This window comes from Streptomyces sp. NPDC001781, from assembly GCF_053596035.1.
Map to the genome: position 1 here is coordinate 1 of NZ_JBSFFI010000014.1, position 55,185 is coordinate 55,185.

At 69.4% G+C, this 55,185-nt stretch carries 53 protein-coding genes and 5 pseudogenes (1 of these 58 only partly in view); 25 read left to right on the forward strand and 33 right to left on the reverse strand.

Features of this window, described 5'->3' with window-relative positions; all coding sequences use genetic code 11:
• Positions 1-432: 432 nt before the first annotated feature.
• From ACWCV3_RS15200 to ACWCV3_RS15215, 4 genes are all read left to right on the forward strand, one after another.
• Positions 433-1,029 carry a hypothetical protein gene (locus ACWCV3_RS15200; RefSeq protein ID WP_451223261.1) on the forward strand — a complete coding sequence of 199 codons (597 nt, stop codon included), beginning with the start codon at positions 433-435 and terminating at the stop codon, positions 1,027-1,029.
• Between the two features lie 28 nt (positions 1,030-1,057).
• On the forward strand, positions 1,058-3,751 hold the full coding sequence (locus ACWCV3_RS15205) for a Helicase associated domain protein (RefSeq protein ID WP_451223522.1): 2,694 nt from the start codon (positions 1,058-1,060) through the stop codon (positions 3,749-3,751).
• Positions 3,752-3,899: 148 nt separating this feature from the next.
• Entirely contained in the window at positions 3,900-4,733 is an 834-nt protein-coding gene (locus ACWCV3_RS15210) for a TniQ family protein (RefSeq protein ID WP_451223263.1), read from the forward strand.
• Positions 4,730-5,215: a helicase associated domain-containing protein gene (locus ACWCV3_RS15215; protein ID WP_451223265.1), complete on the forward strand. Its 486-nt coding sequence runs from the start codon at positions 4,730-4,732 to the stop codon at positions 5,213-5,215. Before ACWCV3_RS15210 ends, ACWCV3_RS15215 begins: the two co-directional genes overlap by 4 nt.
• Positions 5,216-5,555: 340 nt before the next feature.
• Here ACWCV3_RS15215 and ACWCV3_RS15220 read toward each other — a convergent pair whose 3' ends face one another.
• A complete protein-coding gene (locus ACWCV3_RS15220; protein ID WP_451223266.1) occupies positions 5,556-6,293 on the reverse strand; it encodes a TIGR02391 family protein in 738 nt (245 codons plus the stop codon).
• Positions 6,294-6,477: 184 nt separating this feature from the next.
• Here ACWCV3_RS15220 and ACWCV3_RS15225 point away from each other — a divergent pair, with 184 nt between their 5' ends.
• On the forward strand, positions 6,478-6,714 hold the full coding sequence (locus tag ACWCV3_RS15225) for a helicase associated domain-containing protein (RefSeq protein WP_451223268.1): 237 nt from the start codon (positions 6,478-6,480) through the stop codon (positions 6,712-6,714).
• Between the two features lie 284 nt (positions 6,715-6,998).
• Here ACWCV3_RS15225 and ACWCV3_RS15230 read toward each other — a convergent pair whose 3' ends face one another.
• The 8 genes and pseudogenes from ACWCV3_RS15230 to ACWCV3_RS15265 all read right to left on the reverse strand — a co-directional run bounded on the left by ACWCV3_RS15230 (position 6,999) and on the right by ACWCV3_RS15265 (position 13,659).
• On the reverse strand, positions 6,999-8,444 hold the full coding sequence (locus tag ACWCV3_RS15230; RefSeq protein WP_451223270.1) for a glycosyltransferase family 39 protein: 1,446 nt from the start codon (positions 8,442-8,444) through the stop codon (positions 6,999-7,001).
• Positions 8,445-9,095: an ABC transporter ATP-binding protein gene (locus ACWCV3_RS15235; RefSeq protein ID WP_073898944.1), complete on the reverse strand. Its 651-nt coding sequence runs from the start codon at positions 9,093-9,095 to the stop codon at positions 8,445-8,447.
• A gap of 44 nt (positions 9,096-9,139) precedes the next feature.
• Positions 9,140-11,203, reverse strand: a complete 2,064-nt coding sequence (locus tag ACWCV3_RS15240; RefSeq protein WP_451223273.1) for a hypothetical protein — start codon at positions 11,201-11,203, stop codon at positions 9,140-9,142.
• Positions 11,204-11,405: 202 nt separating this feature from the next.
• Positions 11,406-11,696 carry a lactococcin 972 family bacteriocin gene (locus ACWCV3_RS15245; RefSeq protein WP_158075379.1) on the reverse strand — a complete coding sequence of 97 codons (291 nt, stop codon included), beginning with the start codon at positions 11,694-11,696 and terminating at the stop codon, positions 11,406-11,408.
• Positions 11,697-11,963: 267 nt separating this feature from the next.
• Complete coding sequence (locus ACWCV3_RS15250) at positions 11,964-12,320, reverse strand: hypothetical protein (protein WP_352066084.1); 357 nt, start codon at positions 12,318-12,320, stop codon at positions 11,964-11,966.
• Positions 12,321-12,325: 5 nt separating this feature from the next.
• Complete coding sequence (locus tag ACWCV3_RS15255) at positions 12,326-12,676, reverse strand: hypothetical protein (protein WP_451223276.1); 351 nt, start codon at positions 12,674-12,676, stop codon at positions 12,326-12,328.
• A gap of 296 nt (positions 12,677-12,972) precedes the next feature.
• A pseudogene (locus ACWCV3_RS15260) lies at positions 12,973-13,347 on the reverse strand (hypothetical protein); the annotation flags it as partial.
• Positions 13,348-13,395: 48 nt separating this feature from the next.
• A complete protein-coding gene (locus tag ACWCV3_RS15265; RefSeq protein ID WP_451223278.1) occupies positions 13,396-13,659 on the reverse strand; it encodes a hypothetical protein in 264 nt (87 codons plus the stop codon).
• 276 nt (positions 13,660-13,935) lie between these two features.
• Between ACWCV3_RS15265 and ACWCV3_RS15270 the strand changes: the two genes are divergently transcribed.
• The gene (locus tag ACWCV3_RS15270) at positions 13,936-14,475 is read left to right on the forward strand and encodes a 2'-5' RNA ligase family protein (protein ID WP_451223280.1); all 540 of its coding nucleotides are present in this window, start codon (positions 13,936-13,938) and stop codon (positions 14,473-14,475) included.
• 62 nt (positions 14,476-14,537) lie between these two features.
• On the opposite strand, the pseudogene istB reads toward ACWCV3_RS15270, so the two are convergent.
• Positions 14,538-15,242 (reverse strand): annotated as a pseudogene (gene istB / locus ACWCV3_RS15275) (IS21-like element helper ATPase IstB); the annotation flags it as partial.
• Positions 15,243-15,335: 93 nt separating this feature from the next.
• Here istB and ACWCV3_RS15280 point away from each other — a divergent pair.
• Positions 15,336-15,806: a hypothetical protein gene (locus ACWCV3_RS15280; protein WP_451223282.1), complete on the forward strand. Its 471-nt coding sequence runs from the start codon at positions 15,336-15,338 to the stop codon at positions 15,804-15,806.
• 19 nt (positions 15,807-15,825) lie between these two features.
• On the opposite strand, the pseudogene ACWCV3_RS15285 reads toward ACWCV3_RS15280, so the two are convergent.
• Positions 15,826-15,957 (reverse strand): annotated as a pseudogene (locus tag ACWCV3_RS15285) (sulfite exporter TauE/SafE family protein); the annotation flags it as partial.
• 136 nt (positions 15,958-16,093) lie between these two features.
• Positions 16,094-17,500 carry an FG-GAP repeat protein gene (locus ACWCV3_RS15290; RefSeq protein WP_451223284.1) on the reverse strand — a complete coding sequence of 469 codons (1,407 nt, stop codon included), beginning with the start codon at positions 17,498-17,500 and terminating at the stop codon, positions 16,094-16,096.
• A gap of 268 nt (positions 17,501-17,768) precedes the next feature.
• Between ACWCV3_RS15290 and ACWCV3_RS15295 the strand changes: the two genes are divergently transcribed.
• Positions 17,769-17,939: a transposase gene (locus ACWCV3_RS15295; protein WP_451223286.1), complete on the forward strand. Its 171-nt coding sequence runs from the start codon at positions 17,769-17,771 to the stop codon at positions 17,937-17,939.
• Between the two features lie 41 nt (positions 17,940-17,980).
• On the forward strand, positions 17,981-18,229 hold the full coding sequence (locus ACWCV3_RS15300) for a hypothetical protein (protein ID WP_451223288.1): 249 nt from the start codon (positions 17,981-17,983) through the stop codon (positions 18,227-18,229).
• Between the two features lie 7 nt (positions 18,230-18,236).
• On the opposite strand, the gene ACWCV3_RS15305 is transcribed toward ACWCV3_RS15300, so the two are convergent.
• Together ACWCV3_RS15305 and ACWCV3_RS15310 are read right to left on the reverse strand one after the other, a co-directional pair.
• The gene (locus ACWCV3_RS15305; RefSeq protein ID WP_451223290.1) at positions 18,237-18,527 is read right to left on the reverse strand and encodes a hypothetical protein; all 291 of its coding nucleotides are present in this window, start codon (positions 18,525-18,527) and stop codon (positions 18,237-18,239) included.
• Positions 18,528-18,973: 446 nt separating this feature from the next.
• On the reverse strand, positions 18,974-19,312 hold the full coding sequence (locus ACWCV3_RS15310; protein WP_451223292.1) for a WhiB family transcriptional regulator: 339 nt from the start codon (positions 19,310-19,312) through the stop codon (positions 18,974-18,976).
• A 281-nt stretch (positions 19,313-19,593) separates the two neighbouring features.
• Here ACWCV3_RS15310 and ACWCV3_RS15315 point away from each other — a divergent pair, with 281 nt between their 5' ends.
• A complete protein-coding gene (locus ACWCV3_RS15315) occupies positions 19,594-20,166 on the forward strand; it encodes a hypothetical protein (protein ID WP_451223294.1) in 573 nt (190 codons plus the stop codon).
• Positions 20,167-20,359: 193 nt separating this feature from the next.
• On the opposite strand, the gene ACWCV3_RS15320 is transcribed toward ACWCV3_RS15315, so the two are convergent.
• Both ACWCV3_RS15320 and ACWCV3_RS15325 read right to left on the reverse strand, forming a co-directional pair.
• A complete protein-coding gene (locus tag ACWCV3_RS15320) occupies positions 20,360-21,010 on the reverse strand; it encodes a DUF4360 domain-containing protein (RefSeq protein ID WP_451223296.1) in 651 nt (216 codons plus the stop codon).
• 290 nt (positions 21,011-21,300) lie between these two features.
• Positions 21,301-21,933, reverse strand: coding sequence for a TetR/AcrR family transcriptional regulator (locus ACWCV3_RS15325; RefSeq protein ID WP_451223298.1), 633 nt, complete (start codon positions 21,931-21,933; stop codon positions 21,301-21,303).
• Between the two features lie 85 nt (positions 21,934-22,018).
• Between ACWCV3_RS15325 and ACWCV3_RS15330 the strand changes: the two genes are divergently transcribed.
• Together ACWCV3_RS15330 and ACWCV3_RS15335 are read left to right on the forward strand one after the other, a co-directional pair.
• Entirely contained in the window at positions 22,019-22,738 is a 720-nt protein-coding gene (locus tag ACWCV3_RS15330; RefSeq protein ID WP_451223300.1) for an SDR family oxidoreductase, read from the forward strand.
• An 88-nt stretch (positions 22,739-22,826) separates the two neighbouring features.
• Positions 22,827-24,053, forward strand: coding sequence for an MFS transporter (locus ACWCV3_RS15335; protein WP_451223302.1), 1,227 nt, complete (start codon positions 22,827-22,829; stop codon positions 24,051-24,053).
• Between the two features lie 407 nt (positions 24,054-24,460).
• On the opposite strand, the pseudogene ACWCV3_RS15340 reads toward ACWCV3_RS15335, so the two are convergent.
• From ACWCV3_RS15340 to ACWCV3_RS15360, 5 genes and pseudogenes are all read right to left on the reverse strand, one after another.
• A pseudogene (locus ACWCV3_RS15340) lies at positions 24,461-25,285 on the reverse strand (IS5 family transposase).
• 468 nt (positions 25,286-25,753) lie between these two features.
• Positions 25,754-26,548, reverse strand: coding sequence for an anti-sigma factor domain-containing protein (locus ACWCV3_RS15345; protein ID WP_451223304.1), 795 nt, complete (start codon positions 26,546-26,548; stop codon positions 25,754-25,756).
• The gene (locus tag ACWCV3_RS15350; RefSeq protein ID WP_451223306.1) at positions 26,535-27,098 is read right to left on the reverse strand and encodes an RNA polymerase sigma factor; all 564 of its coding nucleotides are present in this window, start codon (positions 27,096-27,098) and stop codon (positions 26,535-26,537) included. Before ACWCV3_RS15350 ends, ACWCV3_RS15345 begins: the two co-directional genes overlap by 14 nt.
• A 47-nt stretch (positions 27,099-27,145) precedes the next feature.
• Complete coding sequence (locus tag ACWCV3_RS15355) at positions 27,146-27,538, reverse strand: class F sortase (protein WP_451223308.1); 393 nt, start codon at positions 27,536-27,538, stop codon at positions 27,146-27,148.
• Between the two features lie 472 nt (positions 27,539-28,010).
• Positions 28,011-28,841, reverse strand: a complete 831-nt coding sequence (locus ACWCV3_RS15360) for a DUF4397 domain-containing protein (protein ID WP_451223524.1) — start codon at positions 28,839-28,841, stop codon at positions 28,011-28,013.
• Between the two features lie 362 nt (positions 28,842-29,203).
• Between ACWCV3_RS15360 and ACWCV3_RS15365 the strand changes: the two genes are divergently transcribed.
• Positions 29,204-29,797 (forward strand): hypothetical protein, encoded by a 594-nt coding sequence (locus ACWCV3_RS15365; protein WP_451223310.1) that lies wholly within the window; start codon positions 29,204-29,206, stop codon positions 29,795-29,797.
• An 805-nt stretch (positions 29,798-30,602) separates the two neighbouring features.
• On the opposite strand, the gene ACWCV3_RS15370 is transcribed toward ACWCV3_RS15365, so the two are convergent.
• Positions 30,603-31,646, reverse strand: a complete 1,044-nt coding sequence (locus ACWCV3_RS15370) for a saccharopine dehydrogenase family protein (RefSeq protein ID WP_451223526.1) — start codon at positions 31,644-31,646, stop codon at positions 30,603-30,605.
• 124 nt (positions 31,647-31,770) lie between these two features.
• Between ACWCV3_RS15370 and ACWCV3_RS15375 the strand changes: the two genes are divergently transcribed.
• The gene (locus ACWCV3_RS15375) at positions 31,771-32,706 is read left to right on the forward strand and encodes a helix-turn-helix domain-containing protein (protein ID WP_451223312.1); all 936 of its coding nucleotides are present in this window, start codon (positions 31,771-31,773) and stop codon (positions 32,704-32,706) included.
• On the opposite strand, the gene ACWCV3_RS15380 is transcribed toward ACWCV3_RS15375, so the two are convergent.
• Together ACWCV3_RS15380 and ACWCV3_RS15385 are read right to left on the reverse strand one after the other, a co-directional pair.
• Positions 32,703-33,350, reverse strand: coding sequence for a hypothetical protein (locus tag ACWCV3_RS15380; RefSeq protein WP_451223314.1), 648 nt, complete (start codon positions 33,348-33,350; stop codon positions 32,703-32,705). The two genes, ACWCV3_RS15375 and ACWCV3_RS15380, sit on opposite strands and share 4 nt — an antisense overlap.
• Before the next feature lie 198 nt (positions 33,351-33,548).
• On the reverse strand, positions 33,549-33,977 hold the full coding sequence (locus tag ACWCV3_RS15385; RefSeq protein WP_451223316.1) for a hypothetical protein: 429 nt from the start codon (positions 33,975-33,977) through the stop codon (positions 33,549-33,551).
• A gap of 696 nt (positions 33,978-34,673) precedes the next feature.
• Between ACWCV3_RS15385 and ACWCV3_RS15390 the strand changes: the two genes are divergently transcribed.
• On the forward strand, positions 34,674-35,672 hold the full coding sequence (locus ACWCV3_RS15390; RefSeq protein ID WP_451223318.1) for an ArsR/SmtB family transcription factor: 999 nt from the start codon (positions 34,674-34,676) through the stop codon (positions 35,670-35,672).
• Positions 35,673-36,483: 811 nt separating this feature from the next.
• On the opposite strand, the gene ACWCV3_RS15395 is transcribed toward ACWCV3_RS15390, so the two are convergent.
• A complete protein-coding gene (locus ACWCV3_RS15395; protein ID WP_451223320.1) occupies positions 36,484-39,405 on the reverse strand; it encodes a beta strand repeat-containing protein in 2,922 nt (973 codons plus the stop codon).
• Between the two features lie 809 nt (positions 39,406-40,214).
• Between ACWCV3_RS15395 and ACWCV3_RS15400 the strand changes: the two genes are divergently transcribed.
• Both ACWCV3_RS15400 and ACWCV3_RS15405 read left to right on the forward strand, forming a co-directional pair.
• Complete coding sequence (locus tag ACWCV3_RS15400) at positions 40,215-40,502, forward strand: hypothetical protein (RefSeq protein ID WP_451223322.1); 288 nt, start codon at positions 40,215-40,217, stop codon at positions 40,500-40,502.
• Positions 40,503-40,927: 425 nt separating this feature from the next.
• Positions 40,928-41,086: a DUF7196 family protein gene (locus ACWCV3_RS15405; RefSeq protein ID WP_451223324.1), complete on the forward strand. Its 159-nt coding sequence runs from the start codon at positions 40,928-40,930 to the stop codon at positions 41,084-41,086.
• A 492-nt stretch (positions 41,087-41,578) separates the two neighbouring features.
• On the opposite strand, the gene ACWCV3_RS15410 is transcribed toward ACWCV3_RS15405, so the two are convergent.
• The 3 genes from ACWCV3_RS15410 to ACWCV3_RS15420 all read right to left on the reverse strand — a co-directional run bounded on the left by ACWCV3_RS15410 (position 41,579) and on the right by ACWCV3_RS15420 (position 43,510).
• On the reverse strand, positions 41,579-42,631 hold the full coding sequence (locus ACWCV3_RS15410) for a TerC family protein (RefSeq protein WP_451223326.1): 1,053 nt from the start codon (positions 42,629-42,631) through the stop codon (positions 41,579-41,581).
• 127 nt (positions 42,632-42,758) lie between these two features.
• Positions 42,759-42,893, reverse strand: coding sequence for a hypothetical protein (locus ACWCV3_RS15415; protein ID WP_451223328.1), 135 nt, complete (start codon positions 42,891-42,893; stop codon positions 42,759-42,761).
• Positions 42,890-43,510 carry a universal stress protein gene (locus ACWCV3_RS15420; protein WP_451223330.1) on the reverse strand — a complete coding sequence of 207 codons (621 nt, stop codon included), beginning with the start codon at positions 43,508-43,510 and terminating at the stop codon, positions 42,890-42,892. The genes ACWCV3_RS15415 and ACWCV3_RS15420 overlap by 4 nt, the downstream gene beginning before the upstream one ends.
• Positions 43,511-43,665: 155 nt before the next feature.
• Here ACWCV3_RS15420 and ACWCV3_RS15425 point away from each other — a divergent pair, with 155 nt between their 5' ends.
• Entirely contained in the window at positions 43,666-44,028 is a 363-nt protein-coding gene (locus ACWCV3_RS15425) for a helix-turn-helix transcriptional regulator (RefSeq protein WP_451223332.1), read from the forward strand.
• A gap of 85 nt (positions 44,029-44,113) precedes the next feature.
• Here ACWCV3_RS15425 and ACWCV3_RS15430 read toward each other — a convergent pair whose 3' ends face one another.
• On the reverse strand, positions 44,114-44,647 hold the full coding sequence (locus ACWCV3_RS15430; RefSeq protein ID WP_451223334.1) for a universal stress protein: 534 nt from the start codon (positions 44,645-44,647) through the stop codon (positions 44,114-44,116).
• Between the two features lie 615 nt (positions 44,648-45,262).
• The gene (locus ACWCV3_RS15435; protein ID WP_451223335.1) at positions 45,263-46,231 is read right to left on the reverse strand and encodes a LysR family transcriptional regulator; all 969 of its coding nucleotides are present in this window, start codon (positions 46,229-46,231) and stop codon (positions 45,263-45,265) included.
• 92 nt (positions 46,232-46,323) lie between these two features.
• On the opposite strand from ACWCV3_RS15435, the gene ACWCV3_RS15440 reads away from it, so the two are divergent.
• Both ACWCV3_RS15440 and ACWCV3_RS15445 read left to right on the forward strand, forming a co-directional pair.
• The gene (locus ACWCV3_RS15440; RefSeq protein ID WP_451223337.1) at positions 46,324-47,169 is read left to right on the forward strand and encodes an alpha/beta fold hydrolase; all 846 of its coding nucleotides are present in this window, start codon (positions 46,324-46,326) and stop codon (positions 47,167-47,169) included.
• Positions 47,166-48,617, forward strand: a complete 1,452-nt coding sequence (locus ACWCV3_RS15445; RefSeq protein WP_451223339.1) for an MFS transporter — start codon at positions 47,166-47,168, stop codon at positions 48,615-48,617. The genes ACWCV3_RS15440 and ACWCV3_RS15445 overlap by 4 nt, the downstream gene beginning before the upstream one ends.
• Before the next feature lie 279 nt (positions 48,618-48,896).
• On the opposite strand, the gene ACWCV3_RS15450 is transcribed toward ACWCV3_RS15445, so the two are convergent.
• Positions 48,897-49,331, reverse strand: a complete 435-nt coding sequence (locus ACWCV3_RS15450) for a MarR family winged helix-turn-helix transcriptional regulator (protein WP_451223341.1) — start codon at positions 49,329-49,331, stop codon at positions 48,897-48,899.
• A 108-nt stretch (positions 49,332-49,439) separates the two neighbouring features.
• Here ACWCV3_RS15450 and ACWCV3_RS15455 point away from each other — a divergent pair, with 108 nt between their 5' ends.
• Positions 49,440-50,354, forward strand: coding sequence for an alpha/beta hydrolase (locus ACWCV3_RS15455; RefSeq protein ID WP_451223343.1), 915 nt, complete (start codon positions 49,440-49,442; stop codon positions 50,352-50,354).
• Between the two features lie 8 nt (positions 50,355-50,362).
• Positions 50,363-50,557, forward strand: a pseudogene (locus tag ACWCV3_RS15460) (PPOX class F420-dependent oxidoreductase); the annotation flags it as partial.
• A gap of 468 nt (positions 50,558-51,025) precedes the next feature.
• Here ACWCV3_RS15460 and ACWCV3_RS15465 read toward each other — a convergent pair.
• Complete coding sequence (locus ACWCV3_RS15465) at positions 51,026-52,480, reverse strand: alpha/beta hydrolase (protein WP_451223345.1); 1,455 nt, start codon at positions 52,478-52,480, stop codon at positions 51,026-51,028.
• A 121-nt stretch (positions 52,481-52,601) separates the two neighbouring features.
• Positions 52,602-52,877, reverse strand: a complete 276-nt coding sequence (locus tag ACWCV3_RS15470; protein WP_451223347.1) for a hypothetical protein — start codon at positions 52,875-52,877, stop codon at positions 52,602-52,604.
• A 189-nt stretch (positions 52,878-53,066) separates the two neighbouring features.
• On the opposite strand from ACWCV3_RS15470, the gene ACWCV3_RS15475 reads away from it, so the two are divergent.
• The 3 genes from ACWCV3_RS15475 to ACWCV3_RS15485 form a co-directional block, all read left to right on the forward strand.
• A complete protein-coding gene (locus tag ACWCV3_RS15475) occupies positions 53,067-54,254 on the forward strand; it encodes a sensor histidine kinase (RefSeq protein WP_451223349.1) in 1,188 nt (395 codons plus the stop codon).
• Positions 54,255-54,932, forward strand: a complete 678-nt coding sequence (locus ACWCV3_RS15480; protein ID WP_451223351.1) for a response regulator — start codon at positions 54,255-54,257, stop codon at positions 54,930-54,932. It begins immediately after the preceding gene.
• A 188-nt stretch (positions 54,933-55,120) separates the two neighbouring features.
• Positions 55,121-55,185: the 5' portion of a hypothetical protein gene (locus ACWCV3_RS15485; protein ID WP_451223353.1), read on the forward strand. 28 nt of this gene lie beyond the right edge of the window; only the first 65 of its 93 coding nucleotides appear in the window; its start codon is at positions 55,121-55,123; the stop codon falls past the right edge of the window.

A 55,185-nucleotide genomic window follows, 5' to 3' on the forward strand; every position in this document is an offset into this window, starting at 1 on the left:
TTCCGATCTACCACATCGCTGCGCGATGTGCAAGCGAACACCCGTGCTGCGCACGAGTGTTGCGCTCCCGCTCCGCGGGAGCGCTAGCGGGTGGCTGCGCCACCCGCACACCCCGCCTGCTGCGCAGGCGGGGTGACGGTCCGTCCGCTGCGCTCCCGGACCGGCGGGACTTTGTCCCGCTACCAGGCTTGCGCTCCGCTCCAGCCTGGCCGGTGGGTCCGCTGCGCTCCCCCGCCTGACGGTCCTTCCGACTGCGTCTTCAGTACCGTTGGGGCCCGCTAATGCGGGCCAGCTGATTACAAGGGGGTGGGGGGCGCTCGTGCGGGTCGGATTTCTGTGTAGTGGCTCCTCAGATTGATGCAGCATGTATCGTTGGCGAAAAGATGAGACAGCCTCCAGCCTCAATTCACCGGCCTCAGGAGATGAATGCTCGTGGAGAGAGAAGAATCTTTTACGTTCTGTCACCCGGCGTGGGACATGCTCGTCCCCGCACGCGCGGCCTACCTGGCAGCCGTATCACCTCACTATGACGAGGTCTTCTGGGATGTTGCGCAGCACGTCGAGCGTGCCGGCAGTCTTGGTAAGAGGGACATCGCTGCCCTGATCGTGTGGAAACGCCTCTCTGCGCAGACCCGTTGGGTGACGGCTCTCATGTCGCTGCCCGACAGCCAGGTGCGAGCCGTCACCGAGCAGGCCGTCGCGTCAGTGCAGGACCTCACTCTCTCACTCGGTGAGGCGGCTCAGGCGGGGCGCAGTGCTATCTCTGAACTGCCGGGGTTCGTCAAGGGTGACGCTCTCGCGTCGGCCATCCTGACCTCGGCAGCTCCCACGCGGATGGCCGTCTACGACCGGCGTGTCCAGCGCGCCATCAACTTGCTTGAGCTCACGCTCACGGACCGTCCGGGCCGCTACGGCCGCTACATGGACCTCCTCGACACCCTCCTCAAAAACAGCGGAGGACGCGCAGACGGTTGGACCCCGCGCGATGTCGACACTGCTCTGTACTGGGCTGGAAAGAACCCTGAGTAAAAGTAAGGATGAGAGAGTCGATGAAAAAATGCAGGGAAGGGCTCTGAAATTGCAGAGGATCACTCTGAAGGAACACCAGGTTGACCAGAAATCGGCGTTCCGAAAATGGGTAGGATTTCCTGCAAGATCATCTGTGCCCCCGCAGGGTGCCCGGGGCACGATCGTGTCAGCGACCGGGTCGGGCAAGACGATCACGGCCGCCGCGTGCGCGCTGGAGTCGTTCGCGGACGGCCGGATCCTCGTGACCGTGCCCACCCTGGACCTGCTCGCGCAGACCGCCCAGGCGTGGCGTCTGGTCGGTCACCGGGCCCCGATGGTCGCGGTGTGCTCGCTGGAGAACGACCCGGTGCTGAAGGAGCTGGGCGTGCGGACCACCACCAACCCGATCCAGCTCGCCCTGTGGGCCGGGCACGGGCCGGTCGTCGTGTTCGCCACGTACGCCTCCCTGGTGGACCGCGAGGATATCGACGCACCCGAGGGCCAGCGGAAGGTGTGCGGGCCGCTGGAGGCCGCTCTGGCAGGCGGAGAGCGCCTGTACGGCCAGCGCATGGCGGGCTTCGACCTCGCGATCGTGGATGAGGCCCACGGAACCGCCGGTGATCTTGGCCGTCCGTGGGCGGCGATCCACGACAACCAGCGGATCCCGGCGGACTTCCGGCTCTACCTGACCGCCACGCCGCGCATCCTCGCTGCGGCCCGCCCTCAGATGGGCGCGGACGGCCGGGAGGCGGAGATCGCGACCATGGCCGACGACCCGGAGGGCACGTACGGTGCGTGGCTCGCGGAGCTCGGGCTGTCGGAGGCGATCGAGCGGGAGATCCTCGCCGGGTTCGAGATCGACGTCCTGGAGATCCATGACCCCTCCCCCGTCCTCGGCGAGACGGAGGAGGCGCGGCGCGGCCGGCGCCTGGCGCTCCTGCAGACCGCGCTCCTCGAGCACGCCGCCGCGTACAACCTCCGCACCGTCATGACGTTCCACCAGAAGGTCGAGGAAGCCGCCGCGTTCGCGGAGAAACTGCCGAAGACGGCTGCCGAGCTGTACGCGGGCGACGCTTCCGACGAGGACTTGGCGGCCGCCGGTAAGCTCCCCGCGTCCTCCATCGACGCAGCCTTCTACGAGCTGGAGGCCGGCCGCCACGTACCCCCGGATCGGGTGTGGTCGGCGTGGCTTTGCGGCGACCACCTCGTGAGCGAACGGCGCGAGGTCATCCGCCAGTTCGCGAACGGCATCGACGCCGCCGGGCGCCGGGTCCACCGCGCCTTCCTCGCCAGCTGCCGCGTACTCGGGGAAGGCGTCGACATCACCGGCGAGCGGGGAGTCGAGGCCGTCTGCTTCGCGGACACCCGCGGCTCCCAGGTCGAGATCGTGCAGAACATCGGCCGCGCGCTCCGGCTCAACCGCGACGGCTCCACCAAGGTCGCGCGGATCATCGTGCCCGTCTTTCTGGAGCCCGGTGAGGATCCGACCGACATGGTCGCCGGCGCCTCGTTCCGCCCCCTTGTAGCGGTCCTTCAGGGCCTGCGCTCGCATGATGAGCGTCTGGTCGAGCAGCTCGCCTCCCGCGCGCTCACCAGCGGCAAGCGCACAGTCCATCTCCAGCGCGATAAGGACAGGCGGATCGTCGGGGCCGGCAGCGAGGGTGACGGCGAGGACCAGGAGCGGGACGGCGCTGACGCCGCTGCCGAATCGGCCCTGCTGCATTTCTCCAGCCCACGCGACGCTGGGACCATCGCGGCGTTCCTGCGTACGCGGGTCTACCGGCCGGAGTCCCTGGTCTGGCTGGAGGGCTACCAAGCCCTGCTCCGCTGGCGGAAGGAGAACGAGATCACCGGCGTCCACGCCGTGCCCTACGACGTGGAGACCCCCGTGGGTGCGACGAAAGATTTTCCACTCGGGCGATGGGTCCACCAGCAGCGGAAGGCCCTGCGAGCAGGTGAGCTGGCGGATCGGCGCAAGACCCTCCTGGACGCGCCGGAGGCCGGGATGGTCTGGGAACCCGGCGAGGAAGCGTGGGAGGCCAAGCTCGCCGCGCTCCGGACCTACCGGCGGGCCACCGGGCACCTCGCACCCCGACAGGACGCGGTCTGGGGCGAAGGCGAAGCGCTGGTCCCCATCGGCCAGCACATGGCCAACCTCCGCCGCAAAGGCGGCCTCGGGAAGGACCCCGAGCGGGCCGCGGAACGCGCGCAGCAACTGGCCGCGATCGACCCGGACTGGAACTGCCCCTGGCCGCTGGACTGGCAACGCCACTACCGCGTCCTCGCCGACCTAGCCGCCGACGAGCCCCACGGCCGGCTCCCCGACATTCAGCCAGGCGTGCTCTTCGAGGGCGATGATCTAGGCAAGTGGCTCGCGCGGCAGCGGGAAGCGAGCACCTGGGCGCAGCTGTCGACTGAGCAGCAGGAGCGGCTGGCCAAGCTGAGCGTGCAGCCGCTTGAGGCGCCGTCCCCCGCCCCGACAGCCAGGAGCGCTACGAAGGGCCCGAGCAAGGCGCAGCAGGCCTTCCAGCGAGGCCTTGCAGCTCTCGCGCAGTGGGTGGAACGGGAAGGCGCCCACCGGCCCGTACCCCGCGGCCACGCTGAGGAGATCGCAGTCGAAGGCGAGACGGAGCCGACGGTCATCAAGCTGGGCGTATGGGTCTCCAACACCAAATCGAGGCGGGACAGGCTTACTCAAGACCAGCTGGACGCGCTGCGGGAACTAGGCGTGGGGTGGGTGTAGAAGCCCCGCGGTTACGCCTCCGCCAAGCCGTGGCTGGTGACCCATAACGAGTGAGGCCGACTGGCGGTTATGGGAGTTGCAGATCAACAGACCCGGGCAAGGCATGGACGGCAGGAGTCGGAAGCTGGCGCCGTTAGAGTCAGGATCGATGCCCCTGGCAGGTGGGGTGTGGCGCGTGGCACCGCTGCAAGGTGAGATGACGCAGTCGTTCTTGAGTCGGGTGGCGGCGCGCTATGGCGTAGGGCTCAGGGATCTGCTGGCGGCAATCCCTGAGGTAGGCGGACTGTCGAACATCACCGGTCAGACGCGGCTGGACAGTGAGGTGTATCTGAACCGGCAGGCTCGGGATCGGTTGTCCCAGCTGTGCCGAGTTCCGGAGCATCATCTGCGGCGGGCGCTGCCTGCCTGGGCACAGGAGGAGCCTCGAAAGCGGTTCGCCGCAGGTCCAGCGGCGCAGTTTCATCACACTGCCGAGAAGGTTGTGCCCTGGGGGCCGGCGTGTCCTGAGTGCGCGGCGCGATCAGCCGAGCGCGCCGAGGGCGTGCGCTTGTACCTGGAGCCGCAGCAGCGGGTGTGCGCGGTGCACCGTCGGTGGCTGATGCAGGAGCCGGGCACGGCCGGCCGGGTGGTGAGGTTGCCGGTCGGGGGCGAGCCCTGGTGGAATCCACCCTGGCACTTCCCGTGGCAGCGCCACTACCAGCAGGCCCGCACGCTATGGCAGGAAGGCAGGCTGCTCCTGCCCGGCCAGCACACCCCGCCCGGCGACCGGGACGAGGATGAGGATCCGCTGACGATGTGGCTGCGCCGGCAGTGCGCCCGGCACGATGTCCTGCACCCCGAACAGCAGAACCTCCTCGCCGACATCGGGATCACCGCCACCACCGCCCGCACCGCACCGCGTCCCTCACCACTCCCACCCCGGGAGAGAGCGGGCTGGCCCAGGCCCGCAGCTACGCGGCCGAGCACGGGAACCTGGCCGTGACCGACCGCACCCGCCACAATGGCCGCCCCCTGGGAAGCTGGCTCCTGCGCCAGCGCCAACGCGCCGCCGACGGGCGCATCGAGCCCTCACGGATCACCGCGCTCAACGCCCTCGACCCTCACTGGAACCCGCCCTGGCCCCTCGCCTGGCAACGCGCCTACCACCGGGCCCGCGCCGCCACCGACAGCAACACCCTGACCAGCAGCGAGCGCCGCTGGATCAGGACACAGGCACAGCTGTGGGACAGCCTCCACCCCGCCCAGCAGCAACTCCTTGCCCGCCTCGGCACGACCGGGCCTGCCGCCGCACCCACGCAGGGCCGCACGACGGCCCGCCGCTATCCGAGGGGTGAGGGCCTGCCCCATGCCCGCGCCTACGCCACCCTGCACGGGCACCTCGCGGTATCCATCCATGCCCACCAGGACGGTTTTTCCCTGGGACGCTGGCTCGTCCAGCAGCGCCGCAAAGCCCGCTCAGGCTAGCTGTCCGCCCACACCCTGCAAGAACTCACCGTCCTCGATCCATGGTGGAACCCACCCTGGCCATTCACCTGGCAACGGAACTACCACCAGTACCGCGCCCTCGCCGCCGCAGGCGGGCCTGTCCCAGAGGGCTTACGGCGCTGGGCGGACCGGCAGACCACCCTGTGGGACCGGCTCCACCCGCATCAGCAGGCGCTGCTGACCACCGCCCGCATCACTACTGCTCCGTGACACTGCCGGGGAGAGCACTCGACGCGTGTGGAGGTCCGAGCCCGGTCGTCGGCGTAGCGGCGCCGCCTCTGGGCAGGGAGCCCCGCTCCCGGGGGCACAGTTTGGCTGTTCAACCGGCCTTCACTACTGCAGCGCTGTCCACCCATCTCGCCAAAACGCTGAAGGCGGCAAGCTGCTCCAGAGCCTCGTTCTCTTCCAGTTCCTCATCCTCTTCGTGGGCGATGGGGCTGCGGATGGCCGCGTAGACGCCCCGCGCAAAGTTTCCGGCACCGTCGTGGCGATTTTTGAACGTATCGCCTCCGTCGTTTTCGCACAGGCGCAGGCGCGGGTGCCCTGGAGTGGGTGGGTTGGTGGAGAAAGCGTCGGAGAGGAGCTTGGCCTCGGAAGCATCCCGCCGTTCGAGCTTCGCCTGGGCTTGGGCATTAACCGCCCTGGCAGCAGCGCCGACCGCTTCACGGAAGTGGCCGCTGCTCCACAAGCCTTGCACGCTGCCCCAGACCCATGAGTGCAGTGTGGATGCATCAAGCTGGGGTGCGCCGCTACCGAGGTTCTCCTGTAGCTCCTGCTCCGCTTCCAGGAGGGCGATCGCGCGGTGCGCTGCCTCGCGATGGCGCCACATCGGTTGCCTCTTGGCCTCTTCCCATTCTGCGGATCGCCAGTCAGGGAGCACACGGTCCAAGATCTGCTCCACGATCTGGGCAGCAGCTTGTACTTCAGCCTTTGGGCGATCGAACTTGTAGCCCCAGAAACCAATGGTGTTCGGGGCATCTGGCACGTACGTAACCTTGGCGGTAACGAGGAAGGCCTTCAGCTTTTCGATCGCCCATTCCCTGTTCATCTGTGTCATGGCCCGATGCTGCCGCATGCCACCGACATCGCCTCACCTGCACCGAGACGCGGCCTGCAGACAAGGGAGGTGCACCGGTGTCCCGGCGGGACGGACGCGCCGGCATGACGGAGCGCCGTTCACCCGTTCGGGTGGCGGATTCGGATCACGGCGTTCAACAGCCGCGCATGCGCTTGGGTGGGCGATGAACTACCAGGCCGCCAAGCAGTTCTACGAGCGCGAGGGACACCTGCGCGTGCCGAGAAAGTGGGTCGAACGGATCGCCGTCGCCGGCGGGGACGACAGCCGCAAGAGCAGCGGTGAGCAGGAGGAACGAGAGATCAAGCTCGGGGCATGGATTGGCAACCAACGCAGCCGAGCCGCGGCCCTGTCACCCGAGCGGATCGAGCGGCTGGCCGCCATCGGCATGCGATGGACCTGACGGTCGAACAAGCTCCTGGGCGCAGCGGCTGCGCCGCGAAGCGTACATTTAGCGTACGTAGCACGTACTGAGTACGGTCGCGACCGGCAGGAGCAGGAACCGTAACGGGCGCTCCTCATGTGCTAAAAGCGCAGCGGCGAGGTGGCTGGTCATTTCACGGACCCGGCTCCTCTCACCGGGCACTTTTGGATAGAGGGAGGTGTCGGGTACGACGGCGGCCTGTGCTGTTGCTGCGGTGCAGGTGCTGCAGGCGTCGACGGGCCGCCGTCCGGTCCTCTCCTGTGTCACCGGAGGCGCTGGTAGAGCGTGACTCGCCGGCCCCGGACCTGTTTGTCCGCCACGACGGTGAAGTGGGCGGCCAGCACGGCGGTTTTGGTTCTGTCCCGGTCCGCGGAGACCGGACGGGAGACGCGGGATGCGTCGGTGACGAGGAGTATGCGCCGGTGCGCCAGCATCGCGGCGCGTATCCGTCGCGGACCGGCCTCCTCACCCTTGAGCGTCCCGGACTCCACAGGGCTCTCGGCGAGCGCGAGATCCCGCAGTCCAGCGAAGTCGCGGGGGGAGACCAGTGCGGTGTCGCGCCGGGCCGCCGGGATGAAGAGGACCCCGTCGCCGGGCCTCTTCCACTGCCGTACCTCACCGGACACCGACAGCACGTCGTCGACCCGGCTGCCAGGGCACCGCTTCGCCAGGGACTGCGGCATCAGTGCCAGCACCGCCACCACGAGCGCCAGCGGGACGAGCCACTGCGAGCCACGGGGGAACCGGGGTGCGGCCGCACGCACAGCTGTGGCCAGCGCCGTGCCGATCAGCAGGGCGAGGCCCAGCATCGAGAAGAGCACATAGCGGTCCAGGAACATGGGTTTGACGACGGAGATCCCGATGAGGGCGAGTTGGGGGACCGCCAGCAGCGGCAGCCCGACGGCCGCCACCGACGGCCACCCCTTCTCCGGTCCGTCGAGCACTGCGCAGAGTCCGCCGATCGCCAGCAGGACCGCCGGGCCGATCAGCATGTGCCACGTCAGTGGGGGGATCCAGGAGACCTGGTCGGACTGGCTCCGGCTGAAGAGGATCAAGGGCGAGGCGGCGGTTGCTGCTGCCGCGGCGGCCACCGTCCAGCGTACGAGGGTCCTGCGTCCGGCCCTCGCCCACATGAGCGTCGCCAGGTGTGCGGGCAGGATCAGCAGGGACAGCCAGTTCAGCAGCGCGCACAGCAGGACGGTGCCCGAGTACGCCAGCCAGCGGCCCTTTGCGCGGCGTTCGCCGAACGCGGTCACCAGCAGCAGCGTCGAGACGCCGGCCCCGGCCGTGACCAGTGCGTACGGACGGCCCTCTTGAAGGTAGAACTGCACGGCCGGCAGCAGCCCGAAGGCTAGCCCTCCCCCGAGGCCGGCCCACACCCCGGCCAGGCGTTGCCCGATGGCCGCCACGCAGACGGCGGCCACTGCCATGGCCAGGACCGACGGCAGCCGCAGGGTGGTGGTGCTCGCCCCGAAGCAGGTGAACAGCCCGTGCATCAGCAGGTAGTACAGCCCGTGCACGACGTCGACGCGGCCCAGCATGTGCCAGATTTCGGGGACGGACCGCAGAGCCACCTGCCAGGTCGCGGCCTCGTCCCGCCAGACGCTGTGCTGCCGGGACAGGCCCCACAGCCCCAGCGCGACGGTCCACGGCAAGGGGATCAACCACAGGGGTATGCGGAGTCGGGCGACGGTGACGTGACGGTCCATTCAGGCGGCCATGGCTTCGTTCTGGAAGGCGAACACGGAGTCGCACCGGTCGCGGACGCGGTCGTCGTGGGTGGCTATGACCACCGCGCAGCCGGCCTCGCTCATCTCCCGGAGGATGTCGACGACCACCGTGGCGTTGTCGTGGTCGAGGGCGCCGGTCGGCTCGTCGGCGAGAACCAGGCTCGGCTGCTTGACGAGGAGCCGGGCGAGCGCCACACGCTGCTGTTCGCCGCCGCTGAGGCGGTGGACCTTCTCGGTCTGCCGACCCGCCAGGCCGACGCGGCCGAGGGCCTCGGCGACAGCGGCGTCGCTGCGGTCGCGCAGGGATCGCCGTGGTGCGGCCGCGACCTTCAGGTTCGCCGCCACGTCGGCGTTCTCGATCAGTGCGTAGTTCTGGAAGAGGTATCCCAGGACGTCACGGCGGAACAGTCGGCTCTCACGCGGACCGAACCCGGTGATGTCCTTCCCCTCGTACAGGATTTGCCCCGAGCTCGGCTTGTCGAGCAGGCCGATGCAGTTGAGGAGGGTGGACTTCCCCGAGCCGCTCGGGCCTACAAGGGCGACCATCTCGCCGCGGCTGACGCTGCGGGTGACGTCGGACCACAGGGTCCGGGTGCCGAAGGTCTTCGACAGCTTGACGATTTCGATCACGGGAGTGCTCCTGCTGGGCGGAGGGAGCGGGCCTGGTGCGGTGCTCACGCGTCGGCCACCCCCTCCTTGACGATGCGCCGGTGGAACGCCCGGAGAGCGAGGAGAACGGCGCAGAATTCGACGGCGACCAGCACGGCGATGGTGGCGAGGTCCAGTGCCGTGATGTGGACGGGGGGGTAGGGGGCGGGGATGCCCTGGGCTGTGATGTCCTTCAGGTCCTGGTTCTGCTGCCAGGCCCGGATGGGCACCCACCAGGCCAGGAAGAGAGCCAGGAGTCCCTCGACGGCCAGAATGTTGCGGTGGATCGAGGTGAACCGCCAGCCGTTGATGTGCTGCGCGAATATCGCGTCCGCGTTCTTGCGCGCATGGATGACGCAGACACCGAGTCCGGTGATGAGGAGGACGCCCACCGCCGCGACGAGGTCGAAGAGCTGCAGCCGGAACTCTTTGCGGGCGTCGCGCAGCAGCGCGGCGGCGTTCTGCCCGACCGGGTTTACGGCTGCCACGTAGGTCTGCAGTCCGCCGTCGTGAGTCGCCATTGCACGCAGCACGTCCCCGGGGTCGGGGAAGACGATCCCGTCCTGCGTCGCGAACGTGGTGTACGCGTCGTCGGTGAGGATCCTCGAGCCGTCGGGCACCACGACGAGGACGGGGTCGCGCACCAGCGTCCGGTCGTCGTCGGGGGTGTACGCCATGTTGGGGCTGAGGTTGCCCGAGTTGTAGGCGAAGATCCGCTGACCGCTCTTGGCCTGCAGTGTCTCGACCTCGACCCGGCGGCGCAGTGCCGGATCCAGCCGGCCGAACACGTCGGGGACCGTGGCCCTGATGTCCGCTGCGTAGGGTGCCAGGGACTGCGGGACGAGGAGCCGCACCGCGCGGTCCTCCGGGGCCTTACCGTCGCGCGGTGCCGGGGTGTACCGCCGTCCGTTCGGGTCGAGGACCGGTTGTTCGGCGAGGAAGGTCTCGTTGACGATGAGCATCTCCCCCTCGGGGAGGCGCGAGTCGGCGGAGACGCTCTGCAGATCGCGCCGGCCGGCGACGATGATCTCGCCCGCCGCGTCGGATTTGCGCAACCAGCGGCCCACGTGGGTGACCACGTCGTCCCCTTCACCGCCCCAGCTGCCGTTGAGGCGGATGGTGACGGCGTTGTCGGCCTTAGCGTAGACGTCCTGGTTGTCCTGGCGGGCCAGTACGTGCTGCCCCGCAAGGGTGACGTCCATGGCGAACCCCAGGGCGAGCAGCACCGCGGGGACGCGCACCAGGTACGTGGCGAGGAAGGCCGTCCTGGCGGGCAACTCGCCCTTGAGTGCGCGCAGTACGTCGACCTTGAACGTCAGGGCGAGCACGGCGGCATGGGCGGCCACCACGAGCAGGAGCAGCAGGACGGCGAGGCATGCGGCCACGGCGGCGAAGAGGCCGAGCCAGGCGAAGCCGTTGTAGAGGCCCAGGAATGCCAGAACTCCTGCTGTGACGGTACCGGCCGCGACCGGCCAGAATCCCGCCAGCTGTCCGAGGTCGCGCAGGAGGACACCGGTGAACGACCTGCCCTGCAGGCGCAGCACCCCATAGGTCCGTGCGCTGAGCAGCACGCTCGCGCCCGTCATCGTCACGGCGGCGAGCGCGACCACGCCGAAGGACCAGGAGAGGTCGTCGTTCACGAAGGACGCGGCCAGTTCGCTGGACGCGAGCGGGTGCTGCACGCTCGCGGTCAGGCCGAGACGGGCGAGTTCGGACGTCAGCATCTCGGCGGCGCCGGGCGCGCCGAAGACGTAGTAGAAGCCGCGGGGGTCCCGCTGCCCGATCTCGGCGAGCTGGTGCACCTCGGTGTCGGCGTGCCCGCTGAAGCTGGGGTATCCGTCGGTCAGCCACGAGGCGGCGTCGGCGTCCTTGTCACCGCTGGTCAGGTACACATGCCGCAGCCGGTCGGGGCTCTTCAGATCGGGCAGTTCACGCGCCACCGTGACCCGGTGCTCCTCGGCGAACCGAGCGACGGCACGTGTGACCTGCGCAGCGTTCACCGAGTCGTCGGACTTGAAAACCCAGACCTGGGCCGAACTGCCCAGCACCAGTTGCTCGTCCAGCCCGCGCACGAAAAGGAAGGCGAGCATCGCCGAAAAGACCAGCACTGCGGCGTGGACGAATTTGATACCTCGGTGGAGCATCGACTACCTAGGTCCGCGCGCTCGCAGGAGCACGCATGTCGTGGGGGGAGGGGGAACCGCGGCGCCTCCGGCTGCAGGGGAGGGTCCCCCACAGCCGGAGAGACGCCGGTCAGTGGCTCGCATCCGTGTCAGCCGCGAGCACAGGGCCTCAGCAGGCCGGGTCGTAGTAGGCGTGGCTGATGGTGTTCGCCTTCTCGGCCGACGCCTTGGACCACACGTTCTCCTTGGTGCAGCCGCTCTTGGCCCAGTACTTGCCCTCCACCGAGGAGGCGTGCCAGTTCTTTTTGTGGAAGTAGTTGGAGTACACGTAGTTGGCGCCGACGTCGTGGCTCCATCTGCCGCCGCCGGCGTCCTCCGATACGGCCAGCGCGGGAGCGGCGGCGGCAGCGAGGAGGGCACCGGCCGCGATGACGGCCTTGAGCCCGTTCTTCATCGTCATGATCGACTCACTTTCACTTCGCGATCCTGATGGAACGTCGACCTCGGGGCGTACCGCAGACATGCTCGATCCACTTTCCGTGGACGGGGGAATGTCGCTATCGGTCGACGTGGGGCCGAGCCGGGCCCATTCAGAAAAGGGCGGATCCGTCCGTGCGGAGACGGGACAGACATGCCGGCTCGCCAGTTCTCACCCTGGTACGCGGAGGGGGTTGTGGAAATCTCGAATGAAACGACTTTGCGTCGGAATTACACTGGGCGGATCGCCTCAGGCGGCGATCCAAGGAACGCGGCAGGTGTGCGGCCTCGGGCCTTCGGGGCACAGGGCCTTGATCACTGCCTTACGGATCGCCCACCAGGTGCGCCGAGAACACACCAGTCGTACGGACAGTTCCACGGGCACGCGCTCCCCACTGCTCTCGCCGGGGTGTTCGACGGCCCACTGCTCCGCCAGGAAGCCGTAGACATCGGCGGTCGTCAGTTCGCTGCCGAGAACGGTGTGGGCGATTTTTTCCTCGACGAGCCGGGCGCTTCGGGACGTCACCGCTTCCCTGACCAGGTTCCTCGCCCAGGCCAGGTCGCGCTCGTCCCCGTAGAGCCCGAAGCTGAGTGTGCGTGCCCTCATGCCCGTCAGCCCCTCGTGATGTTCTTCTTCGTGCAGTGCTTCGCACGATAGCCTTCGCGCATCTGGTCGTTGGCCTCCTTGATGGCCGCCTTCCACGCGTCGGGCTGGGTCTTCGCCCAGCCATGCCCCTGCACGAATCCGTGGGCGCTGTTGTCAGAGATGCGCATCTTGGTGCACTGCACGTGTGCGGTCCATCCGCTCGCCGCCTGCGCGGGAGCGGCGACCCCCATGGAGAACACGGCCGCGACGACGGTGGTGACGAGCGGGGAGACGGCAAGCAGCCTGCGCATAGCGAGATCCTTCACGATATCGATGGTCGTTCGCCACAGAGGGCAGTCGAATACCGTGGTGCGCACTTAACACCTCGACCGAACCGATCGAGGCAGACTTCAAGTGCAAAACCCCCTACCCCCTGAGCGCCATCCGTTTGCCGGTGGTCAGCCGACCGGATGGGCACACCAAGAACCTACAACGAAAGGTCAATCATTGGCCAGCAATTCTCCATGTGGTGATCATCGTCACCCTTCGCGCATGCGTGTAGGTGATGGGCCGTCAAAGTTGTTTCTGCAAGCGTTCGGTGATTATCAATCAGGAGCTGGCGACCCGGGGCCAACCCGCGGCGGGCGCGCTCGACCGGGGCGACAAGGTCAAGGATGATGCGCGCGTAGGCGGTGGCGGCCAGCGCCGCGGCGGTGACGACCGTCTTCGCCGCGGAGGACGCCCCCACACCCTTCTACTTGGCGAGGCGGTGGGCGTTGACGGCGAGCAGACCACCGCCGCCGTACAGGTGGGCGCCGATCGCGGCGGCACTGACCGGCATCCACGTGGTCCAGCCGGCCGACACGATCCGCGCCTTGGACGCATCCGTGGCGCCCTCCTGACGCGCCGCGCCGTTGAGACCGACCGCGCCCATCAGGGAGCCGCCGAACCAAGCCGCCAGACCCAGATCGTGCAGGCTGCGGATGACGGTATGGCGTCCGGATGGCGTCCGGACATGGAGGTGCTCCTGCGACGCGGCGGACGGCAGGAAGTCGAGACTCTGTCCCACCCTCACCCGGTCGCGGGCCGGCCGCTGTCACTGGTGACCCGGGACAGGCACATCCGGACCGTGATCGGCCGATGGTGCTGATGTCACGTCGTCGGCGGGAAGGGTGCGTCCGGCCAGTGCCCGAGCGGTGGTGAGGCGCCGGTCGGTGCCGGTGGCGTAAGCCTGCAGGGCGGTGCGGGCCTGGGCGGGGGTGAGGTCGCCGTGTTCGGCGAGGATGCCGGTGGCGGTGTCCCCACTCGCCTCGGCGGCGACTGCCGCTTGAACGCGGGTGCTGATGTCGCTGGCGCGCAAGGGGGGATGTTGACGAGGGTGAGGGCGGAGACGTCGACAAGTGCCCGGCAAGGCTCAGGTCCAACTCGGGGTGGCTTCGTTCACTTCAACCGACAGCGTTTGTTCTTGGGTTCCGGCGGCGTTCAGTGATCATCGGCACTCTGGATGTTCACGGGAAATAGCGGCAGCGGCAGCGTCGTGGGCGTCCCGCTCGTAGACCTGCTTCGCAGATCCTCGTGATCGTTCCGCGGAAATGGAGCCGTGCTGTCTGCGGCAGAGGTGACATCATGCGGTGTCATGGCAGATGACAGCACCAGTACGTTTCAGGCGGGCCAGACGGGGCTCATCGTCCGGATCCTGGAGGCGGAGCCGTCCGTCCGCGGGTGCCGTGAACAGCTCGACCCCTCAGCCCAGGCCGGGGTTCCAGCCCACATCACCGTGCTCTTCCCGTTCCTCGACGAGAGCCGAATAGATGCGCTCGTCTACTCCGCTCTCGCGGAGGTGTTGGGCAGCCACCAGGCCTTTGACCTGCGGTTCGAGAGATGTGGACGGCTCCCGGAGGTGCTGTATCTCGTTCCCGAGCCTGACACGCAGTTGCGGCAGCTCACGGAAGCGATCGCTGACCGTTGGCCTGAGGCTCCGCCGTATGGCGGCCGCTTCGCCGAGATCGTGCCTCACCTGACCATCGCTCAAGGGCATGAAGGTGCCGTCCTGGAGGAGATCGAGGCCGACCTCGCCGGCAGGCTCCCGTTCACGTCTCACGTCTCGTCGGTGGAACTCATGGTGCACGACGGCGTGAAGTGGCAGGAACGGGCGTCGTTCGCACTCGGAGAATGAAGCAGGTCATGAAGCTTGGCTGGTCCGCTGCCCTTGGGTAGCGGACCAACAGGAGGCTCCGGTCAGCTGGCGTTAGCGTGCTCGGCGCGGGCTCGGGTGCTGGCGAGTCGGTAGGAGTCGGTGCCGGTCTCGATGATGGTTCCGTTGAAGGTGAGGCGGTCGACGATGGCCGCGCAGAGGCGGGGGTCGGTGAACGTCTTGGTCCAGCCGCCGAACGACTCGTTCGAGGCGATGGCCACGCTGTTCTTCTCCTCCCGTTCCGTCAGAACCTGGAAGAGGAGTTCAGCGCCGCGGCGGTCGAGTTCCATGTAGCCGAGCTCATCGATGCACAAAAGATCGACGCGGCCGTAACGGGCGATCGTCTTGGTCAGCTGCTTCTCGTCGGCGGCCTCGACGAGCTCGTTGACCAGCTTCGTCGCCAGCACGTACTTGACCCGGTAGCCGGCCATCGCGGCCTCGGTGCCCAGGGCGATCAGCAGGTGGGACTTGCCGGTTCCGGAGTCGCCGATGAGGCAGAGCGGCTGGCTCTTCTTGATCCACTCGCAGCTGGCGAGGGTGTGGATGGCGGCCGCGTCGATGTTGGGGTTCGCGTCGAAGTCGAAGGTCCGCAGGGACTTGTCCCGGGGAAAGCCAGCTGCCTTGATCCGTCGTTCTGACCGGCGACGGGCCCGGTCGTCGCACTCGGCCATCAGCAGCTCGGCGAGGAAGCCGCGGTATGTCATCTGGTCCTTCATCGCCCGGTCGGCGATGTCGGCGAACGAGAATCGGCGAAGCCCCTCATGCCCCACCGAAGTTGGAAGACACGACCTACAAGAAGAAGATGACCGTCAACGACATGACGGCGAAAAGAGCTGCATCCCATGATCACTGTGCAGTTCACCGTGCGACCCGACCAGGGCACCGTCAGCGGGTTCGACCTGGGCGACATGGCCGTCAGCGGAGACCTCGGCACGGTCGACTCGGCCGGGCATGTCCCCGATCAAGGCATGATGATCTACCTCTCGGTCGTCCTGCTGCTGGACAGCCTGGGCAACTTTCTCCGCAGCAACGCCCGCGTGCTCGGCTTCACCGGCGCCGACACCTCGTTCAGTCTTGTCGTCCGACGAACCAAGGGCGGCCTTTCCGTCGGCAGCAAGAGCAGAGTCGTAGCTCGGACGACGACCCTGGACCTCACTTCCGCCGTGCTCAGCGCGGCGGAGGACCTCGGTCGTCGTCTCCCCCCGGAGGACAACACCGTTACATCCGACTGGGAAGCCGCAATCGCTGAGTTCCGTGCCCGCGTCGCGCCAGTAGTTGGAGCCGCCAGGTTTCCATCGGCGCGATCGTGCTGATGATGACCGGCACCACCCTCTTGGTGACGTCGACGATGAGGAAGAAGAGGGCGGACGTGCCGAGCAAGCCCATCTTGCCGCCCGCGTTGGCGACCATCGTGGTGAAGCCGCCCATCACGCCGTACGCCCACGCCGTCACCCGGCCGGTCCGGCCGGGTGACGTCCTCCGTCTGTTTGACCGCCACCGATGGCCAAGACGCCATCCCGGCCGACCGCAAGCCAGACGCTCCTCGCCCGCCGGCCATGGCCGCTACGGGTACAGGCGCCGACCCGGTGGTGACCAGGCTTCAGCCCAGGAGGGTGCCGCCGATACCGGAGCCGGATGCGACGTTGTAGTCCTTGGGGCCGAAGACGCTTACGTTGCTGGTGCTCACTTTGGTGCTGGTGCCTCGCAACTGCCAGAGGGCGCCGTTGCCGTGGTCCTCGTACGGTGCGGAGACGGCGAGGTCTGCCTTGCCGTCTCGGTTGAAGTCGGAGAGGCGCACCTGGGAGCCGAACACGTCGTTGCTCTCGGCGCCACCGGGGACGCCAGGGGTGTCCTGCGAGTAGCGTGCCGCGCCCGTAGTGGTCACCCCGCGCGCACTCCCGCGCAGGACCAGGACGTCGCCTCCCCTGGAGGCTCGGCCGAACGATTCGTAGGGGACGCCGATGGCGAGTTCGGCGCGGTGGTCGCCGGTGATGTCCGCGATGGCCAGGGACGCGCCGAATCGGTCGCCGGACTCGTCGGCGCCCGGGATACCTGCGGTGTCCTGGTGGAAGACCTGGCCCGTGGGGGCGAGGCCGCCGGTAATGTCCCGGTCGCCGTAGCGGACGGTGACGTAGCCGGATTTGTGGCTGGGGTCGGTCAGTCCGTTGGGGTTCAGCCGGGGGTCGGCCAGGGCGACGGCGAGGTCGTCGCGGCCGTCACCGTTGAGGTCTCCGGCCGCCACGCCGTCTCCGCCGGAGAGGTGGGCCTGGACGGTGAAGGAGTCGACGTCGGTGGTCAGGTCGTCCTGCCCGTAGACGAGGGTGGCCTTTTGCTGGACGACGGCCAGTTCGTCCTTGCCGTCGCCGTCGAAGTCGCCGCCCGCGAGGTTCCAGCTGCCGGTGTAAGCCGGGTCGCCCACATCAAGCCCGGCCGGGGCCTTGGTGCGGGTGAAGGTACCCGAGTACAGCTGCAGAGACGTCTGCCCGCTGACGGCGACGTCAGGGGCGGAGTCGCCGGTGAAGTCACCCACGGCGATGTCGGCGCCGAGCATCCGCCCGGAATACGAATGCCCCGCGGGCAGGGCCAGACCGCTTCTCAGCGGCGACGTACCGCCCCACAGCACGGTCACCGATCCGTTGCCAGACGTGCCGGACGTGGTGTCTCCTTCACTGCCGACCAGCAGGTCGGCGTAGCCGTCGCCGTCCAGGTCCCCGCTGGCGATGCTGCTGCCGAAGAAGTCCTGGTACCCGACCGTGCCGGGCACGCCGACGGAGTTCTGCGTGATGTAGACATGCTTGTCGGTCAGGCCGTGGGAGGAGCCGAAGGTGAGGAGAACAGCACCGGCGCCCTCCTTGCCGCTGATCGTCTTCCCAGGCATGCCGACGGCCAGATCCCGGTATCCGTCACCGTTGAAGTCGTCCGCCAGCCTGGCCGGAGCCGCTACGGCACGGCCGGCCGAGGCGGCCATCAGACTGCCGGTCAGAGAAGCGGCTACGGCCGCTGCCACGGCGAGACGAACCGAATGACGCACGAAACCCCCTGCACCACCGCAGACGCCCGGACGGCGTCCGCGAACCAGAAACGACGGCCCGCACCGTCGTTTCCCAGCGGGTCACCCGCTTGATCACGCGATGCGCAGCGAAGATCAGACTCCCCAGCGCCACCGATGGTTGTACCGCCGCCTCGGATATCGGTGCAGGTGGCGAGAGAAGCTTCCCCTTGATCGTGGACACCTGGAGACTGGGATCTTGAGATTCCAGAGGAAGTAGCACCAGGTGGGAAGCAAGTACACGAAGCGGTACACCGAGGAGTTCAAGCGAGACGCGATCGCGCTCGTCGACTCCTCAGGGAAGACGGTCACTGCGGTCGCCCGAAAACTCGGCATCAGCTCGGAGTCTTTGCGCGGCTGGTACCGCCGGGCCCAGGCCGACCAGGGCGCAGGCTGAAGGAGGCCGGACCCGCCGGGGCGTCCCGGATCCGCGCCAAGATGGCCCACGCCGTCGAGCTCGCCGCGGTCCTGGGCAGCGACCGGGTCGACCAGGCCCTCGGGCTGGCGGCTGCGGCCGGGCGCTTCGCCGAGGATGACCTGGTCTCCATCCTGGAGCACATCGCGGCCAGCAAGCCCGTCGGCCAGGTCGTCCGCGCGGACGAAGCCCACTCCGTCCAGAACGGCAACATCGCCTGGCAGGCCCTGGGCCGGCAGCAGACAGCGGCTGGGGAGTCGATGGCCGACTGACCCGCAGTCAGTCGCCGATGAACCACAGATACAGGTGCAGCCCGCGCTCGACGACCTGGCACAGCTCGCGGGCCTGCCCGACCCAGTCACCGCCCAAGTCGGCAGGAAGCCGGTCGAGTTCCGACAGCAGCAGCGGCACCTGCCGCTGGTTGAAGACCGCATCCCCATACGGCGTCAGGGCCCAGAGCATCGGGAACTCCGCCGAATCCAGATCCGCGAAGCCGGCCGTCCACTCCACACCGGCTTTGGCGCGAGCCACGACGTTCCCGCTGTCACCACGCACCGCCATATTGATCATCCGCCGAGCCTATCGGCGCCCACCGCAACCCACGAAGGAATTACCGGCCGTGACGTTTCCACAGGCCCCGGCCTTACCCGAGGAACTCGACAAGCTGATGCGCCGAATGCGCCTGCGCTACATGCGCAAGGCTGCACCCGACGTCCTGGCCACTGCCCGGGCCCAGAGGTGGGATCCCGCCGAGGTCCTGCGGCTGCTGATCTCCGAGGAGGTCACCGGCCGCGACGCGGCCACCCGGCGCCTTCGCCGCCACTCGGCGAATTTCCCCACCGGCAAAACCCTCGCATCCTGGCGGGCCGAGGACTCCACCATCCCTTGCGCCTCGCCGGGCCCGGCCCCGGCGAGGCGGGCCGCAGGCGCCTCGACCCAGTCGTACGACGCGCCCCTCGCCTCCCAGACTCCGAGCAGCACACGCGCGCGCACGTCTCCGCTTCACCGTTGCCGTGCTACTCGGGAAGCGACTCCTCCCCGAGTCCGTCACCGCGCCGCCTGACCACAGGGATGGGCTCCGTCATCGCGCGTCGGATGGCGCGGCGCTGGGCTGCCGTTGTGGCCCCCCAGACGCCGTCGTCCTCTCCATGATCGAGCGCCCAGGTACGGCACGCGATGATGACCGGACAACGGCGGCATATCGCTCGGGCCAGGGCGGCCTCTGTCCCTGGAACAGCCAGGTCGGAGAGAGGAAAGAAGAGGTCGGGATCTTCTCCGACGCACGATGCTTGATCGCGCCAGTCGGAAACCGCCGGGCGTCCACTGGACGAACAGGTCATGACGCACCTCTCCATGACCTCGGGCGGCCAGGCGGAACGGCTGCGGCACGGCACAACAGAGTGCCGCAGTCCCGGCAGAGGTTCGTGGCATTTTATGCCGAATCACCGCTTTCGCGGTAGCCCGTCGGCGCGCCATCTATGACCGGACCGCGGGCGAGACCCGGCTTGGCGGAGACAGCCGTGCGGCCCCGGCAGGCGACTGGGCTGGGACGGCGCAGGGGGCGCACGACGAGCAGCAACTCGGCGCGGGCGGCCGGACGCATGAACCCGCTCCCCCTCCCAGCCATGCACGGGGCGTGAACCGGGTGAACGATCATCGTGTGATGGATACGGGTATGTGGCCGGTGCTTCCGGACGTGGAACGGGATCAGTGGGACTACCTCCCCGGGCGCACCCTGGGGCCGCTGCGTATGGACATGCATCAGGAAGAGGTCATAGCGGCCCTGGCCGCCGATGGCTTCACCACCCGGTCTGACGGATACGGCCCAGGGTGGAACCCCGTGCGCTTCGCCAAGGAGGACGCTCCCACGAGCCAGGCACCGGTGGAGTGCTACTTCCATGCGGACCGAGAGTTGGCCTATGTCCTTGTCGACGGACGCCTCGGCCCTCAGGTGGCCTGCGAGGGGATCCGGCTCATCGGCCGTGTGCCCTCGCAGCTCGCGCAGGAAATGGAAGCTCACGCCCTCAAATACGACACCGGCCTGCGGTTCAGTCCCACTGGCGACCTCTTCTGCGACGGCTTCCAACTTGAAATCGGCGCCCAGCGCGCCGGCGACAACGTCGTGTCCTGGGCCCTGTTCTTCGTCGCGGGAGATGACCACTCCGTCGCGCGTGACGCCGCACCCGAAGCGGTCTGGCACCGCTGGTAGACGGCACCTCGCACACGTCGCCACGCCAAACGCCTTCATAGGGGCGGAGTGGGTGGATGACGAGCGCCGTCGGGGCGGGCCGGTCCGGTAATGCCGTCCCCCTCGGGGCCGCAATGTGAACTGCCGGACAGGGCTCCGGTACCTCGTGCGACGCCGGCCGAGGGGCGGACGGCGTCGCACGGCCGATGGCGCACTACCGCTTCGGGCACTCCTTCCACGCCAGGTGGTAGATCGTGCTGATGTCTCCGTCGGTGGAGTCCATCGTCATGAAGCTGACCTTGCCGGGGTTCGCGCTGCCCGCGTTCACCCTGAGCTCGGTGTTGATGTTGAAGTTGCGCAGGACACCGCAGGGCGCCCATACCAGTTGGGCCCAGTCGGTGCTGTCGGTGACCTGCCAGTCGTCGTTGTAGGCCCCGCCGAAGGGGTGGGTTCTTGGCACGGTGCTCGAGGAGCCCTGGAAGTAGTACGAGGCCTTCTGCGTGGCGGTCGCGCCGGGCTGGAGCGAGAGGAAGCCCCGGTAGTCCGCCCGGGCGACGGCGTAGGTGAAGCCCTGCGGGACATGGACCACCAGGTTGAGCTGGCAGTTCTTGCGGAAGGCCGTGGGGTCGGAGTTGCCGCCGGCCTGGGCGAGGTAGTCGCTGTACGTCACCGTGAAGGCGGTGTTGTCCGGCGACACCGCCACGGCGGCCGTACCGGCCGGACAGCCGGAGCCGTTCACCGTCGCCACATCGATGACGATCTTGTCCGGAGGCGGGTCGTCGAACACGGAGGACGGGTTCTGGGCGGGTAGCGCGGTGGTGAGGAGAGCGGCTACGGCGCCGCTCAGGAGGAATCCACCAGCCATGGTTTCTCCCGGTCGAGTGGGTGGGGTTCAGACTCCGACCCTCCGTTCAAATTCGAAGAAACCGTGTGAAACCTGTGAAGGAGGGGGGCGAGGGAATCGTAGGAAGCCCCGCCCCGGCCCGACAGGGTCAACTCGAGCCATTCACACCGGGCTGTTCACGGGCCCCGGCAGACGCACCGTCAGGGAATCTAGGGGACCCGGCCTTCCTGGACGGCTCCTCGCGAGTTCGGGGGCTCCCTGCTGCCGACTGGGGAGTGTGCCGTGATCCAACCACCTCGGAGATCATTTCGTCAGGAGTTCTTGGTCGACACAGGCTGTGCCCCACCGGACGCGCCGAGGGCTCGGACCGCCTGGGCGGCCCAGGCGGCGTCGAGCGGGGCGTGCCCGACGAGGAGGCGGTACCACATGCCGCCGAACAGCAGGTCGCATGCCGTCTCCACGTCCGTCGCCTCGGGCAGCAGCCCCACGCCTCGGGCCTTGGCGAGCACGTCCGTCAGCGCGCGGCGGCGCGGCAGGATGAAGCGCTCGCGCCACAGGACGGCGAATTCGGTGTCGACCTGAGCCTGCGCCATCAGGGCTCGCAGCAGGTCGGCCGTGCCGTCGGGCCGGCCGACGGTGGCGAACAGGGTGGCGAGGAAGCCGACCGGATCCGGGCCCCGCTCGCCGGCGTCGTCGGCGCGCACCTCGGTTTCCGCGCGCTCCAGCAGCGCATCGAGCAGGACGGCCCATTTCGAGGGCCACCACCGATACATGGTCTGTTTGCCCACCCCCGCCCGCTCGGCGATGCGGTTCACCGTCAGGCCGGGTAGATCCTCGGCGGCCAGGTCCAGCGCGGCCTCCAGCACGGCCTGCCGCGCCAGCGCGTTGCGCGTGCGTCCCGTGTGCGGCCGCGACGGGGTCTGCTTGTGATCGTCGTGGTTCATGGGCTCATCCTACTTTGACGAAACCGGCAGTACCGGCAATACTCAAAGACGAGACCCGCAGTACCGACAAATGGAGATCACTGCCATGACCCTCAAGGACACCCGCGTCGTCGTCGTAGGCGGCACCTCCGGCATCGGCCGGGAAACCGCCCTGCTCCTGGCCGAGCACGGCGCCCAGGTCACCGCGACCGGGCGGTCGGCCGACAAGCTGGCGGCACTGGCCGCCGACGCGCCCGCCCTGAGCACCGGCGCCGTGGACTCCACCGACCGCACCGCGCTGAACGGCTTCTTCGCCGCCCACGGTCCCCTCGACCACCTCGTCGTCTGCGCCAGCGGCGGCGAAGGCGGCGGCCCCTTCGCCTCCCTCGACCTGGACGCCGTCCGCCGCGCCTTCGAGGCCAAGACCTTCGCCCAACTGCAGACCGTCCAGGCCGCCCTCCCGCACCTGACCGCAACAGGCTCCATCACGATGGTGACCGCCGTCTCGGCACTGGCAGCCATGCCCGGCACCACCGGACTGGCCGCGGTCAACGGCGCCCTGGAGGCGGCCGTCCGCCCGCTCGCCGCCGAACTGGCACCCGTGCGCGTCAACGCCGTCAGCCCTGGCGTCATCGACACCCCCTGGTGGCACTCCCTGCCCGCCCAGGAACGCGAAGCGGTGTTCGCCGCGACAGCGGGCAACCTGCCCGCCGGGCGGATCGGCCGCCCCGAAGAAGTCGCCGCCGCCATCGCCGCACTCCTGGACAACGGGTTCATCACCGGCCACATCCTCCCGGCCGACGGCGGAGCGCATCTTGCCCGCTGACCGCCCCGCACACCGCCGGCCGGCACCCCGCACCCCTCCAGCGGGGTGCCGGCCGGCACCCCCGTCTCCTCTCCTCAAGGAGTCCGCCATGGCACCGCGCCGCCACCCCACTCCCGCTCTGTGGGCACTGGCGCTGGGGTACTTCTCCTTCGGCACCACGTCCCTCGCCACCGTGGCCCTCAGCGCACCCATCGGCTCCACCCTGCACGCACCCCCCAGCCGGATGGGCCTGCTGGTCAGCGCCTTCGCCCTTGCCTTCGCCGTCACCGCCCCCCTGGCACCCATGCTGCTCGGCCGAATACCGCGCCGCGCACTGCTCGTGACCGGACTCCTTGTCATGATCGCGGGGGGTGCGGCGTCCGCCCTGGCCCCCAGCTACGCCGTCCTGACCGCGGGACGCGTCCTCGCTGCACTGGGAGGCGCGGTCTTCGTCCCCGCCGCCTCCTCCACCGGCTCGGCGATCGTGCCGCAGGAACGGCGCACCCGGGCCCTGGCCACCGTCTTCGCGGGCATGACCGCCGCCACCGTCCTGGGGGTGCCTCTGTGCGCGCTCGCGGGTGACGCCGTCGGCTGGCGGCCCACCCTGGCGAGCGTCGCCGCACTGCCTCTGCTCGCCCTCGCCGCCGTCTCACTCACGCTGCCGCCCGTACGGGCGGACGCCCCCGCCACCCGGGCGGCGATGCGCGCCACGATCACCGCGCGGGGCGTGCCCTCCGCGATCGGCACCACGCTGGCCTTCATGGGCGCCCAGTTCACCCTCTACAGCGTCGTCGGCGACTACCTCACCGACCGCTTCCACACCTCAGCCCACGGTGTCGCCGCCGCCCTCCTCGTCTTCGGCCTGGCCGGCATCGCGGGCAACGCCCTTGCCCCCCGCGTCCACGAACGCATCGGCGGACCCGCAACCGTAACCACCGCCTTGGCCGCTCTCGCCGCAACCTTCACCGCCTTCCTGATCATCCCCACCCACCTGCCCTGGGTAGTGGTCCTGTTCGGTGTGTGGGGGGCAGCGAGCCAACTGTTCATGGCGCCCCAGCAAGCCCGCCTGGTCGCTCTGACGCCCCACCACCGCACCATGGTCCTGGCTCTGAACGCCTCAGCCCTCTACATCGGCATCAGCGCCGGTTCCCTGCTCGGCAGCGCGGTGCTCGCGATGGCCGGCGCAGCCGCGCTCCCCGCCGCCACCCTCATCCCCCTCGCCGCCGCAACCCTCACCCACCACCGCTCCACCCACACCACACGCAGCACACCGCCGGTCAGGCAAGGACGGCAAGACCACGGCGAACACCCCGCGCCCGCGGACAGGCAGCACTGAGAGGGCGTTAAGTCCGTTTCTGAAGCGGCCGCGTCCGGGGTGTTCAAGGAGCCCCTGGCGGACGAGTGGTCCCAGTCGGGAGCGGGTGACGTTGATCGAGGGCTCGTCGGTGGGCAGGCCCGGGTGTTCGTGTAGACCACGGACGCGGAACACCTGCCCGGGGTGGTCGTCGAACGCAGTCACGATGCGTTGGTAGACGGTCGCGGTGGCGGACTCCGAGAGGGCCCTTCCGTGGTCGGGTGGCGTGAGGCCGTCGATGACCTTGCGGGTGGCGGTGGATTCGGCCAGGCGGGCTTCGGTCTCGGCGAGGGTGGTGGTGAGCCGCTCGATCTGCTCGCGCAGGTGGTCGACTCGTGCAACGGTGTCATCGTGTTCGGTCTGCAGCAGCCGCAGGAGTTCGCCGACGTTCACGCGGCCAGTTCCACGTCGTCCCGCCAGGTGGGGGAAGGTGGTGAGGCGGCGGAGCATGCCGGCGGTGGAGGCCCAGTAGTCGCGGGATGCCGCGTTGTCGGGTCGGTGGTCGTAGTCGCGGGCGAGGCGCCGGTGCAGCATGAGGGTGCCGTTGACCTGCTCGACCACCCACCGCTTCGGCTGCGGGACGAAGCCCTTGCCTTCGTCGCCGGGGTTGCGGCGGACCACCTCGACGGTGATGCCCTTCACTGCCCCGTGGATGATCACGGCGTCCTTGACGCCCTGGTCGACCAGGGCTTTCTCCAGGCACATCCCGCATCGCTCGGATGCCTGGTCCAGCAGGGCAATGCCGGCCTCGTGTCGTGCGCGCTCGCGGCGAGGACCATCACACCGATGACCAGGCCCCACACGTCGACGGCCAGTCCCCGCTTCCTGCCGGGCGTCTTCTTGTTCACGTCCGGCCCCGTCGTCTTTTTCGGTACCCCGGCCGCCACGCGCACGTACTGGGTATCGATGATCACCAGGGACGGGTCCTCTGATCGTCCGGATCTCTCCCGCACCTGGCAGCGCAGGATCTCCTGGATCCGCTGGCCAAGGCCGTCCTGGCGCCACAGGCTGAAGTAGTAGAACACCGCCGACCAGGCCGGGAGGTCATGCGGCAGAAGCCGCCACTGACAGCCCGTCCGATTCTGGTAGAGCAACGCGTTCACGACCTCGCGCAGATCGCAGGAGCCCGCGTCCCCGGTCGCCGACCGCGCCACCCGCTCCTGCTTCCACGCGGTGACCAGCGGCTCGATCAACGCCCACTGCTCGTCGGACAAGTCGGTTGCTTACGGCATCCCTCCACGCCCGCGACCCCTCATGCACACGACATGGCGTGCGGACAGAACCGTCCCATCACCCACGAACGGGCGACACCACATCACCAGGAACGGGACTCGACGCCCTCTGAGGACCTTCGGGACGGTCGACTTCGCGGTGCTCGGTCTGCCCGACGCCCGGCAGCGAGCGGCAGGGTCACTCGGTCATCGCCATGCCGCAGTTCAGAGGCCGACCATCAGCTCCCGATGCGAAACCGGTTCCCAGACCTCGCCGGCGCCTGAGGCAGGGAGCGGTCCGGCAATCGTGGAATCGCGGGAAAACACGTGGGAGGAGTTCGCTCCCCTGCTGCGGTTCGACACGGACCGAGGAACGCGGGCGTAGCGCGGCGGGCGCTCGCGGGTTCCACGGGCGCCGGTCAGGCGGCGCGGACGCGCACGCCGCTCGCCATCAGTCGGGGTCAGCAGTCTTCAGCCGGCGTAGGGGCCACGGACGATGCTTTTGCCGGAGTGATCGGGCTTGCCGTTGTAGGGCTGGATGGAAACGTCGACGACCGAGTACTCGCTCAGGTCGATGTTCTCCGGCACCGGAAGCGAGGCATGTCCGTCGGGGTTGAGGACGCCCATGGAGACAAGCTTGGTGTGGGAGCGGTTCATGAGCCACACCTCGAAGTAGCCCGACGTGGAGGGAAGTCCCTTGACCTGAATGGCCAGGCTGCGGTGCGTCTGCGTACCGCGCAGACTGGCATAGCCCGTGGATGCGGCCCGCAGAGAGTCCAGCCGTCTGGCGTTGACGGCTGCTGCCGTGCTGTCACTGCGGGTCGCCCACCAGGTGACCGTGCTACCTGCCGCAGCACCGAGCAGCGCCGCGCACGCGGCCAGGACGACACTGAAGCGCGCCGGCCGACGAACCCGCCGCCAACGCGTTGCTCCCGGTGTGAGCGCGCTGGGCTCGGCAGGCGGCTGGGCGCGTTCAGGTTCACCAGCGATGATGGCGTTCAGTTCTTCGTCGAGGGCGGCAGGGAATGGGTCGGCAGGCGCCTCGATGAGGGAGAGCTCGGCCGCGATGTCAGTCCACAACTGCGCTGGAGGCTGGAGCAGGTCGGCCTCGTCAGGGTCCGGTGCCTGAGCTGTCGTGACCACGCGGCGGAGGGATTCGAGTTCCCTCTGGCATGCCGGGCAAGTCTGGAGGTGGAGGTCGTCGCTGGTCGTGGGCAGCTCTCCGAGCGCCATCAAGACCAGCGTCTCCTCGTCAGCGTGCTTCACTGTCCACCTCCAGTCGATGCTTCAAGCGCATCATCCCGCGCCGTGTATGACTTTTGACCGTCCCCAGCGGCATACCCGTCCGCTCGGCGATCTGCGACTGACTCAAGTCCTCGTAGAAAGCCAGTCTGAGCACCGTCTGTTGGGGTGCAGGCAACTGATCGAGTTCATCCATGACCACGATATGGTCGACGACCGCATCCGCCGTCGCGGTCCGGTGCCCCCCGCTGTCGGGAACGGTGAACGCGGCGACAGCCTGCTGGTCCCGTATATGCCGCGACCGCCGCTCAAGCGCATCAATGATCTTCTTGTGCGTTATGCCCACCAACCACGTCTTGAGCGAGCCGCGATCACGGTTGAAGTTCTTACGGCCCCTCCAGGCACCGACGAACACCTGCTGCGTAACATCCCTGGCCTCTTCCGGATCACCGAGCTTGCGGGAAGCGATGGTGAAGAGCAGCGCTCCCCAGCGCCGGTAGGCCTCGTTCAGACATGCCTCGTCCCCGTCGGCGAAGCCGTCGGCTAGCAGGTCGTCGGACAAAGGTGTGGTCACCGTAGCCACTGTAGCCGCCAGGACCTGGGATCCGGTCCAGAGGGTCGTCATCGGTTCACCGGTTCTGCGGTGACGACCAGATTGTTCTGATAGCCGCCCTCGCTGGCGACATACGGGCCGGTACACGTGATCACCGTCAGCACCGCCGGCCCCTGCACACGAAATGCACCGGCCGCATCCACGGCGTCCTTCGCCACCGTTCGGCGGGAGACCACCCGAAAGTCGACGGGGCGGCCCGCGGAACGTGTCACCCGGACGATGTCGCCGCGGCGGACATTGTTCAACGCGGCGAGCACGCCCAGTCCGCGCCCCTTCGAATCGACATGCCCGACGACCACTGACGATCCCGACGACGCGCCCGGCGCCGGTGAGAAGCGGTACCAGCCCACCCGCTTTGGATCGGCGGGCACCTCGACCTGTCCCGCCTTCGTCACCCCCACCGCGTCTATCGAAGCCTTCACTTCCAGCCGGGGTATCGACAGCGAAAGCGGGACGGAAGGTTCGGCAGCCCTGCCAGACGGTTCAACAACGGGCGGATTCGATGACGCCGAACGCGGTCTCGGCTCCGATGGACCGCTGTTGTGCGGTGCTGCGCCGAAGTCCGAGACACTCCTCGCATCTGCCATGCGCGTCCCAACCGCCCACGCCCCTGCAGCTGCAAGCCCTGCGAGCGCCAGCGAAAGCGCCCCCCACAGGGCACGCCTGGACCAGGGGCTGCTCATGAAACACCTTCACTTTCAGAATCGGAGGCGATTGTGCTGGTGCGTCGCGAGCCGCCGGCCAGTACCCGACCCGGCATCGCGGTCCAGAACGCCGGCCGGGTATCGGCGACCGTGCTCGCTCACAGCCGGGGTGCCACCTGCGGGCGGCGGCACCCCGGACAGGCCGGGTCTGCTGACAAACGCGTTCGGCTCAGCGGCTGACGCGCAGCCTGCGGATCAGCAGGACGGCCGCGATCGCGGAGGTGCCTCCCAGGGTGAGGGCGCCCAACGGGACGGTCTCGTTGTGCGACACCGCCTGCCCGCTGCCGCCTGCCGGAACGCCGCCTGGAGCCGAGTGCAAACCGGTCAGCGTCTGCGTCTTCAGCGCGAGGCTCTTGTCCTTGGCGCTTCCCCACGCGTAGACGACCGTGTTCGACCCCTCGGCCAGGCTGAGGTTCGCAGGACCGATGGCCACGGTGTCGGTGCCGGCCAGAGTCACATCGGCGGAGATGGTTCCGGCCGGTACCTCACGCTTGGCTTCCTTGGGGTTGACGAGGTCCTTGAGCACAGGCTTCTTGCCCGCGCGCACATCAACCGCCGGCGCGGCGGCAACGTGCCGAACCGTCAGCCGGGCCTTGCCCGCAGGGACCTTGGAGACGTCGTTGACGAAGGCATCCAGGACCGGTTTGCCGTCCTCAGCCAGATGCGCGACCAGTGTGGCGTTCGCGCCCGCCGGGACGTCCACCGTCTTCTCGATGGCCGGTACCCCCTTCGGGCCGTCACCGTCCTTGAAGATCTTGATGTCGTAGGAGCCGGCATCCAGCTTCATCGGATCGGTGAGCGTGCCCGGCTTGAAGTCGGGGATCAGCTCCTTGCCACCCGCGTACACATCTACCGTGAGCCCGGGCACGGCATGCAGGACCGACACCGTGGCCTGCCCCCCGTCTGCCTGCGGGCCGGCAATGGCGGCCCCGCCCCCGACCACGGACAGAGCGACGACGATCCCTGCGGTAAGAGCGGCACCCGTAACGCGAACGCCCATGACGGCCTTCCCTTCGAACAGCAACCAGCGGATGAGTCGAGGACGCATTCCGCCACCCACCCCACATCGGTTGCAGCGTCTCCGACGATCCAGAAAACGAGGGGAGACCGGGCAGCAGCCCGTCGAGCGTGAGCGGGTCAGCGTCACCAGTCTGTTCATGCCGCACCGCACGACGAGGCCAGAGGCACCTCAGCCCGCGGCAGGAAGCGGTGAACGCCGTCTGCCACCTGGTGCGGGTCCTTCGATTAATCAGGCGGGCGCCGTTTGCTCCACTCGGAAGTGCATCCACTGCGACATCAGTGGCGGAACACGTCCCCGACATCCGCTTCGCCGGGTACCGCTGACCTCAGGAGTTAACTGCCATGACCCGCACCGTACTTGCCACCGCTGCGTCTGCCGTCGCGGCATTGGTGATCGCCGCTCCCACCGCCTCGGCTGCCCCCCACACCGTGCACGTCAAGAGCGGCCACACCTCGGTGACGGTGGCTCCGGCAATCGCCAAGGCGCTGCTGTCCAACGGAATCGCCCCCATCGTCACCCGCCCCGGCAAGCCCGGCCTGACCACCGTCGGGGGCAAGCCCACCCTGAAGGCCACGTACCCGATCACCGGCGGCCAGCTGACCACCACGCCCCTCGGTGGAAAGATCAAGCACAGCGGCGGGCTGAAGTTCACCAACGTCTTCAACGGCCGCTCTCTCGAGGTCAAGAACTTCACTGTCGACCTCACCAAGGGCCGGCTGACCGGCCTCGTCGCCGGCACCACAACCCGCGTGCCCGTCTTCAAGCTCGACCTGTCAACCGCCCACGTCAAGCTCGGCAAGCACAAGGCCGACGCCACCAACGTCACCCTCAAGCTCACCAAGGAAGCAGCCGGCGCCCTCAACACCACCCTCAAGACCAAGGTCTTCAGCACGGGCCTGACCATCGGAACCGCCGACACCCACCCCACTTTCTGATCCACACCACACACCAGCAGGCGGTGCCCCATCCGCGGCACCGCCTGCGTCACCTCTACGCAGACGGCCCGTCACCGGAAAGACGGTCACCGGCCTGAAGAATCCTGACCGACAGCCAACTGCGCGATGGCGTGCACTGGGCGCTGCGCCGCTTCGCCCAGGAGCAGCCGCCGGCCTGTCAGGTCGACAGCTTCACTGCGCTGATCCGCCGTGGGGTTCGCATCACTGGCCGTTCCCGACCAGCTGCCCTGCGTCCGACGCCCGCGCGGGAGAGCCCCTTCGCCCTCTCCCGTCCGGCGGGAGGGGCGGGACTATCGGCCGCCGGCGGCCTTCCGCGGTCGGTGCTGGCCGAGCGCTGGCCGGATGAACGCCGATGACGAGCAGCTGGTGCATGGCCGCGTGTACTGCCCCGATCACGACGAGCCATCCCGGGCCGCTGCCGGATCAAACGTACGCCGCGTTGATCCGCGGGCCGCTGGACGGGCTGCTGCTCGACCGATCACACGCATCGATGAGGAATTCGAGCCCCGCTCCCTGCCCGACCCCAACAGTATTGAGTTGGCGGTGTTCGGTTGATGGTGGACCAGAATGCGAGAACGCTGACGGTCCCCGGACCCGCGCCCTCAATCGAACGGCACCGTCACCCTCCGCGACAACTCTCCGAGATCTGTGCCAGAACCCGATTTTGAGCAGCGGTTGTTCAGCAGATCGGACAGCACCGTGAGAGTGAGGGAATCGAGCGACACCGACGCCTGTGCCGTCATGGCTCGCCGCCAGCAGCCAACAGCCGGGCAGATGGCTGATGTCAGGCAACCTGCTTCTGCAGGTTCAGGTCGAGTGCGATGTGCGGGGCAAGTGCCTGCAGAAAGTCCGGGGCGTCGAAGATCTCGCCGGCGGAGGCAACCCCGATGGTCTTGGTCCGGCCGGTCAGGACGCGATCGAGGGCCTCGGCGACAAGGGGCGCGGTGACGGCGTAGATGTCCCGGCCGCCGGCCGTGGCCCGGCGTTCGGCTCGGCCCGAGCGCACGACGACGTCGACGAGGAAGGTCTGGTCCGAACGCCCGCTCTTGTCGGCGGCGGTCGGGGCCTGCGTATGGAGGGCGGCGACGTCGCGGGCCGCCTCAACGCTCATGTAGCTGGTCACGTCGAGGATGGACAGGTGCTGGGGGACGGTGACGACGTCCGCCATCGTGAACTCTCCGATCACCGGCCGGGGCCCCACCGGATCCGGGAAGTCCCACTCCAAGTTGGGTGCGTCGTCGGTGCGGTGCTCCCACTGTCCGCCGCTGTAGCGCAGGCGGTTGGCGCCGCGCCGTTCGCGGGAGACCGCGCCCGAGAGCCGGGTGCCGGCGGTGGGGTGCCAGCTGCTGAGCGCGTAGGCGATGTGGGCCTCGTCGGCTTCGGTCCAGTCGCCCATCGCCGCCGTGGCCAGCAGGTCGCCGAGACCGCCGAAGAAGGCCATGGCCGGGACGATCACCGCTCCAGCGTCCCGGGCCCGCTCGCGGTAGTGGGCGAAGGTGTCGAGGTTCGCCTCGAGCTCGGCGGCCACATCCAGGTATGGGATTCCCGCGCACAGCGCGGCCTCGATCACGGGGCCCGTGGTCGAGGCGAAGGGGCCGGCGCAGTTGACGACAGCCGCCGTTCCCGCCAGGGCCCGGTCCAGCAAGGCCGGGTCCTCGACCGACGCGACCCGGGCCTGAAGCCCGTGTTCGTCGGCCAGGTCCTCCAAGGCCTGCGCGTTGCGCCCGGACGGCACAGGGACGAATCCACGCGCGGCCAGCTCCGTCACCACGAACCGCCCAGTGTGACCGTACGCGCCGAACACCGCCACCAGCTGACCTGACCCCATGACACCCTCTCGTCCTCGAACGACCGCTGCGATGCCGGTCGGCAGCGGCCTGACACCCACATCCTGTCCGTCGGCAGCACCCCGTACGAGTGTCGGAAACGACATGCCACGTACAGTTTCGGACATGCCTGGTATCGCGCTGGCCGTCACCGACGGCATGCTCCACTACGAGCTGTCCGTGGCCGTCGAGGTCTTCGGAGCCGACCTGACCCACATCGTGGACCCCTGGTACGACTTCTCCCTCTGCGGGACCGGTCCGGTGCGCGTCGACCGCTTCCGCCTGGAACCCGACCACGGACTCGACCACCTCGCGCACGCGGACACGGTGATCGTCCCCGGCTGGGCCGACACCGACCGCGAGGTGCCCGTCGAACTGGTCGAGGCCGTGCGTGCGGCCCACTCGGCCGGTGCCCGCGTGGCCTCACTGTGCACGGGCGCCTTCGTCCTGGGCGCGGCAGGACTGCTCGACGGCAGGCGCGCCACCACACACTGGGCCCACACCCGCAAACTCGCCCGGCGCCACCCGGACGCCACCGTCGATCCAGACGTTCTCTACGTCGACAACGGCGACGTCCTCACCTCCGCAGGCAAGGCCGCCGCCATGGACCTGTGCCTGCACCTGGTACGCCTCGACCACGGCGCGGCCATCGCCAACAAGATCGCTCGACGCCTCGTGGTCCCGCCACACCGCGACGGCGGCCAGGCCCAGTTCATTGCAACGCCTGTCCCCTCCCCGGGCAACCACCCCCTGGGCGAGCTCTTCCCCTGGGCGCTGGAGCGACTGGACCAACCGCTCACCGTAGAGGATCTGGCCCGCCAAGCCCGCATGAGCTCACGCCACCTCAGCCGCCACTTCAAGCACCTCACCGGCACTACACCACTGCAATGGCTGCACACCCAGCGCATCCGCCACGCCCAAGAACTGCTGGAAACCACCGACGCCACCGTGGACACCATCGCCGTGGCCACAGGCATGGGCACCGCCACCACCCTGCGCCGCCACTTCCACCGCAGCGTCGGCGTCCCACCCGACACCTACCGCCGCACTTTCCGCCCCTAGTGGAGGCCGCCGCACGCAGCGAGCTGGGCAGGGTGGTCGGGTTCGCCGGCCGCACCGATGCGCCGCAGGTCCTCGCCGACCGACTCGCCCGACGACTGTCCGACCAGATGCGGCTGGCCCGGCCGATCAAGGACCCGGTGGGCTGGCTGACCGGCATCGGTCTGCCGCAGCGTCAGCAGTGCGGCGACGTACGGTGCGACGACCGGATGCTGCTCGACTCCGGACAGGACTGCCCGCGGTGCGCGGAGAAGCAGGCCGACCGCCGGGACCAGCGCCGCGCGGTCGCGACCGCCGTCGACACCGCGATGCGCGGCGCCTCGGAGGCGGAACGTCAGGCGGCCACCGCCAAGCAACTGCACCAGAACGTGACGGCCAAGGCGTGGGCGAAGGCGCACGAGTGGGACCAGGTCCGCGCCCGGCAGGCCGCCACAGCTCAAGCTCGTGCCGAAGCCGCGGCCGCGCAGCCCAAGGCGGAGGTCCCGGCCGCGCCGGTGGCCCCGGTCGTGTTCCCCGCACCCCGTCCGACCACCGCCACCCCGGCCCCGGAGGTCCCGGACGTCGACGACGACCAGGAACTGGTCCTCGAGGACCTGACCCGCGAGCAGGTGCTCGACTGGCGCACCCGCGCCGCGCACGACCATCACGCGCCCGGGCCGAACGGCCCAGTGCGACGCTCGGAAGGCGTGGACCCACAAGGGCGCTCTCGGCGAACACGCCGTCAGCGGCCCACCGCCTTCAGCAGCGCCAGCACCTCCCACTCCGACGGCGCGTACCCGCAACTCCACGATGGCCCCGTCGGACGACCGGAGTACCGAGAGGCGTGCGCGTTGGTCGAGTGCGCGTCATTTCCAGGAGCAGGTCGAGATCTTCTTGTAGCCCACGTACAGCATCCCCTTCGGGCTGATGCTGACCGTCTGACCGGTGTCCCACGAGGCGCCGACCGTGTTGCTCGCCCACAGCGCCCGGCCGCTGCTGTTGTAGACGACGAAGTTTCCGTCGCTCTGGTAGGCGGCCTTGTATCCGCCGGGGTTCGTGCCGGCCGCCCAGCAGACGTGGCCGTTCGTCGCCTTCAGGACGAGGTTTCCGTCCGGCTGCATGATCAGTTCCACGGCCCAGCCGGTAATGTCCATGTGCAGATAATCGCCCCTGTACATCGTCGTACCCCGGGAGATTGCGGAGCCGCGGTTGGCTGCGTCGGCCGAGGGTGCGACTGCCGCAAGCGACGACGTGGCGATCGCCGCGACGAGGGTCAACCGAAGAGCGCGCTTCATGGGAGTTCCTTTCTCACTGTCTGTCGATCTCTGGGAAACCTGCTGTGCATTGCTCTATTTGCTGGGTGGCGCTTCTCCACCGGCGTTGCGGACGTGAGCCGTCCTGTGGTTCACGCCGGCCGGCCGCGGGGCGGCAGACCTCCGGCATCCGCCCTCGACGCGGCTTCACCCTGCGCATGGCGGGCTGTCCGTCGGCTTGTCCTGCGCGCTCGCTGTCCGTTGCGCGCGCCGCCCGGCCCTCGCGCCGGCCTCCTGCCGGCTGTGGGGCTCCTCCGCACCGGGCGGCACCGGCTACTGGCAGGTGGGATCGGAGAGCGCCGAGACGGTGCGGGGCGGATGCCCCGGCGGCTGATCAAGCCGACTGCTGACCACGCAGAGGCGGCAGTCGTGACGAGCGAGGGTGGTCGGCAGGTCGAACCGGTCACCGGTGCCCGGCCGGCCGCTGCAAGCAGCATCGAAGGCCCAAGGCAGAGCAGACGTGTCATGACGCGCATCCATCCACCTCCCCGACGCGTCCAGCAGGACCTGCTGCAGCCATCCCCCCGGCACGGGCCGGACTCGCGGTTCACTCGATCGAGCCGCCGGCCACCAGGCTGCGCCAATCCGGCATGCCGCCGCGACGTTCCGTGCCATGATTCGAACAGGTTCGAAGGGACGGGGCGGGAAGCCAACGGGACCGGACGGTCGGGAGGTTCGTTGATCGAGCTCACCGTGGACGCCGCAGGGCTCGCCCGTTCCCGCTTCGCCGTCTCGCCGTTGCACGAGGTCGTCGCGACCCTGCTGCCCTGGGGCACACGCCCGGCCCCCGACGCCGTCCCATGGGTGGCCCGCGCCAGACGCGTGCTGCGCCGGGCCCAGCTGCCCTTACTGTGCGAACTCGTCCTGGAGACGGGCGGGTACGTCCCCGACTTCCTCAGCCCCCATCCCGTCCAGCCCTCCCCCAGCGTCGAGGAGGAACTGCAGCGGGTCCGCCGCACCCCGCCCGAGCGTGTGCTGGGCGAACTACGAGCACTACGCGACGGGCGGCCGCGCAACGGCCTACCTGGCTCCGAGCTGCCGCCCGGAGTGCGGCGGGCCATGGCACGGGGCGGTGCACACGTCGCCCGGCAGGCCGCGGACGAGATGCGGCGCTACTGGGAACTGGCATTCGCCCCGCACTGGGACGCAGCCAAGCACGCCCTCGACGCAGAAGTCGACCGATGCGCCGGCGTGCTGGCCCGACACGGCGCGGCCACACTCTTCAACTCCCTGCATCCACACATCCGATGGGCCGACGGCACCCTACACGTCGAAAGCCGGTTCCAGATCGCACTGCCCGTGCCCCAGGTGATCGTCGTGCCCTCCCTCGTCGCGTCCCGACCAGCCGTCGCCGCGGACCCCACACGTGACGGCACCAGACCCCCGATGCTCGTCCACCCCGTCCGCGAGAAGACCATCACCGACAGCATCACCCCGACAGCACCCACCACCCAGACGGCCCAGCTACTCGGCCCCACCCGCGCAGCTCTCCTCGCCGCTCTCACACAACCAGCCACCACCGCACAACTCGCAGCGGGCCACTACCTCAGCCCCGCCACCGTCTCCTACCATCTCGGCGTACTCCACCGAGCCGGCCTCATCACCCGCACCCGAACCGGCCGAACAGTCCTCTACCGCCAGACACCCCACGCAGTCCGACTCACACAGAGCCGGTAGACGCCACCGAACCGACGTCACCCCCCGCTCACCGCGGGACCGAGGGTGTCCGGCACCACGACCGTCGCCGGCGGCTTTCGAGCCGGCGAGCCCGCCCGAGTGCTCCGCGATCCGGATCGAACTCCCGACCGCAGGCGAGATCGGTGAAGCCCAGCGCCTCGCACATGTGAGGGGGGCGGAAGCCAGGTGGCGGTACGTCAGACGGCGGTGCGCCGGCTCATCCGTCCCAGACGGCGACGGCGGACGTGGGTGCGAGGGTCGATGGCGTCGGTGAGGTGGTCCCCGGACGTCGCCATCGAGGCCTCGGGGGCACGTGGCCAGGTGACCCGACTGGTGCCCGTCCCTGCGTAGTGGTCCTGGCCCTGCGTAGTGATCCTGGCACTGCCCGGCCCCGCGCCGGCGCTCGGCAGCCGCAGGGGTGGAACGATCCTGCGTGCAGCAGTCCGGACAGCGGTCCGTACGGGCGGTGGAGACCGCCTCCACAGGCATTGAGCATGGACCACAGCCATGTCCTTGCCTCCGGGCGGCGGTGGACGCACGCGGAGATGGCCGCCGCCCTGCCCACACTCCACAGCGGCGCCGAAAACAGCACCCCCCATCACCGCAGAGCACTTCAAGGGCACAGTCCTCGCCCCCGGGGTCATCCACCTCGCCCACGAACGAAGCCAGGCAGGTCTGGACGACAGGCAGCCGGAGCGGCCCGTACAAGGCCGGCACGCGCGGAGCCGTGGACGATTCCTGGCACGCCGCCGCCCCAGGCGGGTTGAGGCGCTGGGGCGGCGGCTTCTGCGGACTGACCGGTGTCAGTGGGTCACGGCAGGAGCGGGAAGAGGACCAGGCTCAGGGGTGCCGTGGCCGAGGAGGCGTTGTAGCAGGGGGTGCCCGTGAAGGAAGCCGTGTAGCTGGTGGCGGTGATCACGGTGCTGGGCACGGTGAGTTGGGGCGGTGCGAGGGTGGCGACGCCGGAGGCGTCCGTCGTCGCGGTGCCCAGCAGGATGGGCCCTCCGACCGCGTTGGCGCGGAAGGTGACGGTCTGCCCGGCGACGGGGGCGCCGCCGGTGGTCTTGAGTGTGGCGCTCATCGCGGGGATGACGAAGGAGCCGTTGACCCGCAGCCGGATCTGCGCCGGGCCTGCGGTCAGGACGGTGTTCACCGCGTTGACGGTGACGGGGAGTGTTCCGGTCGCGCCGGTGAAGCAGGTGTTGCCGCTGTAGGTGGCGGTCACCGTGCCGGACTGAAGCGCGGTGGTCGTGATGCAGGCCTTCCCCGTGGAGTCGAGAGTGGCGGTCTGGTTCAGCCCGCCGGGCCCGGTGAACGTCACCGTGCCACCGGGGACCGCGGTACTCGGGGCGACGGCGGAGACCTGCGCGCAGACGGTGACCGACTGCCCGCACACCGACGGGTTCGGCGTCGCCGTCACCGCCACGGTCGAAGACGCCGCGTTGACGGTGACGGGGAGTGTTCCGGTCGCGCCGGTGAAGCAGGTGTTGCCGCTGTAGGTGGCGGTCACCGTGCCGGACTGAAGCGCGGTGGTCGTGATGCAGGCCTTCCCCGTGGAGTCGAGAGTGGCGGTCTGGTTCAGCCCGCCGGGCCCGGTGAACGTCACCGTGCCACCGGGGACCGCGGTACTCGGGGCGACGGCGGAGACCTGCGCGCAGACGGTGACCGACTGCCCGCACACCGACGTGTTCGGCGTCGCCGTCACCGCCACGGTCGAAGACGCCGCGTTGACGGTGACCGCCGAGGACGCGGTCGAGGTGGTGAAACAGCCGTCGCCGCTGTAGGCGGCGGTCACCGCACCCGACTGCAGCGAGCGGGTCGTGACGCAGCTGCGGCCGTTGGCGTCGAGGGCCGCGGTTTGGCTGAAGCCGCCGGGGCCGGAGAAGGTGACGGTGCCGGTGGGTGTTCCCGAGCCCGGTGCGACCGCCGCGACCTGCGCGCAGACGGTGACCGCTTGCCCGCACACCGACGGGGTGGGCGAGACCAGCAGAGAGGTGGTGGACGATGCCTTGTTCACCGTCACCGTGCCGCTGCCGGACGAGCCGTTGAAGCAGGAGTCGCCGTTGTAGGTGGCGGTGACCGTCGTCGATGCGTGGAAGGCGGTGGCCAGACACGCTCGGCCCGTGGCGTCGACGTTGACCGTCACGCTCAGGCTGCCGGTGGTGAAGGTGACCGTGCCGGTGGGAGTGCCGGCTCCGGGAGGAACCGCCGCCAGCTGGGCGCAGACCGTGACGAGCTGGCCGCACACCGAGGGCGAGGGGCTCACCGTGACGGCGGTGGTGGTCGCCGCCTTGTTCACCGTCACGGGGACGGCGGTGGTTTTGGCGGTGAAGCAGCCGTCACCGTTGTAGGTGGCGGTGATACTGCCGGTCTGGAGCGGGGCGGTGATGCAGGCCTTGCCGGTGCTGTCGAGGGTGGCGGTCTGGTTCAGGCCGCCGGGTCCGATGAACGTGACGGTTCCGGTGGGCGTGCCCGAGCTCGGCGGGGCGGCCGAGACGGTCGCGCACACGGTGACCGGCTGCCCACACACCGAGGGGTCGGGAACGACGTTCACCTGGACGCGCGGGGAAGCGGGGTTCACCGTCGCCGAGGTCGCGTTGCTGCTCCCGCCGAAGCAGGCGTCACCGTTGTAGACCGCGGTGACGGTTCCTGATTTCAGCGTGCTGGTGGTGGCGCAGGCCTTGCCGTTGGCGTCGACGGGGACCGTCTGGCTGAGACCGCCGGGGCCGGTGAAGGTGACCGTCCCTGTCGGGGTGCCCGAGCCGGGAGCGAGAGCTGTGACGGTCGCGCACACGGTGACTGCCTGGCCGCAGACCGAGGGGCTGGGCGAGAGGGAAAGGGCAAGCGCGCTCTGGGCCTGGTTGACCGTCACCGGGGCGGAACCGGAGGAGACGTCGAAGCACCCGTCACCGCTGTACTGGGCGCTGACCGTGCCGGTGGTGAGGGAACTGGTGGTGAGGCAGGCGTTTCCGTTGGCGTCGACGGGGACCGTCTGGTTGAGGCCGCCGGGGCCGGTGAAGGTCACGGTGCCGGTCGGAATGCCCGACGCGCCGCTCCCTGCCGTCACCGCCGCGCACACGGTGACTGCTTGGCCGCACACCGAGGGGCTGGGGTTCACCGTCACGCCCGTCTGGGACGGAGCCAGGGTGACGCTCTGGTTGACCAGGTTGGAGCTGGACGGGCTGAAGTCCGTGTCGCCGCTGTAGCTGGCGATGGCCTGATGGGTGCCGATGGTCAGGCCGCTTTCCGTGACCTGGGCCTGTCCGGTCACGTCCAGGGGGGCGGTCAGCGACGGGCCGTCCGCACTGACCACGAAAGTGACCGTTCCGGTGGGGACCCCGGCGGCTGGTGGTACCGGGTTCACCTGCGCGGTGAAGGTAACCGTCCCGTTGCAGAACGACGGGTTGGGTGTGCTGGTGAGGGTGGTGGTCGTCGGCGCCGGCTCGACGGTCACGGCCACTTCGTCGGCCGCGGTGCCTTCGTCACCGCTGTAGACCGCGCCGACGATGTGGTCACCGGCGGGCATCTCGGTGCTGAGGGAGGCGAATCCGTCCGTGTCCACGGGGACGCTGGCCAGGACGGATTCGTCCAGGAGGAAGTTGACGGCGCCGGTGGGGACCCGGTCGAGCCGAGCGGCCTTCTCGGCGGCCACCCGGACCTGGGCGGTGAGCGTGACCCGCTGACGGGCGACCGGACGGGCCGGTTCCACCGTAAGAGCGACAACAGCGGTCATGGCATGGCTCCTTGCTGAGTTCGGCTGATGCCTCGTCCTCCGGGCCCGGCTGGGAGCGCGGGCAGGAGGCGGACAGGGAGTCACCGGTTCGTGCCGATCTCGTCGCTGGAATCAGTTGCCGGTGAGACAAGCGGCGCGCCGGTCGATGTCAGCAGTAGGCGACGACTCGCCGCCAGCCAGCCAGACGGGTGACGTCAGAAGCACCTGAACGGCCGAGCGCGAGGCCGCTGGTACACACGGATGCATGTGTCGACCATGCGCTACGGCGCGAGCGGTCAAAGAGGACAATTGCCCATAAATGTTCGCATCAGCCTACGGATGGCGCCGCGGGCAGGCCGCCAACAGTTCTCCTCTGAAAGCGAGGTGACGGCAGGTCACTCCTCGGGAAAATCGGTGGAGCGCCGCGTACGCCCGTGCCGTACCACCGTCTTCCGCCCTCGGCCGTCGCGCTGACCAGAACGAGCCGCCGTGCTGGTCGGAGCCAGACGGAATGCGGTTGCCTCCGGCATACGCACGTCCGGCGAGCACACCCCACGCCGGGAGCCTCGGGATGCCTTCGCTGCGCCTACCACCGCGGCAGGCGGTCACCGGCACCCTTCAGCGGTGGCCAATCGGGTATTCGAATGCGCCGGTAACGCAGCAGCTCTCTGAGGAGTCAATTGTGCGCCCCCGCAGTACATTCACGGCGCATGGCCTGCCGAATACACCGATGCATACCAAGGAGCTGCCGCTGGCGACTCGATCGCCGAACGAGCAGCAGGCACTCACGGGGTATTCCCGTACGGTGAATCATCCCTACGATGGCCCGTATGAATGTTGCCGTCTTCCTTGTGTCCCTGGGTGCCACGTGCCGCATAACACGGTTTGTCACTAAGGACACTCTGGCCGCAGGAATTCGCATCTGGACCGCAGACCGGTTCGGCGAGGAATCCCGGCCTGCCTATCTGGTCTCCTGCGGTTGGTGCACCAGCATCTGGGTGGCAGCCATGGTCACGCCCGTGGCGTTCCTGGTCGGCGACACCCTCGCCTTCAAGATCCCTGCCGCGGCATTGACTCTTTCCTACATCGCCGGCGTGGCCTCAAGTCACGTTGACTGACTTGTCCGCTCCGATGTGCGCCCCGATGTGAAACCACGTTGGTTCCGGCCGCCTTGCGCGATACAACCCGCATACTCCCTCATACAATATGACTATCTTGCGCTCGCGTGTAGCGACTCACGGAAAAGGGCATCTTCCCGATCGACCGAACGGGCAAATAAGGCCGCAGTGATCAGGCGTGCGTGGAACATCTACGCGCCGGTATTCCGTCAAGTGATCGCGGCATTGTTTGCTTTCGGATGTCAACAGCGCAACACTGACGAACCGCCTGCCGTGCCTGTGAAATCCGGGAGGAAGGTGCCGGATCACCGCCTCGGAACGTAGTCGCTGTGCGGCTGTTCACCGGCCCTTGCGCCGGGGGCAGAGGGGGCGACCGACTCAATCGAAGTCGTCCCACTGGGAATTTTCAGACAGAGGAGAGTTTCGTGGCCTGCAACTGTGGGGGCACCCCCCGCTCGACCACCGTCGTCTACCGACTGACCCTGTCCAACGGCGTGTCCCGCGAATACACGACCTTGCAGGAGGCCGAGGCTGCCAACAGACGCGCGGGCGGGGAGGGCACCATCACGGTCGAACACAGGTGAACACGGTCGCAACCACGTCGAGGGAGCAAGAGGCGCGGACGGACGGCGGAGCGCTGCGAGGAGCGTCATCGTGACACCGTGCCAGCGCACGACCGTCTCCAACACATCATCCTGCCCGCCCCCAACCGTCCACTCCGAGCCTTCGCCGCCACCGTCTGACCACCGCCACCCCGTGTCCGCCGTGTTCAGAGTGCGCCTGGGCCGAGCCGGCCAGCCACTTTCGCCGGTTCGGCAGGGAGACGCGTGTCGTCACCGAAGCACTGGGCAACACCTACTTCCGACCCCTGCCCCGCCACCGGGGGAGGCCGCTTCGGCCAAGCACCGATCTTGTGGGGTTGCCGTGGCTGCGCGAGCAGCGCGCCCCTGCGAAGGCCCCCGCGGCGCCGGTGGGGACGGCCAGGACACGGCCGGGCGGCCGGGGAGCGTGTAGACCTGGACTGGTGCGGGGTGCGGCAGGCGGGGCGTGTCCGTGCCGGCCGGGGCTCAGGGTGCTCATGACGGGCGCCCTTCCGTGCGGGGCGAGGTCGTGGAGGGGGTGTCGGGGCGGCTGTCAGTGGTTGGTGCGGGCTCGGCGGCCTCGGCCGGGTGGTCGGCGCCGTGCGGGGTTTCGCCGTTCTGGCCGCGGGTGGCGATCAGCGACCAGGCGATGGAGACGGTGATCGTGACGACGATGACGCCGAGGGTGAGAGGGATAGGCAGCTTGCCGACGGGGGTCTCGGACAGGATGAGCTTGATGCCGGCGAAGGCGAGCAGCACCGCCAGCCCGTAGTGCAGGTAGGTGAAGCGGCGCAGGAGTCCGGCCAGGCAGAAGTACAGGCTCCGCAGCCCCAGGACGGCGAAGGCGTTGGCGGTCCACACGATGAACGTGTTCGTGGTGATCGCGAGGACGGCGGCGACGGAGTCGACGGCGAAGATCAGGTCGGTGGCCTCGATCGCGACCAGGACCACGAACAGCAGCGTCGCGACGCGCTTGCCGCTGGCGCAAATGAAGAACTTGTCGCCGTGGAACTTCGGGTCGGTGGGGATGAGCTTCTTGACCAGGCGGACGACCGGGTTGCGGTCGGGGTGGACCTCCTCGTCCTTGGAGACTGCCATCTTCCAGCCGGTCCAGATCAGGAACGCACCGAAGAGGTAGGCGGTCCAGAAGAACACCTGCAGCAGTTCGGCGCCGACGAAGATGAACACCAGCCGGAAGGCCAGAGCCCCGATGACGCCCCAGAACAGCACCTTGTGCTGGTAGGCGTCCGGCACGGCGAAGAACGAGAAGACCAGCGCGAACACGAAGACGTTGTCGATCGACAGGGCCTTCTCGATCAGATAACCCGCGTAGTACGACGAGGACGCATCCCCGCCCTGCCAGGCCCACAGGATGAGGCCGAAGCCGAGGCCGATGGCGATCCAGACACCGCTCCAGACCGCCGCCTCCTCGAAGCCGATCACGTGGTTGTCGCGGTGAGCGATCAGATCGACGGCGAGCATCACGCCGATGCCGACGGTGACCGCGGCCCACACCCACAGCGGGACGGTGAACGACAGTTCATTCATGGTTGATCGGCTTCCTGGGACGAAGACGGGGAGGACATGGAGAGGAGGAGGGGGCGGGTGCCGGGCCCTGGCAGACATGCGGAGGGAGAGCCGGGCCCGGGCCGCCGACGGGGCTTCACATAGGCGCTCACCTCCCCGTCACGCCGGTCGCCGGGCGGTGCGGCGGCGCGAGGCGCATCGCGACCGCGACGCACACACTGCCGACGGCCAAGTCCACCAGCGCCAGCAGCCACCACGGCGCGAGCGCACTCAGCCCGGTCATGACGCCTCCTCGGCCACCGGCCGGGCGGCAGTGGGAACACGCCGCTGGGCCGGCGTCCAGACGTTGCGTACCCCGGCCGGGGACAGGTCGGCCGGACCCAGGCCGGCGCCGGCGCCGGGCATGGTGAACCGGGTGGGGGCGACGGCGTAGACGAAGGGGCCGCCGCGGACGGCGGAGGCTTCGATCAGGCTGGGCACGTCCAGGCCGGCCGGGCCCCGACTGGAGGCGACCACCAGCGGGGAGTGGTGCCGGGCGGCCAGGGCCGGCACCTCGCCCGCGGCCCGCAGGCGCGGCTGCCCGCCTCCCTCGGCCGGGGTGCGGTGGGCGACGGGGATGCAGCCGATTCCGGCGCTGCGCAGCCGGTGCGGCACCCGGCCCAGGAACACGCGGGCTGCCTGCGCGTCCGCGCGGGAGCGGTGCGGGGTCCGCTGCGGGTGCGGCAGGACGGTGACCAACAGCACCGGTGCCTTGCGGGGGGCGGCCAGGCTCACGGTGGCGTCCACGAGGGCCAGGTCGTCGGGCCGGCCGGTCACCAGCGCGGTGACCGGGTGCGGCAGGGACACCGGCAGCACCGGCGCGCCGGTGGCAGCGGGACGGGGCAGGGCCGGGGCGGACATCGTGGCCCCCTTTCCGGGGGGCGGAGCCAGTGGTGGGGGTGTGTCCAGCGTCCCCCGACCGCCTGATTCCCGTCAAGACTTATGCGAAAGTTTTTTCGGCAATTAAATTTCGCGAAAGAAGTGTCATGCGAAGCGGGCTTCGTATGGTGGGGGTCATGACCCAGCCCTCTGCCGCGCGCGGCGACCAGTGGACATTCCTGACCAACCACGCCCGCGTCCTGATCGCCCTCGCCCAGGACCCCGAAGCACGCGGACGCGACGTCGCCGACCGGATCGGCATCACCGAACGCGCCGTGCAGATGATCGTCGCCGACCTCGAAGCCGCCGGATACCTCACCCGCACCCGCGTGGGCCGCCGCAACCGCTACACCATCGACCCCACCGTCGCCCTGCGCCACCCCGCCGAGGCCGACCACCCGGTCGGTGACCTGCTGGCCACCTTCCTGCATCGCGAGGACACCCCCGCAGGCGACGCCGAACCCGACGCCGTTTCCCGAGCCCTGCCCGGCAGCCCGTAGCGGCGCCAGGGTGCATGCCATCGACCCCGGCCGCCTTCCCCCGTGGGACGGTCCGGGGCCGATCCCCCCGCCTGGCTGACGTCCTTCAGGACGTCCTTCGGATAGGAGGGCAGGGTGCGGCCAAGGGCGCCCAGGGCGCCGGTGAGGCGGCATGGACGAACGGGCCGCCGCGGATCGCGGCCGCCTGCATCACCGTGCACGCGTCCAGCCCCGCAGGTCCGCTGCGCGAGACCACCAGCAGCGAGCAGCCGTGGGCGACAGCCACGTCCAGCAGGCCCTTCGCCTCATACAGGCGCCCCTTGCGGCCCGCGGGGCGGTGGTAGACGGCCGGCTCGTAGGCGACGCCGGCGCGGGCCAGGCGCGGCAGCGCCCGGCCCAGCACCGCTCGGGCCGCCATGCCGTGCGGGCGGGGCGCCAGCCGTGGCGGCAGCGGGGGCATCACGGCGATCAGCAGCAGCGGCGCACCCCGGGCGGAGGCAAGCCGGACCGCAACGTCGACCACGGCGGCGTCATCGAGGCGGCCGGCCAGCACCGCGGCCACCGGGAACCGCAGAGGTGGCCGGCCGGGCCTGGCGCCGGTGTCCGCTGCGGGCGAGAGCGTTGAACGCAGGGAGTTCATGACCGTCGCTCCTTCCGGGGGCGGGGAGACGGGGTACCTCCAGCGTCCCTTCCGTCCGGAATGTACGTCAATCCTTACGCGAAACTTTTTTCGCGTAAGGAGGATCGCATATATCGAGGAGATCGCTCCGCCGCTGGCAGGCACCTCCGGGCGTGCGCGGCCGCAGCCGCGCCGGGGTGGACCCGGATGCCCGGCGCGCGGGCACCGAGCCAGGCGACGATCGCCTGGGTGGCGGTGTATGTGACGCGGTGGTGGAGGCACGCCACTTGCCCGAGACGAGGACCTTCAGGCCGCTCATCATCGTGGAGCTGGACCCCCACGCGGAGCGCTTCCCGCTCCCGACGTGCTTGTCCTTGATGTGCCCCAGACCGAACTTGCCGTACTTCCTGCCGTGGACCGCGACGTTGGACGTGCTTCCCTCACGGATGGTCTTCCGGTGACTTCCCGGGGCGCGCGACCACATGAGGATGCGCCATTTGTCGAAAGAGCTTGCAGGGATCGCCCCAGGCGCCGCAGCCGCTGCCAGAAGGCCCTCATCCATGCAAGGCCGGGCTCGCGTCACCGGCGTGCCCGAACAGCACACGCAGGGCATCGCCGTCGTCCGGCTGGGCGAAGTCAGGTAGGGGTCGAGTCGCGGCCGCCTTCTTCCTGTGGTCCGAGCGGGCCGAGCCGGTGGTCGAGCGCGGCACCGACCTCGGGGCAGTTCTTTCGGATGACGTCGAGGAAGGCGTTCAGTGCCGGGGAACGGTCCCGGGCGCTGAAGGACAGGATCAGATCGGGCAGAGGCGTGCGCGGGGTCACCTCGCAGAACCACGTGCCCCGTCGTGGGGCCGTCAGCATGCGAGAGGGTCCCAGACCGACGCCCACCCCGCAGGCGGCGAGGCCGATGATGGTGTGGATGTCCCTCGCGATGGTCGCGCCGGAGAGCGCCGGGGAGTCCTTGCCCAGGAGGGTCCGCAGCCCGGCGACGACGGCCGGCTCGTCCTCCCCCGGCGCAACGATCAGCGGCTGTCGACGCAGTTGGTCCACGTCCACCGACGACTGACCCGCGTACGGGTGCGTGCTGCTCACGACCGCGACCAGGTGGTCGTGCCCGATCGGGACCGATACCAGCTGCTCGGCCCCGACGCCGCTTGGCCGGCCGAGGCCGATCGCCACGTCCAGTTCGCCGGCGACGAGCGCGGCCGTACTGCGCCTGGTCGCCATCTCGTGCAGTTCCAGCCGCACGTCGGGCCGTTCGCGGCCGAACCGGCCGAGGACGTCCGGCAGGGGTTCGAGCAGCGCCGAGGCGATGAACCCCAGGCGCAGCCGTCCCGTCTCGCCGCGTGCTGCCCTGGCTGCGTCGACCGAGGCCGCCGCGATCTCGTCGAGCGCCCTGCGCGCCCTGGAGAGGAAGGCCGCGCCCGCAGCCGTCGGAAACACCCCCTGGCGGGTGCGATCGAACAAGCGGGCGCCCACTTCCCGCTCCAGGTCGGCGATCTGCTTGGACAGCGGAGGTTGCGCGATGCCCAGCGCACCGGCCGCCCGGCCGAAGTGCGCGTGCTCCGCGAGAGTCAGTGCGTACCGCAGGTGCCGCGCCTCCATGCCGGCCTCCCAGCCATATCTCGCATATATCGTCGACCAGCCTGTCAGATCTCTCACTGGATGATCGGGGCGGGGTCGCGTGGAATGCGGTCATGACCGACTCTTCCTCCACGGACACCGTCTTCGTCTTCGTGCACGGCGCCTGGCACGGCTCCGGACAGTGGGCGGCGACGCAGCGCGCACTCGCCGCACTCGGTGCCGCGAGCACGGCCATCGACCTGCCGGGACACGGCTTCGACGCGCCACTGCCCACCGGATACCTCCAGCCGGGCCAGCCGGGCCTGTTGACCGAGAAGTCCGCGCTCGCCACCGTGACGATGGACGACTGCGCCGAGGCCGTCCTCGACACGCTGCGTCGGGCCCGCCGCCACCGTCGGGTCGTGCTCGTCGCACACAGCGCGGGCGGCGGCCCCGCATCACTGGCTGCCGAGCGCGCACCCGGACTCGTCGACGAGATCGTCTACCTTTCCGCCTTCGTGCCCGCCGGACGGCCCCGGTTCGTCGACTATCTCGGCTCACCCGAGAACGCCACGGCACGGGGCCGGAGTCTCGGTCTCGGTGACCCCGGAGAACTGGGCGCCGTGCGGATCAACCCGCTCTCGCAGGATCCCGCCTACATCGAGGAACTGCGGCAGACCCACTACCACGACACTGCTCCGGACCGCTTCGACCGCTGGCGCTCGGCACTGAGTCCCGATCTGCCGCTGGCGATCCCCACCACCCCCGTCACCGTGACTCCACAACGCTGGGGGCGCGTCCCACGGACCTTCCTGCGCTGCGCGGACGACCGGGCGCTGCCGACGGCCGTGCAGGATCTGATGATCGCGGAAGCCGATCGGGCCATGCCCGGCAACCCGTTCACCGTGCGCACCCTCCCGGGCAGCCACAGCCCGTTCGCCGCCCGGCCCCGCGAGCTCGCCGCGGTTCTGCTGCCGTGAGCGGCGGACGCCTCGTGCTGCCGGTGCTGCTCAGCGCCACTTTTGTACAACTGCTCAACGTCACTGTCGCCCAGGTGGCCGCCCCGGCGATACAGGCCGGCCTGGGCGCTGGGCCCGGCGCCGTGCAACTGGTCCTCGCTGGATACACCCTGACGTACGCGTGCGTGCTCATCCCCGCCGCACGGCTGGGCGACCGGTACGGCTACCGCCGGCTGTTCGTGGCGGGCACCGTGGTGTTCACCGCGGGTTCGCTGGCCGGCGCGTGTGCCCCCGACGCCGCATCGCTGGTCATCGCCCGGCTGGTGCAGGGCGCGGGCAGCGGTCTGGTCGCCCCTCAGGTCCTGTCGCTCATCCAGGCCGCCACTCCTGCAACGCGCCGGCCGCGCGCCTTCGGCCTGTACGGCGCCACCATGGCCGTCGCGTCACTGGCCGGGCCGCTGATCGGCGGACTCGTCCTCGGTGCCGATCTCTTCGGCCTCGGCTGGCGGCCGTTGATGCTCCTCACCGTGCCGGTGGCGCTCGCCTCGCTGGCAGGAGCGACCGCGCTGCCCCGTACCCGCGGAGCGGACGGACTCCGCGTCGACAAGCTGGGTGCGCTGCTGGTCACCATGGGAGCCGGCGCGCTGGTCCTGTCCCTGGCTCTGGGGCGGGAGGCGGGCTGGCCTTGGTGGACGTGGGCCGGCTTCGCCGTGGCGGTGGCCGCCCTCGGCCACTTCGTCCGGAGCCTCCCGCACCGGCCGGACCCGCTGATCCATCCCGCGGTGCTGCGTGACCGGTCGGCGCGGCGGGGCACTCTGCTGGTGTTCGTGTTCAACACGGGCGTGCCCTCCTTCACCTACCTGCTCTTCCTCCACCTTCAGTCCGCTGTCGGGTACTCGGCCCTGGCGGCCGCACTGACGTCGGCACCGTTCGCCGCCGGCGCCGTCGTCGGCAGCAGAGCCGCGCCCGCGCTCACCCGCCGGCACGGGCCGGCGGTGCTCACCGTCGCGCCCCTGATCCTCGCCGGGATGTGCCTGGCGCTGGCCCCCCTCGTCGGCTCGGCCGCGGGACGCCAGGCGGCACTGCCCGTGCTGGCCGTCGGCGGAGCCGCGTTCGGCGCCTTCACCGCGTCGGTGTTCACCCTGGTCCTGGCCCAGGTGCACGGCCCCGCAGCCGGTTCGGGCTCCGGCCTGCTGCCCACAGCACAGCAGCTCGGCGGATCCATCGGAGTGACCGCGGCCGGACTCGCCTACTACGCCCCCGCCGCCGATGCGGACACCGCGTTCCGGCACGCCATGCTCTACGAGGCCGCCGCCTTCACGATCAGCGCGCTGATCGGCCTCCGGCTCCACCACCGGCCCGGCACCGAGCCCGGTCTCGGCCACAGCAGTCACAGCGGAGGGGCACGTAGCGTGGACGGTGCCGGCCCTGGCGGCCGGGACGGCGGGGCGTCGGCCGCCCGTCCATAGCGGAGAACGCGCCGTCGTGGATGCGCAGCGCCAGGCGGCCGCGGTGGAGGACGTCGAGCACGTCGAGGATGTGCCCGGTGCCGCGCACGGGGCGGAACATCTCGGAGATGTGGACGGTGTCGCCCGCCTGGGCGGTCATGTCCCACCACATCTGCCGTTCGACCCGCGCGGCTCGGTGCCGGAGGGCAGGTGGTCGCCGAGCAGCACGCCCCGGTCGGCCGGGGCGAGTTTCTCGACCGAAACAAGCACATCGCAGCAGCAGAGCACCGGGCAGACGAATCACTCGCGCATACCGCCTGACGCGGGCGAGGCGAGCATCGCTTTGAGGATGCGTTGCAGCTCAACGCGGTCTTGGGGGGTGACCCTCGCCAGCCTGTGGTCGTACTCCGCCGCGAGGGCTGCAAGTGCTCGATCGCGTGCTTGCGTGCCCTCAGCGGTGAGCACGAGCCGATGACGCCTCAGGTCCGCCTCGTCGATCTCGCGGCGGATATAGCCCTTGGCGACGAGGTTGCGAACGTAGACCGTCACGCTGGCCCTGGGCAGCAGCAGCGCGGTCGCGATCTCGGCCGGGTACGGCGATGCCTCCACCTCGGCCAGGACGAAGAACTCCTTCGTCTCCAACCCGAGCTCCGCCAACTCCCCCGCACAGGCATTCATCACAACGCCCAGCAGCCGCTGGTTCAGCGTCCACAGCTGCGCCCCGTCGACCGGCATGCGGTCCCTCCACACATGTAATACAGATTCGTATTAGTTTTGGATGGTACAAGATACAGTCTTGTACTGGACTCCTATGGAACAACGATCCCACGAAGGAAGCCACGCATGCTTCAGCACCTCACGATCCCGCGCGGTCCCATCAGCCTCGCCGCGGACCTCCACCTGCCCGACAACGCCGACAGCAGCGCACCGCTGCGCGCCGTCCTGCTCTCCACCCCGGGCAGCAGCGTGAAGGAGCAGATCGGCGCCAACTACGCCTCCCGTCTCGCCGCCCGCGGCATAGCGGCGCTCGTCTTCGACCCCGCCCATCAGGGCCAGAGCGAGGGCGATCCCCGCGACCTCGAAGACCCCTACCGCCGCGGTGAGGACATCTCCTACGCCATCGACGCGCTCACCACGACCCCCGACATCGACCCGCAGCGCATCGGTGTCCTCGGCATCTGCGCCGGTGCCGGCTACGCCGTGCACACCGCCCGCACGGACCACCGCATCAAGGCGGTCGGCACGGTCGTCCCCGTCAACATCGGCAACGCGTTCCGCAGCTTCTCCCCCGACGGTCCGGCCGCAGCACTCGACGCCCTCGCGGACGCACGTACCGAAGAGGCCCGCTCCGGCGAGACGGCCCGCGTGAACTGGCTGCCCGACACCCTCGAGGACGCCGCGGCGGCGGGCCTGACCGACATCGACACCACCGAGGCCATCACCTACTACCGCACCGAGCGCGGCGGCAACGAACACTCCACGAACCGGCGCCTCCTGCGCAGCGACTCCCTCCTGCTGGGCTACGACGCGTTCCACCTGGCCGATCAGCTCATGACCCAGCCACTGCAGGTCGTCCTCGCCGGACGCATCGGCAACACCGGCTCCTACGACACGGGTATGCAGTTGTGGAAGCTGGCCCCCAACCCCGTCGACCTCATGGTGATCGACGGCGCCGGCCACTACGAGATGTACGACGAACCCGCATACGTCGACGCCGCCGTCGAACGACTCACCAGCTTCTACGCGAACAACCTGTGACTGCGGGCGTGGACGACGCCTCACCGGACCGGTTCGGTACGGGCAAGTATCTGCTGGTCACCAGCCACCGCAGGAACGGCACCCCGGTCGCCGCCCCCGTCCGGGTGGTGCGTGACGGCGACGCGCCCGGCGTCTGGACGGCCGCGGACTCCTGGAAGGTCAAACGGGTCCGGGCCCGCGCCGATGTCCTCGTCGGCCCCTGCGGGGGCCCGGCGCCGGGCCGGTGACCATGAGGCTCTAGCCGCGATCATCTTCGTGGCAACTACGGTTCGAACACCGGCGGCAGCTGCCGCCGGTGTTCGAACCGGCCTGGCCCACGGTCCACCGGCGCTTGGCTCAGTGGAGCCGGGCCCGGGTCCGGGCCCGTGCGTCGGGTCGTGCTCGACGAACTCGGTGCCCGGGGTGAGCCTGACTGGTCGCGGTGCACGATCGACCCGGTCCGTGTCCGGGCCGCGAAAGCAGAGGGCCGGGCTGTGGCGGCGGGGCGAGCACGGTGACGGCCGCTTGGCAGGTGGGACGGTTGGGGCTGGCACCGCTCGCGGGAGGGGTGTCCCTTTCGGGCAACGGGCGTGTGTCGTTGCTCAGGTCATCCAGCCGGTCGCGGTCAGCGCTGGTCACCCAGCCGCACGGCCCGGCGACGCCGCCTCTCTTCGAACATGGCCCGGTTCCCGTTACTCGCTCGGCTCCGCCGCGCAGGCGAGGTCTCGCGACGGGTGTTGCCCAGTGGTCAGGAATGCCGTCACCACGTCGTTCGCGCATGTGTTGGAGCCGAACGGATAGACGCCGTGACCGCCCTGGTCGACCGTCACCATCGTGGCCCGATTCCCGAACGCGCTCCGCAGCTTCCGGGCGCCGGCCAGCGGTGTCCCCGGGTCGCGTTCGTTCTGCACCATGAGCACGTTCGACGGGCCACGGTCAGCGATGCGCACCGGCGGTTCGACCCGCTTGTCCGGCCAGAACGCGCACGGTCCGATGCTGGCCGTGGACCCGCCCAGCATCGGGTACTTCAGCCGGTCGACCGCGACGTTGCGCTGATAGTCGTGGACCCTTCCCGGCCAGCGGGTATCACCGCATATCACTGAAAAGCGGGAGGCCATGCTGTTCTCTATGTTCTCCGGCAACGGCAGTGTGGGCAGGGGCCGGTCCCTCTCAAGCGCTTGCCAGGAGGCGGCCAGCAGGGGCAGAGTCGCATCGCTGTAGAGGTACTCGAACGTGAGCCCGCGGAACAACGTGCCGTCGACGCCCTGGACCGGCTTCGCCTCCAACCGCTTCGCGAGGTCGAAGAACCTGGCGGTCACCTGCTCCGGCGTAGTGCCCAGACCGTACTCGGGACGCGCCGCCGCGAACGCCGCGAAGTCCGGGAACCTGTCCTCCATTCCACGGGCGAACAACCGCATGGCTGCGACGTCGTAACCGCCCGGGCCCAGGTTGCTGTCGAGCACGACCCGGTCACCGCGCTCGGGGAACATCGTCGCGTACACCGCACCGAGGTAGGTGCCGTACGAATGACCGAGGTACGAGAGCTTCGGCTCGCCCAGCGCCACCCGGATCCGGTCCATGTCGCGCGCGGTGTTCGCGGTGGTGGTGTGCGGCAGCATCCACGCCGTCCGCGAGGTGGCGCACTGCTCGGCGACGGTCCGCGCGTACTTCGCCTCCCGCGCGACATCGGCCGCGGTGTGCGCGTACGGCGGGAAATTGCGGCGTGCCTGCTGTTCTGGCGCCAGGGCGCAGGTCACCGGCGTGCTGCGGCCGACGCCGCGCGGATCGAAGCCGATCACGTCGTAGGAGTCCAGCACCTTCCTGGGCAGCCCTGAGCCGGCGAGCAGGGCCGGGTAGTCAAGTCCTGTACCGCCGGGGCCGCCTGGATTGGTCAGCAGCACGCCGCGGCGCTGCGAGGGGTTCTCGCTCGCCAGTCGCGAGATCGCGATCTCGATCTGCCGGCCGTCGGGATCCCGGTAGTCCAGGGGGACTTCGAGCGTCGAGCACTCAAGACGGGGTGATGCGACGTTCTTTGGGCACGGGCCCCACCGCACGGTGTCCCGCGTCGTCGCCGACGACGATCCCGGAATCGCGGTCAGCGCCGCCGCGGTGGCGGCGGCAAGGGCGAGGGAGAGTGTTCTGCGCATCTGATGTCCTCCTGAAGGGGGCGCGTGGGGACGCCGGAACGAGGGCTCGGAACGCCCGCCGTAAGGTCTTGCCGGCCCGTGGAGGCCGACCGGACGGCATCTGGCCGCGTGCCGGATTGCGTCAGGCCGTTTCCCGGCAGCGCATTTCTCCGGAATCACCGGCCCGCCCGGCGCCCGGTTCCCGGTGGGTGTGTGCCCAGCCACCGAGCACCACCGCGACGAGCGCGATGGATCCGAGAAGAGTCATCCGGCCTGCAAGGCCGCCCGGGACCCAGTCGAAGATGCCCCACAGCAGCTCGGAGTCCCGGTTGAGCAGACCGCGGATCACCGCTTGGGCGGCCAGGGCCGTGATCACCATCCCCGCCGCCTCAAGGGCTCCGAGGCCGCGCTCGCGCATGGCGCTCCTCCGTCTCGTGTCCGGTTGTCTCGGCACGTGAACGAGTCTGTCCGTGCGGCGCGGCCTCCACATCGGTCCGACGGCTCGAACGGCCTTCGACCACAGGTGGGACGGTCATTCGACTTTGGTCCAGGGCGTATCGTCCCTCGGTCCGACTGACCGGAGACACGGTGTCGCGATAATGACCAGGTGGACACGAACATCGCACCATGGCTCGGATGGTGGCCACAGGCCTGGCGGCTGGCAGCGGCCGCCGCAGTGGGCATACCGGTCTGGCTCGCCACCGGTGTGCTGCTGAAGTGGCAGACGGCCGAGACCGGCTCCTGGTTCCTGATCGGTGATCCGCTGGTGGCGCTCGGCTGTTTGACGGCGCTCGTGTGGCGGCGGCGGTTCCCGCTCGCCGTCGCCATGACGGTCGCGATCGCGTCGACCGCGTCGGCACTCGCCACCGGCGCCGCGCTCGTGGCGCTGGTTTCGATCTCCACCCGTCGCCGTCCGGTGGAGATCGGGGTCGTCGGCCTGGCCTATGTGACCGCGTCGCAGTTCGCCGTCGGGCTCAACCCGGTCCAGGGCCCGGGCCCGCCCGGCCCGTGGTGGGTGCAGCTCGCGCTCTCGGCACTGACCGCGGGCATCGCGGCGGCCGTGGGCATGGCCATCGGCGCGCGGCGTGCCGAAGTACGGTCCCTGCGGGAGCGGGCGGACAGCGCGGAACGGGAACAGACCGCGCGAGCGGCGCAGGCACGGGCCCAGGAACGCAACCAGATCGCGCGCGAGATGCACGACGTGCTCGCGCACCGGATCTCCCTGGTGGCCATGCAGGCCGGGGTGCTGGACCACCGCGGCGACCTCACAGCCGAGGAGAACCGCATGCTGGTCCGCTCCATCGCCGACGGCTCCCATCAGGCCCTGGAGGAACTACGGGATGTCCTCGGTGTGCTCCGGGCCGACCCGACCCGCCCGGAACCACCACAGCCCTCCCTCGACCGCATCCCCGACCTGGCAGCAGACGCCCGTGCATCCGGGCTGGACGTCGCACTCACCACCAGCCTGACGGCAGATCCGCCCGACGTCGTAGGGCGAACCTGCTACCGGATCGTCCAAGAAGGACTGACCAACGTCGCCAAACATGCCCCGGGCGCACACATACGCATCACCCTCGAAGGAACAGAAGGCGACAAACTAGAGGTCAGTGTCCGCAACTCCTCAGCCATCACAGGAAACGTGCGGCCGCCGGCTTCGGGATTCGGCCTGCTCGGCCTCGGCGAACGAGTCACCCTCGCCGGCGGGACACTCGACCATCACCCCACACCCGACCACGGATACGTCCTCACCGCACGACTGCCCTGGCCGAACCCCACCCACGAAAAGAGCACATGAGTGGACAGCGAGCGGGAGCCGGTGCGCGTCGTCATCGTCGACAACGACCAGCTGGTGCGTGTGGTGCTGCGGCTTGTCATCGACGGCGAACCGGATCTGGCCGTCGTCGCTGAGGCCGCCGACGGGGACGCCGCGATCGCCGTGGTGGACGAGCACCGGCCTGACGTCGTGCTGATGGACGTGCGGATGCCAGGCCGTGACGGGCTCAGCGCGACCCGGGAAATCCTGGCCCGCCCGGCGCCACCCCGGGTGCTCATGCTGACCACGTTCGACTCCGATGCCCTGGTGCTCGGCGCGCTGGACGCAGGAGCGCTCGGGTTCGTCCTCAAGGACACCCCACCGCCGCGGATTCTCGATGCGGTACGGACCGTCGCTGAGGGCAACCCCGTACTGTCTCCAGCGGCCACGGCACGGGTGATCGCCGCAGCCACCGGTCCACGGTCCTCCCACGCTCGCGACTCGACCCGCGAAGCCGCACGGAAACAGCTGGCCGCGCTGACCGAACGAGAACTCGAAACCGCCCGGGCCATCGCGGACGGCCTGGGCAACCCGCAGATCGCCCGGAGGCTGCGCATCAGCATCGCGACCGTCAAGGCACACACGAGCAACCTGTTCTCCAAGCTGGCGCTCGAGAACCGGGTACAGATCGCGCTACTGGTCCGCGACGCGGAGGACTGACGGCCCCGCGACAAGGTGAACCGCTGACCCGCGGCGCCGACGCGCAGCACGTGAACACAACCGACGACTCCGGCCGCACGGTCGCCTACGTGACGTCAAGCGCCGTTGCCTCCGGCACGGCGCAGATGGCCGCGCTCCCCACTGGGTAGAAGTCCGGACGACCGCCGATACACACCAGACAACAGCTGATGGACGGCATACGCTGGCGCACTCGCGCCGGTGCTCCGTGGCGGGACGTTCCTGAGCGGTTACG

What these genes read in the sequence shown, in the direction of transcription:
- ACWCV3_RS15205 (WP_451223522.1), top strand. Translation starts at nt 1,058, where the DNA reads ATGCAGGGAAGGGCTCTGAAATTGCAGAGGATCACTCTGAAGGAACAC.
- ACWCV3_RS15210 (WP_451223263.1), top strand. Translation starts at nt 3,900, where the DNA reads ATGCCCCTGGCAGGTGGGGTGTGGCGCGTGGCACCGCTGCAAGGTGAG.
- ACWCV3_RS15220 (WP_451223266.1), bottom strand. Translation starts at nt 6,293, where the DNA reads ATGACACAGATGAACAGGGAATGGGCGATCGAAAAGCTGAAGGCCTTC.
- ACWCV3_RS15225 (WP_451223268.1), top strand. Translation starts at nt 6,478, where the DNA reads ATGAACTACCAGGCCGCCAAGCAGTTCTACGAGCGCGAGGGACACCTG.
- ACWCV3_RS15230 (WP_451223270.1), bottom strand. Translation starts at nt 8,444, where the DNA reads ATGGACCGTCACGTCACCGTCGCCCGACTCCGCATACCCCTGTGGTTG.
- ACWCV3_RS15240 (WP_451223273.1), bottom strand. Translation starts at nt 11,203, where the DNA reads ATGCTCGCCTTCCTTTTCGTGCGCGGGCTGGACGAGCAACTGGTGCTG.
- ACWCV3_RS15245 (WP_158075379.1), bottom strand. Translation starts at nt 11,696, where the DNA reads ATGACGATGAAGAACGGGCTCAAGGCCGTCATCGCGGCCGGTGCCCTC.
- ACWCV3_RS15250 (WP_352066084.1), bottom strand. Translation starts at nt 12,320, where the DNA reads ATGAGGGCACGCACACTCAGCTTCGGGCTCTACGGGGACGAGCGCGAC.
- ACWCV3_RS15270 (WP_451223280.1), top strand. Translation starts at nt 13,936, where the DNA reads ATGGCAGATGACAGCACCAGTACGTTTCAGGCGGGCCAGACGGGGCTC.
- ACWCV3_RS15280 (WP_451223282.1), top strand. Translation starts at nt 15,336, where the DNA reads ATGATCACTGTGCAGTTCACCGTGCGACCCGACCAGGGCACCGTCAGC.
- ACWCV3_RS15300 (WP_451223288.1), top strand. Translation starts at nt 17,981, where the DNA reads ATGGCCCACGCCGTCGAGCTCGCCGCGGTCCTGGGCAGCGACCGGGTC.
- ACWCV3_RS15305 (WP_451223290.1), bottom strand. Translation starts at nt 18,527, where the DNA reads ATGATCAATATGGCGGTGCGTGGTGACAGCGGGAACGTCGTGGCTCGC.
- ACWCV3_RS15310 (WP_451223292.1), bottom strand. Translation starts at nt 19,312, where the DNA reads ATGGAGAGGTGCGTCATGACCTGTTCGTCCAGTGGACGCCCGGCGGTT.
- ACWCV3_RS15320 (WP_451223296.1), bottom strand. Translation starts at nt 21,010, where the DNA reads ATGGCTGGTGGATTCCTCCTGAGCGGCGCCGTAGCCGCTCTCCTCACC.
- ACWCV3_RS15325 (WP_451223298.1), bottom strand. Translation starts at nt 21,933, where the DNA reads ATGAACCACGACGATCACAAGCAGACCCCGTCGCGGCCGCACACGGGA.
- ACWCV3_RS15330 (WP_451223300.1), top strand. Translation starts at nt 22,019, where the DNA reads ATGACCCTCAAGGACACCCGCGTCGTCGTCGTAGGCGGCACCTCCGGC.
- ACWCV3_RS15335 (WP_451223302.1), top strand. Translation starts at nt 22,827, where the DNA reads ATGGCACCGCGCCGCCACCCCACTCCCGCTCTGTGGGCACTGGCGCTG.
- ACWCV3_RS15360 (WP_451223524.1), bottom strand. Translation starts at nt 28,841, where the DNA reads ATGGGCGTTCGCGTTACGGGTGCCGCTCTTACCGCAGGGATCGTCGTC.
- ACWCV3_RS15365 (WP_451223310.1), top strand. Translation starts at nt 29,204, where the DNA reads ATGACCCGCACCGTACTTGCCACCGCTGCGTCTGCCGTCGCGGCATTG.
- ACWCV3_RS15370 (WP_451223526.1), bottom strand. Translation starts at nt 31,646, where the DNA reads ATGGGGTCAGGTCAGCTGGTGGCGGTGTTCGGCGCGTACGGTCACACT.
- ACWCV3_RS15375 (WP_451223312.1), top strand. Translation starts at nt 31,771, where the DNA reads ATGCCTGGTATCGCGCTGGCCGTCACCGACGGCATGCTCCACTACGAG.
- ACWCV3_RS15385 (WP_451223316.1), bottom strand. Translation starts at nt 33,977, where the DNA reads ATGAAGCGCGCTCTTCGGTTGACCCTCGTCGCGGCGATCGCCACGTCG.
- ACWCV3_RS15395 (WP_451223320.1), bottom strand. Translation starts at nt 39,405, where the DNA reads ATGACCGCTGTTGTCGCTCTTACGGTGGAACCGGCCCGTCCGGTCGCC.
- ACWCV3_RS15400 (WP_451223322.1), top strand. Translation starts at nt 40,215, where the DNA reads ATGAATGTTGCCGTCTTCCTTGTGTCCCTGGGTGCCACGTGCCGCATA.
- ACWCV3_RS15410 (WP_451223326.1), bottom strand. Translation starts at nt 42,631, where the DNA reads ATGAATGAACTGTCGTTCACCGTCCCGCTGTGGGTGTGGGCCGCGGTC.
- ACWCV3_RS15415 (WP_451223328.1), bottom strand. Translation starts at nt 42,893, where the DNA reads ATGACCGGGCTGAGTGCGCTCGCGCCGTGGTGGCTGCTGGCGCTGGTG.
- ACWCV3_RS15420 (WP_451223330.1), bottom strand. Translation starts at nt 43,510, where the DNA reads ATGTCCGCCCCGGCCCTGCCCCGTCCCGCTGCCACCGGCGCGCCGGTG.
- ACWCV3_RS15425 (WP_451223332.1), top strand. Translation starts at nt 43,666, where the DNA reads ATGACCCAGCCCTCTGCCGCGCGCGGCGACCAGTGGACATTCCTGACC.
- ACWCV3_RS15430 (WP_451223334.1), bottom strand. Translation starts at nt 44,647, where the DNA reads ATGAACTCCCTGCGTTCAACGCTCTCGCCCGCAGCGGACACCGGCGCC.
- ACWCV3_RS15435 (WP_451223335.1), bottom strand. Translation starts at nt 46,231, where the DNA reads ATGGAGGCGCGGCACCTGCGGTACGCACTGACTCTCGCGGAGCACGCG.
- ACWCV3_RS15440 (WP_451223337.1), top strand. Translation starts at nt 46,324, where the DNA reads ATGACCGACTCTTCCTCCACGGACACCGTCTTCGTCTTCGTGCACGGC.
- ACWCV3_RS15450 (WP_451223341.1), bottom strand. Translation starts at nt 49,331, where the DNA reads ATGCCGGTCGACGGGGCGCAGCTGTGGACGCTGAACCAGCGGCTGCTG.
- ACWCV3_RS15455 (WP_451223343.1), top strand. Translation starts at nt 49,440, where the DNA reads ATGCTTCAGCACCTCACGATCCCGCGCGGTCCCATCAGCCTCGCCGCG.
- ACWCV3_RS15465 (WP_451223345.1), bottom strand. Translation starts at nt 52,480, where the DNA reads ATGCGCAGAACACTCTCCCTCGCCCTTGCCGCCGCCACCGCGGCGGCG.
- ACWCV3_RS15470 (WP_451223347.1), bottom strand. Translation starts at nt 52,877, where the DNA reads ATGCGCGAGCGCGGCCTCGGAGCCCTTGAGGCGGCGGGGATGGTGATC.